Here is a 56,503-nt window from a genome sequence, read left to right on the forward strand (position 1 = left end):
GCGCGACGGGGGCGACGCTGCAGTAGCAGCGGGGGAGGGGAACCTCCCCCGCACCCCCGCCCTTTTTCCGTCTCTCAACAGGGTGTGGCGGGCCCGGCGGTCAGCGGCCCATGGCGACGGCACGGCGCAGGGCGAGGCCGATGGGGACCATCCCGGGGATGACCTCACGCGTGAACAGCGCGAGCGTCGCGACGAAGCCATCCAGCGCGGCCGGCGGGGCCGGGGCGGGGCCGAGGGCGGCGATCAGGCCCGGCGCCTCCGCCGCCGCGACGGCCACCGCACCATCGCGTCCGGCCGCGACGCCATCGGGCGACAGCACCGGGTCCAGCAGGGCCAGCATCTCAGGCCAATGGGTCAGGTGCAGGTACAGGCTCGGCACCACCGAGGCATCCGACAGGCGGTGCTTCGCCGCCAGCCCCCGCACCAGGGTGGCGGCCTCGGGCGGCAGGTCGGCCAGCTTCGGCAGGGGCGGGGGCACCGGCAGCATCGCACCGACCGGCGCTGCCGCACCCGGTGCGGCCGGCGCCGCACCGGCCGCGCGCAAGCGGATCGCGGTCAGCACGGCAAGGTTCGTCAGATTGCCACGGTTGTAGGTCTCGATCAGGTCGGCGACGCCAGGGGGGGCGGCGATCGGCGCAAGCGCCGGCACCGCGACGCGTGCGGCGATGCGGTCCCGCGCCCCGGCCGCCGCGCCGGAGGCGAGGGCCGGCGCCGCCTGCGCCCACAGCCAATCCAGCACCTCCGGCAAGGCCGCCGCATGCCGCCAGATCAGGTTGACCTGCGCCACGCCGACGCCACTGCGCAACGCCGCATAGATCGCGGCGACATCGGGTGAGGCCTGTGCCTCGCGGATCTCGGGCAGGCTCACCGCGGCGCGGACCAGGCGGCTTCCAACTCCGCCCGCGTCATCAGGTCCGCGTATTTCTGGCCCATGTCGAACAGGTTCGCCTCATGCGGACCGATCGCGCGGTCGCCGACGCAATCGGTGACGCAGATCGTGCGGAAATTGTGCTGCATCGAATCTACCACCGTCGCCCGCACGCATCCCGAGGTGGTGCAGCCCGCCACCAGCACCGTGTCCACCCGGCGGAACGCCAGCCAGCCGGCCAGGTTGGTGTCGAAGAAGCCTGATGCTCCCTGCTTGCGGATCACCAGCTCGCCGGGCAGGGGCGTCAGTTCGGCAACGATCTGCGAAAGCGGCGACGTCTCGGTCAATTTTCTCAGCGACGGCGCCTTCAGCGTGAACACGCCGGCATCCGACCCGTCATCGGCATAGACGACGCGCGTATGCGCGACCGGCCAGCCGTGCTTCCGGGCAAAGGCGAGCAGCGCTACCGTCTGTTCGATGGCCGGGCCGATATTGCCGCCGCCGAAATGCGCGGGGTCCGAGAAACCCACGACGAAATCGATGATGACCAGTGCCGGCGCCTGTCCCAGGCCGGATCGGTTGCCCATGCCCTGGCGATGATAGATGTCGGCCTCGGGGTGTCCGCTCATGGCATGTGTCCCTCAAACGTCGGGCGGCCCGCATCGGCCGGCCTTGCTTGTGTTGAACTCTCAAGCGTCGGGCAGCACACATCCGTGCGGCCCGGCTTCGCGCCGTGCGCTCCTGGCCCGAGGCGGGGCCTTGGGCCGTCGAGGTCGCTTCGGGTCACGCCACCTGCTCCAGGTCGCGCAGCGATTGGATCATCGAGCTGCGCAGCAGGAAAGCGCGATGCTTCAGCGGATCCGCCGCCGTCGCGCGCAACTCGTCATGATAGGCGCGGCGCACCACGGGGTCGCGCTGGTTGAGGATCTGGCGGTTGCGCATGGTCGTTGCCTGCACCGTCTCCAGCGCCACCTTCCGGCGTTGGCGCGTGTAGCGATCCAGCAGCGCGGGGTCGGCGCCGCGCCAGACCTCCGTCAGCTTGCCGGCGAGGTTGAAGGCATCATGCACGCCGCCATTCATCCCCATCCCACCCAGCGGGTTGTTGATATGCGCGGCATCGCCGGCGATGAAGCAGCGGCCCTTCGCATAGGTGTCGGCGACGCGTTCATGCACCCGATACGCGGTGCGGTGGCGCAGTTCATACCCCGCCGGGTTCGGCACCACCGCCTGCAGCCGTTCCTCGATGCGAACAGGGTCCATCATGCGCGATTCGGGTTCGGCGGCGTCGGTGGGGAACAGCACGCGCCACAGGGATGCGGTGCGCAGCAGCACGAACCATTCCTCAGGGTCGGAGATGTAGGCGATGTTGGTCAGGTCGGCGATGTGATCGTGGAACGGGAAGGTTGTCGACAGCGTCAGGAAGATCTCGGGGATCGTCTCCCCCTCGAAGCCGATGCCGAGCGCCTTGCGCACCGCCGAGGAGGCGCCATCCGCGCCGATCAGGTAGCGGCCGCGAATCGGCTCGCGCGACCCGTCCGGGCGTTCGACGGTCAGCGTCGCGCCATCGGCATCCTGCGCCACATCGACCGCCTTCGCATCATACAGGAAGGCTTCCGTCGGCAGGCGGTCCCGCAGCATGCGTGTCAGGCGCCACTGCTCGCATTGCAGCCGATACGGGTGGTTCGTGTCGTCCTTCAGCAGGCCCAGGTCGAAGGTCGCGATTACGCCGGCATGCCGGTCGCGGAACTGCCAGGTCGGGCAGATCAGTCCCTGTTCGATCATCGCCCCGGTCACGCCGAAGCGGTCGAGCATGTCGAGCGTCGGCGGATGGAAGGTCGAGGCGCGGAGGTCGTCGGGCAGGTCGCGCGCCTGTTCGATGATGGTGATGGGAATGCCGGCATCGGCGAGCACGGCGGCGGCAACGAGCCCGGCAGGGCCCGCACCGGCAATCAGGACGCGGTCATCGGTCATGGGTGCATTGCAGCGCGCGGGGCGGCCCACGGCAAGGCTGCTTGATGCGCCCGGTGGGACGCTGGCGTCATGCGTGCTGTGAAACGCCGGCTTGATGCGGCACGCCGCGTCGGCATCTAAGGCGTATGAAACTTCCCTTCCTCGACCGCCCTCCGCGCGTGGCGCTGGTTCGCCTGGCCGGGCTGATCGCCGCGCCGTCCGGCCCTTTCGGCGCCGGGCTGAACGATGCGGGCATCGGCCCGGTGCTCGACCGTGCCTTTGCCATCAAGCGGCTGTCGGCGGTGATTCTCGTGGTGAATTCGCCGGGCGGCTCGCCGGTGCAGTCATCCCTGATCGCCCGCCGCATCCGCCGCCTGGCGGAGGAGAAGAAGGTCCCGGTCATTGCCGTGGTCGAGGACGCGGCGGCTTCCGGGGGCTACTGGATTGCCTGCGCGGCGGATGAGATCGTCGCCGACCCGGCCTCGATCCTGGGGTCGATCGGCGTGATCAGCGCCGGCTTCGGCTTCGACCAGGCGATCGCGCGGCTTGGCGTGCAGCGCCGCCTGCGCACGGCGGGGGCGGAAAAATCCTTCCTCGATCCGTTCCGGCCGGAACGCGAACCGGATGTCGCGCGGCTGGAGGATTTGCTCGGGAAACTCCATGACGAATTCAAATCCTGGGTCCGCGCGCGTCGCGGGCCGAAGCTGAAGGCGGCGGAAGAAACGCTGTTCACCGGCCGCTTCTGGACCGGGCGGCAGGCGGTGGAGCTTGGCCTTGCGGATGCGCTCGGCGATGCTGAGGGCGAGGCGAAGCGGCGCTTCGGGGAGAAGGTGAAGATGATCCGCCTTGGCCAGCGCAGGCGGCCTTTCCCGTGGCGCCTGATCCCCGGCGCGCGGGAGGGGGTGGAGGCGATCGCCGCGGTAGCCGAGGAACGCGCCGCCTGGGCCAGACTGGGGCTGTAGCAGGGCGATGGAGAGACCTACGGATGTGGCTTGGACCGCTCCTCAGCATACTTTTCAGCAAACGCAAGGCCGCCCAATCCTCGGCGGAGGCCGCGCGGCGCTTCCTCGACCTGCGTCCCCCCGTGCCGCGCAGCGAAGCGGAGCGTCTCACGGCGATGAGCGGCGGCCGGATGCGCTGGCGATCGGACGGGGTCCAGGAAGACGGCTTCAGCGTGTGGCTGAATTTCGGACCCGATGGGGTGGCACGGGACATCATCTTCGGCAGGGGCTTTCCGCCGCACCTCGACATCGACGGGTTGCGGATTGGGCTACCGCTGCCGGACTTGCTGCGCCGCCATCCGACGCTCGTGCCCGGGGCTCCGTCAGCCGCACCCTCGGCGCGCCCGGGCGTGCCGCGCTGGGTCCCTTACACCGGTGCCATGACGGCGAGCGGCCACGCGATCACTATCGCGGTGGCCGATAATCAGGTGGTCGCCTTCACTCTTGGCCTGCCGCGTGAGGCCGCGCGGGATCGCGATTTCGGACGCGAATGGGAGGTCCGGCAGCGGGAGATGCGCGAGAGCATGGCGGCAAGGCGGGCGCAGCGCCGCCGGCATCTTGGCAATCCATCGACGACCCGGGGGGACGACGACGCTATGCTCGCGACCTGGGCGCGCGAGGAGAAGGCAGCCGGTGCGCGGATAGCCGGCTGGCTGACTGGCGGGGCCTCATCGGATGAGCGCCACGCCCTCGTCCTCGGCTGGAACTGGGACCATGGGGTTGAACCCCTCTTCTGGATCGTCCGCCGCGAGGATTGCGACGTGGCGACGGCGCTTCATGTCTTCGACTTGGCCCAACCGGACGACGCTGCCCACTACGATGACCGGCTCTCGGAGATGCCAGATGCGTTTGAGGAGGGCTTCTGGCTGACCAGCGAAATCTTCGAGCGTTGGGGCCGCGGCTTCTATCGACGTTCGGAGCTCGCTTGGACGCCGGTGATGGGTCCGGCCGACCGGGTGCTCGGTCGGGATGGGCGGGCGCGTCCAGTGCCGGCGAGGATGAACACGCCGATCGAGGGGCGGCATGTTTCCCCGGACATGTTTGAGGACGGGTTCCTGCCTGGGGTCATACGCGACAGGCGATCATGACGCTGTGGCTGACGTGGCAGCGCAGCCCTTGGGCGCGGCTCGGCCTATAGCCCGGCCACCCCCGGCCCCAGCGTCTCGAACAGCCGCGCGAGCATCCGCGTGCGCGGGACCAGGCAGGCCAGCTCGATGTATTCTTCCCGCGTATGCGGTCCGCCACCGATCACGCCGAGGCCATCGAGCGTCGGCACCCCCAGCGCCCCTGTGAAGTTGCCGTCCGACCCGCCGCCCGCGACTCGTTCCCCGGCCGAGGGCAACCCTGCTTCCGCGGCCAGCATCGCGGCATAGTTGTACAGCGCCTGGATCGCCGGCGTCTTCGCGAATGGCGGGCGGCCGAGCCCTGCCGTCACAGCCGTGCGCACATCGGGGTCGTGCTGCGGCAGGGCGTGGATCGCGGCGCGCAATTCCGCTTCCTCCGCCGCCGTCGGCACCAGCGCATAGCAGATCGCGCTGCATTCGGCGGGCACCATGTTCTCATGCGTGCCGCCGTTGATGATGCCGATGTTGACGTAGAAGTTGCGCGGATGGTCGGTCAGGGATTCCAGCGCCAGGATGTGGTGCGCCATCTCCCGCACCGCGCTGCGCCCCTCGGCGTGATACGCCCCGGCATGCGCCGGCCGACCTTCGGTGCGGAGATGCCAGCGCGCGATGCCGTGACGTCCCACCGTGAACTTCCCGCCCTCGCCGGAGGGTTCGAACACCAGCGCGGCGCGGTGCCGCAACGCCTCCGCCTCGATGGCCGCGCGCGATGACGGGCTGCCCACTTCCTCATCCGGGATCATCATCACGCTGATTGGCAGGCGCGGGCGGCGGCCGGTCGCGTGCAGGTGCTGCAACGCGGCGACCGCCATCGCATTGCCGCCCTTCATGTCGTAGATGCCGGGGCCATAGGCGCGATCGCCCTCGACGCGATAACCGAACACCCCGCGCTGATGCACCGTGTCCATGTGGCCCAGCAGCAGCAGGCCCGGGCCGTTCACCTCGCCCGCCACGCGCCCGACCAGGATGTCGCCGTAGCCGTCGCGGCCGGGCATGCGTTCGATGCTCGCGCCGATGCCGCGCAACAGGGTCCCGGCATGGTCGGCGACGCGGTTCACGCCTTCGGCGTCATTGGTGGGGCTTTCGATCACCACCCAGGCGCGGACGGCATCGAGCAATCCGTCCGTCGTCAGTTCCCGCATCTCAGATGGTCCCGTCGGCTGCCTTGGCGGGCATGCGGCTGAAGAACCAGGCGCGCGCCGCGATCGGCAGCATGCCCAGGATGCGGGCACCGGCATAGGTCGGCCAGGGATAGGCGATTCGCGTGCGCCCCCGCGCGATGCCGTCCAGCGTGCGTCGCGCGGCCTCCTCGGCATCCATCAGGAACGGCATCTTGAATGCATTGCGCGCCGTCATCGGCGTGCGGACATAGCCCGGGCAGATCGCGTGCATCCGGATGCCGCGCCGGCGCTCGGACGCGTCCAGCGCCTCGGCCCAGCGTTGCACCGCGGCCTTGGTCGCGCAGTAGGTCGGCGCGCCGGGTGCCGCGACGAACGCGGCCAGCGAGGCCACCACCGCCACCCGCCCGCGCAGCCCGTCCTTCCCCGGCGCCTGCGCCGCCATGACGTCGATGGCGGGCAGGGCGGTGTTCAGCACGCCGGTGACGTTGATGTCGAAGATGCGCCGGGTCTGGTCGCTGGGTTCGGCCGTCCCGCCTGTCCCGGCGGACACACCCGCATTGGCGATGACCAGGTCGAGCCGCCCCGCGCCCGCTATCCAGCCGGCCATGGCATCGGCGTCGCGCACATCGAGCACGACAGGGCGCACCTCCGCCCCGCGCGCCCGGCATGCGGCGGCGGCTTCGTCGAGCCTGGCGGCATCGCGGCCGGACAGGTGCAGAACCGCGCCGGGCCGCGCGCAGCCCCCCGCCAGCGCCCGCCCCAGGCCCGAGGACGCCCCGGTGATCAGCACATGGTCCCAGCCGGCTTGCATCGCGCTCCTCCCCGGGGGAGAAGCGGCGCCATGGCCGCACATCCCCTCTCCTCCATGACCGGCTTCGCCCGTGAGGGCGGCACGCTGGCCGACGGTTCCTCCTTCCTGTGGGAATTGCGCTCCGTCAACGGCCGGGGGCTCGATGTCCGCCTCCGCCTGCCCAACGGCTTCGATGCGATCGAGACCCCGCTGAAGGAAGCCACGGCGAAGCTGCTCAAGCGCGGCAACGTCTCCGCCACCCTGACGGTGAAGCGGGAGGAACGCGGCGCGTCGCGGCTGACGCCCGATCCGGCCGCACTCGAACATGCGCTCAAGATCGCGCTCGACCTGGTGCTGCGCATCCCGGGCTGCCCGCCGCCGCGGGCCGAATCGCTGCTGACCCTGCCCGGCGTGCTGCGCGCCGAGGTCGTGGAACCGGACGAAGCGGAGGAGGACGCCAAGCGCACCGCCATCGCCGCGGCCTACGCGACGGCGCTGGACGGGCTGATCGCCTCCCGCCGGGCGGAGGGGGAGAAGCTCTCCGCCATCCTCGGCGTGCTGCTCGATGAGGTCGCGGCGCTGCACGGCCTTGCCACCACCGAAGCCGCCGACCAGCCGGCGTTGCACCTGGCACGCCTGCGCGAAAGCCTCGCCGCGCTGCTGGAAGGCGAACGCCGCGTGCCCGAGGAACGACTGGCCCAGGAAGTGGCACTTCTGGCGACCAAATCCGATGTTCGGGAAGAACTCGACCGTCTGTCCGCCCATATCGCCGAGGCGCGGCGGCTGTTGACCTCGGGCGATGCGATCGGCCGCAAGCTCGACTTCCTGACGCAGGAATTCGTGCGCGAGGCCAATACGCTGTGCAGCAAGTCATCCTCCATCCCGCTGACGCGCATCGGCCTCGACCTCAAGGCGGCGATCGAGCGGCTGAAGGAACAGTCGGCGAATGTGGAATGAGCCCGCCCGCAGCCGGCCCCGCGCGATGCGGGACCGGTGCCGGCTGCCGGATCAGGCTTCCGGCAGGCGGTGCGGCAGCGTCCGGTCGGCATCAACCATGATGCCGGCGGCGAGTTGCACGGCGGCAAGGGCGGCGAGGACGATGAGGAAGATCGTAAGCGGCATTGGGAACACTCCTGTGTGGCGTTCCTCCCTAACCTGCTCAGGAACATGGGTTGGTGCACTGCACAATACAATCCAGCCCGATCTGGGCGGCGTCCGGTGACGGCGATGGATCCGATCGCCCGGCGCGGCCTGTGCCTGGTGCTTGCCGCTGCTCCGGGGGCCGGCAAGACCTCTGTCTCCCGCGCCCTGCTGGAAACCGAACCCGCGCTGTCGCTGTCGATCAGCGCGACCACCCGCGCCCCGCGCCCGGCCGAACAGGAAGGCGTCCACTACTTCTTCAAGTTGGATGCCGAATTCGATGCCATGGCGGCGCGCGGCGAGTTCCTCGAACACGCGCGCTTCCTCGGCCGCGCCTATGGCACGCCGCGCGGGCCGGTCGAGACCGCGCTCGCATCCGGCCATGACGTGCTGTTCGACATCGAATGGCAGGGCCATCGCCAGATGAAGGCGACGCTGCCCGAGGATGTCGTCGGTATCTTCCTGTTGCCGCCCTCGCTGCCCGACCTGGAAGCCCGCCTGCGCGGCCGCGGCCAGGACAGCGAGGTCGAGATCGCCCGCCGCATGGCCGCCGCGCGCGAGGAAATCACCCACTGGGACGAATTCGACCACGTGGTGGTCAACCGCGATTTCGCGGCGACTGTCGCGCAGGTGCGGTCCATCCTGCACGCCGCGCGCAGCGAACGCCGCCGCCAGCCCGGCATGGCCGGCTTCATCGCGCAGTTGCTGGCGGGCTGACGCTTGGGCGTCATCCTCGGCATCGTCGCACCGGTCTTCATCATCGTCGGGCTCGGCTACCTGGCGGCGGTGCGGGGCTTCATCGACCAGGCAGGGTTTCGCGGGCTGAACGACTTCACCTTCAGCCTGGCGGCACCGGCGCTGCTGTTCGTCGGCGGCACATCCGGCCATGGCGGCGGCGGGCCGGCGGCCCTCGCCTTCTTCGGCGCGGCACTGCTGATCTACGGCGCGGCACTGTGGCTCGGCACGATGCGGATGCACATGCCCTTGGGGGAGGCGGGGCTGTTCGCCCTGAACTGCACCTTCGGCAATACGGTGATGATGGGCATTCCGCTGATCACCGCGGCCTTCGGCCAGGCCGGGTTGCCGATCCTGATCACCATCATCGCGCTGCATTCCATGGTGCTGCTGACGCTGGCGACGGTGGTGGCCGAGATCGGCCTGCATCGCCACGCCCCCTGGCGGCGCATCGTGGTCGCGACCATCACCGGCGTCGTGCGCAACCCGGTGGTGGCGACGGTCTTCGTCGCCCTGGCCTGGAGCACGATCGGCCTGCCGGTCCCAGGCGTCATGCGCCGCACGCTGGAGATGCTGGGCGCCGCGACACCGCCTGTCGCCCTGTTCTGCCTGGGCGGCTCGCTCGCCGCCTTCCGCGCGGGGCAATCCTGGGGCGAGGTCGCCTGGGCGACCGTGCTGAAGCTGGCCGCGCTGCCGCCGCTGGTCTGGGCCGGCTGCCTGCTGCTGGGCCTGTCGCAGCTTGAAACCGGCGTCGCGGTGATGACCGCCGCCCTGCCGACCGGTGCCAACGCCTTCCTGCTGGCGCGGCGCTACGCAACCGGGGCGGACCGCTCGGGCGCGACGGTGCTGGTCTCGACGGTGATCTCGGTCTTCACCCTCGCGGCGGTGCTGGGCTGGATCAGGCCGGGCTGACGGGCCGGTCCCAGACCGGCGGATCGCCGAAGGCGCTGCGGAGATGCGCCACCAGCGCACGGATCTTGGCCGAGCTCCGCCTTCCCTCGACATGCGCCAGGACGATGAATTCGGGATCGGCTTCGGCGCCAACATCGATGGCGTGCAGCGCGCCCGCCCGCAGCGCCGCGCCGGCGATGAAGGATGGCAGCAGCGCGATGCCGAGCCCGGCCATGGCCGCATCGCGCATCACATCGCCATTGTTCACGCGCAGCGCCACGCGGGCGCGCACCAGCGCCGCACCTTCGGGTCCGACCAGGCGCCAATCCGCCACGCCCCGATTCGCGTAGAAGATGCCGCCATGCCGTTCGAGCTCTGCAATCGAGCGCGGCGTGCCATGGCGCGCCAGGTAATCCGGCGACGCGACCAGGCATCGCCGGCTCGGGGCGAGGCGCAGCGCGACCAGCCGGCTATCCTCGATGGGCCCGTGGCGGATCACGGCGTCATAGCCTTCGGCCGCGGCATCGACGCGGCGATCATCGAGATCGAGCGCCAGCGCGATGTCGGGATGGGTCGCGAGGAACGGGTACAGCGCCGGGCCGAGATGCATCCGCCCGAAGGTGACCGGCGCCGAAAGCCGCAGCGGGCCGGCCAGGCTGCCGCGCCGCTCGGCCATCTCGGCGGTGGCGTCCTCCACCTCCCGCGTGATGCGGGCAGCGCGTTCCAGGAAGGCCGCGCCATCCTCCGTCAGGGACAGCCGCCGCGTCGTGCGGTGCAGCAGCACCGTGCCCAGGCTGCGTTCAAGCTCGACCAGCCGCTCGCTGACCACCGACTTGGCCAGGCGCAGCCGCCGCGCGGCCTCGCTGATGGACCCGGCCTCGGCGACCAGGACGAAGGCGGCGATGCCGTCCAGCTTGACCATCGTTCGGGAAAGCCGAATTCCAGTTTCGATATTCGGAGCCTGCTCCGAACGATCCGAAAACGCCATAGTCGCGCCAACAGACGCGGCCGGCGCGCAATGATGCGGACCCGGCCCGCGCAGGAGAGACGACGATGCTTCGTTCCGTGATCGGCGCGGCTGCCGCGCTGGCCTTCGCGATGCCCGTAGCGGCCGAGGTTCCCCCCTTTCCCGACGGCTTCCGCACCCAGCAGGTCCAGACCGATGGTGCGACCATCCATGTCCGCATCGGCGGGCAGGGGCCGGCGGTGCTGATGATCCATGGCTATGGCGAGACCGGCGACATGTGGGCGCCGCTCGCTGCCGCGCTGGCGCGTGACCATACGGTGGTCGCGCCGGACCTGCGCGGCATGGGGCTCTCCTCCAAGCCCGAGGGCGGCTACGACAAGCGCACCCAGGCCGGCGACATGGCGCGCGTGCTCGATGCGCTCGGCATCCAGCGGGCGGATCTGGTGACGCACGACATCGGCAACATGGTCGGCTACGCCTTCGCCGCGCAGTACCCCGCCCGCGTGACGCGCTTCGTGCTGATGGATGCGCCGGTCCCCGGCATCGGACCGTGGGAGGAGATCCTGAAGAACCCGCTGCTGTGGCATTTCCGCTTCGGCGGGCCGGATATGGAGCGCCTGGTTGCGGGCCGCGAACGCATCTACCTCGATCGCTTCTGGAACGAGTTCTCCGCCGATCCGCGCCGCTTCGACGAGGCATCCCGCGAGCACTACGCGCGGCTGTATGCGCAGCCCGGGGCGATGCGGGCGGGCTTCGCGCAATTCGCCGCCTTCGATCAGGACGCGATCGACAACAGGGCCTTCCTCGCGCGCGGACCGTTGACGATGCCGGTGCTGGCGATCGGCGGCAGTGCATCCTTCGGGCCGACCATGGCGGCGGTGATGCGCTTCGCGGCGACGAATGTGGACGAAGCCGTCGTTGCCGATTCGGGCCATTGGCTGATGGAGGAACAGCCGGCGGCGACCGTCGCGGTCATCCGCGCATTCCTCGGGCGCAACTGAACGATCCATTTCCTGGATGGTGGAACCTGGAGGGCGCCAGCGCGATGCGTCCGAAGCAGAGAGGGTGGGGCACCTCGGAAAGGGGCTTTGCCCCTCTCCGGACCTCACCCCACCAAAGGCCGGCGGGCCTTTGGAAACCATCACCTGGCTTTGGGCGGCGCGGGCGTTTCGGCATGCTCACCCGGACGCCGTCCGGAAGGGTTCGATGGTTGGGCGCCGCAGGGAACGACGGCCCCAATTCGAGGTGTCCAGAGGCCCTTAGGCCTTTGGCGGGGTGAGGTTTGGAGAGGGGCAGAGCCCCTCTCCATCCAAGCGCCGCAACCAATTCTGCGCGCCTACGGCGCGACGCCAAACCAATCCCCGCGCGCAACATCGGTGGCGGTCACGCCGCCAGGCAAGAATCGTCGCTCAAACGACGTCCCGGCAGCGCCGCCCGCGCCTCACGGCCAGACCTTCGACCGTCCGCCTTCCTGGTCCTTGTCCGCTTCCAGATCGCCGGTGCCGAGATTGACCACGCGCTGGATCACGCCCGGCTCGTTGCGCACCACCGGTTTGCCTGCCACGACATCCTCGGGGTCCTGCGCGACCCATTCGCCGTCGATCATCAGGTAGCGCTGGATGCGCCCATCCTGCTTGTAGGTCACGGTGAAGGCGCCCGGGTGGAACACCGCGCGCGTCACCGACCCGGCCGGCCACAGGATCTCATAGGAGGCGACGTCCGCATCCGCATCGAAGGCGGCTTCGCGGGCCTTGGCGGCGGGCATATCCTTGAATGGATCATCGGACATATGATGACGGGTCCTTCATTCCTGTTCCGTGTGGTATCGCATCCTCATGTCGGCTGCGGAAGATGCTTCCCGGTGTCCCAGATGCGCCGTGCCCGTGCTCGCGGGTGCGCGCTTCTGCCATAGCTGCGGCCAGCCGCTCTCCCCCGCACCCGCCAGCCGGACCGAGGAACGCAAGGCGCTCACGGTCCTGTTCGCCGATATCCGCGGCTCGACGCGGCTGATCTACAACGAGGACCCGGAACGCGCGCGGGAACTGTTCAAGCCGGCGATGGATGCAATGGGCAATGCGGTCCGTCGCTTCGGCGGCACCGTCAACCGCGTGGTCGGCGACGGCATCATGGCGATGTTCGGCGCGCCGGTGGCGATGGAACAGCACGCGCTCGGCGCCTGCTGCGCCGCGCTGCACATGCGCGATGCGCTGCGCCGCATCGGTGTCGAGCAGCGCGCGCGCCACGGCATCGACTTCGCCGCGCGGATCGGCGTGCATTCCGGCGAGGTCGTCGTCCACGATGTCGTCAACGACCTCTCCGCCGGCCTCGATGCTGCCGGGGCGGTCGTGCATATCGCCGCGCGGATCGAACAGGCGACCGAACCCGGGGAGGCCTGGATTTCCGCTGCCACGCTGCGGCTGGTCGAAGGCTACGTCACCGCCGATACGCCGCGCATGCTCGACCTGCGCGGCGCGACCGAACCGGTGGAGGTCTACCGCCTCGTCGCGGCCGATCCGAATCGGACCCGCCTGCAGGTCGGCGCGCGGCGCGGCCAGGCGCCCTTCGTCAGCCGCACCGGCGAATTGGCGGTGCTGGACGCCACGCTGAACCGCAGCACCGTGGGCCATGGCGGCGGCGTCGTACTGGTGGGCGATGCCGGCTGCGGCAAGTCGCGCCTGGTGCATGAATTCCTCGCCCGCCAGCCGCGCGACAATCCGCGCGTCCTGCACGCCTTCTGCCAGCGATACGATGCGACCACGCCGCTCGCGCCGCTTGCCACCCTTGCGCGCACGCATTTCGGCATCACGCCCGAAGACGACACGGCGCGCGTGCATGAACGCGTCGAATACGGGCTGCGCGATGCCGGCCCCGGCATGGCCGATGCGGTGCCGGCGCTCGTCGCCACGCTCAGCCGCGGCGCCGAGGAACCGGCTTGGCGTGCGCTCGCCCCGGACCAGCGCCAGCGCCGGCTGCATACCGCCTTCACCGGCTTCTTCCGCCACCTCGCCGAGGAACAGCCCCTCGTGCTGACGGTCGAGGACCTGCACTGGGCGGATGGCGAGACGCTCGCCGTGCTCGACCGCGTCGCCGAGGAATTGCCCGCGACGCGGCAGATGCTGCTGCTCGACCACCGGCCGGAATTCACCCATTCCTGGCCATCCAGCATCAGCCCGGTGCGGGTCGAACCGCTCGGGCGCGACCACACGCTGGACCTGATCCGTCGCATGCTCGGCGAGGCCATCGGCAATCACCGTCTGGCCGCCGTGCTGGCCGAGCGCACCGGCGGCAACCCCTTCTTCCTCGAGGAATGCGTCTCCTCCCTGCTCGAACAGGGGGCGCTGGTCGGCCAACGCGGTGCCTACCGGCTGGTCGCCGAGATCGACACGCTCGACCTGCCGGATACCGTGCGCAGCCTGATCGCGTCCCGCATCGACCGCCTGCTGCCCGACGACAAGCATGTGCTGCAGGCCGCAGCGATCATGGCGCGCGGCGTCGAACCCCGCATCCTCGCCGCCATGCTCGAACGCGGGGAGGGGGAGGTGCTGCCCACCCTGGCACGCCTTGAGGCGGCAAACCTGCTGCAGGTTGCCCGGAGCGAGGCGGCGGACAGCTTCGACTTCTGTCACGCGCTGATCCAGGAAACCACGTATGCCGGCATGCTGAAATCGCATCGCCGCACCCGCCATGCGCGGCTGATGGAAGTGCTGGAGGGCGAACTCGGCGACCGCCTGACCAACCGGGTCGAGGCGCTGGCGCTGCACGCGGCGCGCGGCGAGACCTGGGACAAGGCGGCGCGCTACGGAAGGCAGGCGGGTGCGAAGGCGGCGGCGCGCTCGGCCAACCTCGAAGCGGTGCAGTTCCTCGAACAGGCGATGGACGCGCTGTCCCGCCTGCCGGAGACCGAGGAGGTTCTGCGCGAGTCGATCGACCTGCGCTTCGACCTGCGCACGCCGCTGTTCCGCCTCGGCCGGGTCGGCCCGCTGTTCGAGCGGCTGCGGCAGGCCGAGGCGCTGGCCCAGCGCCTGGGCGACCACCAGCAGCTCGGTCAGCTCGCCATCTTCATGAGCCACCAATGCTGGCTCGCCGGCGACAATGCCGGGGCGATCGGGGCGGCGGAACGTGCCGCGGCGATCGGCCGCAGCGCCGGGGATGCCGCGCTGGTCGTGCGCGCGGGCTTCCAGGCGGGGCTTGGGCAGATGGGCCTGAACCAGTTCGCCGCCGCGGCGACGGGGATGGCGACGGTCGCCGAACTCGCGGAGCAGCCGGGCTATCTCGACCGCTTCGGGCTCGACCGGCCATTGGCCGTCGTCGCCCTTGGCTACCGCGCCCGCGCGCTCGCCGAACTCGGCGAATTCCAGCGCGCCTCGGAAGCCGTCGAAGCCTGCCAGGCGCTGGCGGCGACCGTGCAGCGGCCCTTCACCTCGATCTTCGCGTCCATCGCCGATGGCCATCTGCGGCTGATGACGGGCGAGCCCACCAAGGCGATGGCCTCGCTCGAAGCCGCGCTGGATTACGCGCGCAAGGCCGAGACGCAGCTGATGATCCCGGTCGCCGAGGGCTTCTTCGGCGCCGCCTGCACCGCCGCCGGACGCTGGCCGGACGGCGTGCGTCACCTGGCCGCCGCGGTGCGGGAGGCCGACGAGATGGGCTTCCAGTTCCAGCAACCGTTGCGCCTTGCGCTGCTGGCCGAGGCGCATCTGGCGGCCGGCGAGGTCGAGGCGGCGGCGACCCAGGCGAAGGCGGCGCGCAGCTTGGCCGAACGCCAGGGCGCGCGGGCCGCACTTGCCCATGCGCTGATGATTGACGCGCGGCTCGCCCGCGATGCAGGGGAGCACGAAGCGTCCGAGGCGCAGTTCCGCCGTGCGCTTGCGATCGCCGAGGAGCTGTTCCTGCGTCCGCTGGCGACGCGCATCCGCGGCATGATGGCTCCGGCCCCCCTCTGAAGTGCTTCACACTACGGTCAGGGTGGATGGCGGCATGTGATCCGCGTCACAGCACCATGTCGATGATCCGCGCCTGCGGCAGCTTTCCGATTGAGGAGAGCACGACCAGCCGTCCGTCCGACCCGCCGGCCACCGTCGCGCGCAGGCCCCAGGATGTCGCCGAGGCGGCCATGCGCGGCGGCTGCCACGGAATGCGGACCTCGCCGACCGCGCCGGGCGCGATCGGCGGCAGGCTCGCCGCCTCCCCGACCTGGTGCCAGGGGCCGATCTGCAGCGGGAGATTGACGGTTCCCTGGGCGTGGATCGTCACCGTCAGTGCCTCGCTCGGCGCATCGCCGCGATTGGTCACGCGCAGGCGCAGCTCCTTCCCGTCCAGCATCAGGTCGGGCGAGGTCCAGTTCCAGGGCCGGTCCGTGTCGCGCGGGTCGGTCTCGTAGCTGGTGCCGGCGGCGGCGTTCCAAGGCGTCACATGCAGCACCGCCCGCCCCGCCGCCGCGCCGATGGCGAGGCGGTAGCGCCCCGATTCCTCCCGCGCGGCGACGATCACCACCACCTGCGTGAGGCCGGTGGTCGGCACGAAGCGGGTCCAGCGCGTGCTGTCGATACGGATCAGGTCCTTCAGGCGTTCCTGCCCGGCGGCGTCGCGGCCGACCATCAGGATCTGGACCAGCGGGTCCCCCATGCCCTGTTCCACCGCGAAATCGACCTTGAGCAGGGACGGGGGCGCGTCGCCCAGGTCCACCACCGTGTAGCGCGCTGCGAAGCCGGCGCGGACGGCGCCCTGGGGGATCTCGAAGACATAGGGCTTGGCGGCAAGCTTGCCGGCCTGCAGCGTCTCGCCGGGCCAGACGAAGGGGCGCTTGCGGCTGAAGCGCCCGCCGCCCTCGTCATTCTCGACATAGTCGAAGCGCCGGTCGGATTTCGGCTTGCCGGTGGCGTGCATCCAGTTGGCGACGAGGAAATTCCCCCAATCCGTCTCGGTCGACAGCACCTCCCCATTGGCGACGCTGAGCTGTGCGAACCGGTCCAGATGCCCTTCGCCGACCACCATGCCGCGCGCCTCCCGCAATTCCAGCAGGCTGTAGCCATCGGTGTTGACCATGCGCTTGAGGATGGTGCGCATCACCTCATGCCCGAACTCGGAATCGCGGGCGATCTCGCCATGCTGTTCGCACAGCCAGCGCCAGAACAGCGCGGCGGCGTAGCTGTGCGGCGCGATCTCCCCGCCCGGCGCCCCGTGGTAGATCAGCGGGCGGCCCGGATCATCGAGGAACTCGATGCCGTCCTTGAGGTAGCGATCGCCGGAATCGAGCACCCAATCCTCGGCCAGCCGCGCCCCACCTTCGCGCAGCGCGGCATAGAGCTGCGAGGTCTTCGCCGTGGTCGGATTGTATTCGTATTGCACGCGGTGGAAGATTTCATGCGCCACGGTCAGCAGCGCATCCGCACCGTCGAGGCGGGTCGAGACCCAGACATGGTCGAGCCAGACCTCGGTCCCGCCACGGTAATTCGCACCATCCTCGCCGCCGAAGGTGCAGAGATGGATGGTCAGGTCCTTCGGGACCTCGAAGCCCAGCTTGCCGAAGACCTTCAGCGAATGCGCCGCCATCCGCGCAATGCGCTGCACATGGGCCGGATGCGCCGGGTCGGCGACCTGCCCGAGGTCGATCTCGGCCACCTTGCACGGCTCCGGCCCCGCGGGCGCGGCCCTGCGCTCCGGCGGCAGGGCATGGAGCGGATGGCTCTTGGCATCGAGGGTATAGACGATCGTGATCGTCCCCCCATCAATCGACTTCTCCTCGAATCGCAGCCAGGATTCGAGCGGTGCCGGCAGCGGCCCGAAGGCCGGGCCGAGCGCCGGGTCGCCGCCGCGCTGCGGCTGCACCGGTTCGGCCCGCAACGGATGGATATCCGACGCCGAGCCGCAGCGGCAGTTGCCGCGCCTGAAGATACCACCGAACAGCATGGATGACGTTCCTGACTCGAATCGGCCGGCAGCCTCCCTGCTGGGCAGGCCGCGCGTCAAGCGTCGCGGGCGAGCACCTCACGCGCGAGGCGGTCGAACTCGGCGACGGTCAGCGTCTCCGCCCGGCGCGACCCGTCGATCCCGGCCGCCGCCAGCAGCCCCTCGGCGTCGCCGAGGGATTTCAGCGCCCCCCGCAACATCTTCCGCCGCTGCCCGAAGGCCGCCGCCGTGCAGCGTTCCATCGCCTTGAACAGCGCCGGGCCGGGGTCCTCGGCATGCGGGGTGAAGCCGACCACGGCCGACCACACCTTGGGCGGCGGGGTGAAGGCGCCGGGCGGCAGGCGCAGCAACAGGTCGCAGCGGCAGCGCCACTGGGCCAGCACCGCCAGCCTTCCATAGGGTCCGGTGCCCGGTGCGGCGCAGATGCGTTCCGCCACCTCCTGCTGGAACATCAGGGTCATGCCCTCGATGGCCGCGGCTTGGCGCAGCCAGCCCACCAGCAGCGGGGAGGCGACGTTGTAGGGCAGGTTGGCGATGATCCGCCGTGGTGCCGGCACCAGCGCGGTCGCGTCGGCCTTCAGCGCATCGCCCTCGATGACCGCGAGGCGCCCGGTATGCGCCGCGGCGAGTTCGGCGAGCAGCGCCACGGCGCGGCGGTCGAGTTCGATCGCCACAACCTGCGCCGCCGGCGTGGCGAGCAGCGCCCGCGTCAGCCCGCCCGGACCGGGACCGACTTCGAGCACATGCCGGCCCGTCAGGTCGCCGGCGAGGGCCGCGATGCGCGCGCAGACCGAGGGATCGAGCAGGAAATGCTGGCCGAGCGATTTGCGCGCATCGAGGCCATGGCGGGCGATGGCCTCGCGCAGGGTGGGCTGGTCGGCGGGGGTCATGGGCGCAGGGATGTCCCGGAAGGGGCCTTGCGCCCTTCGGACCTCGCCCACCAAGGGTCCATCGGCATGAAGGCGTGATCGCCCCAGGTGGACTCACCGGAGGCGTGAATCACACGATCAAACAAATGCATGGAGCAGGAGGCGTGAGCGAAAGCGAACGGATCCTGCTCCAGATGGGCTGGCTTGGAGGGGCGACGCCCTTCCAACCGTGCTTCCCCCTGCGTCACCCGCGCCGCGCCGGCGGCCGCGTCTCCGCCGGTGCGGGTGCCGCTGCCGGTGTCCCGCTTCGGATGTCGATCTGCGCGCGCCGTTGCAGGTCGCGCAGCACCTGGCGCGAGATCAGTTCCACGCGTTCGCGCACCACCCTGTCGCGTGCCTGGTCGGCGGTGACCTCGGCGAGGTTGCGCGTTTCCCGCCCGCAGACGACCAGCACCATCGCGCCATCCGGGGCGATGATCGGCTGGGATGGCCGGCCGAGCGGCAGGCTGCCGAGCAGGTCGCGCAGTTCGGGCGGGGTGATGGCATCAAGGCGCACCTGCCCCGGGTCGTTCACCCGCGCCCCTGCGCGGCCGGCGGCGTCCAGCGCATCGCAGGACCGCGCATTTTCCGACAGCTGCTGGGCGGCTTCCACCTGGCGCATCTGCTGCGCGGTGGGCGCGACCGGGTTCACCTGGCCTTCGAAGGGGAAGACGGCCTGGCGCACGGTCAGCATGGTCGCCAGGTCGCGTCCGGCGGAACGCTTCTGGCGCAGCGTGACGATGACGAAGCCGCCCGGGACGCGGATCGGGTTGGAAACGGCGCCCTCGGGCATCTGGCGGACGACCGCCGCGACCTCGGGGTCCAGCCGCTCGGCCTGGGTCCAGCCGAGATCGCCGCCCAGCATCGCCGACTGCGACTGGCTGAACTGCGTCGCCACCATGGTGAAGGGGGCGCCGGCGCGCAGCCGGGCGATGATGTCGGCGGTGAAGCGCTGCACCTCGGCTTCCTGGCCGGGGGTGGAGATCGGCAGGAAGATCTCGGACACCATGTATTCCGGCTGGCCGGCGCGCGCCTGGTAGTTGGCGAGGTATTCGTCGATCTCCGCCTGGCTGACATTCGCCTGGTCGCCGAGCAGGCCGCGCAGCAGGCGGTTCCAGCCGATCTGGGCGCGGATCTGGTCATACAGCACGCGCGGGTCGATCCCGCCGCGGCGCAGATTCTCCCGCAGGCCGCCCGGCTGCAGGCCGTTGCGCGTCTCGATGTCGCCCACCGCGTTGGCGATGTCCTGGTCGGTCACCGGGATGCGGCGGCGCGCCACTTCCTGGGTGCGCAGGCGTTCGTTGATCAGCAGGCGCAGGATCTGGTCATTGGCGCGGCCGGCGACATCGCCGGTCATGCCCGCTGACAGGGCGAGCAGGCGGCGGCGGCTTTCGACCTCGTTCAGCGTGATGACGTCGCCATTGACCACCGCGGCGACGCGATTGACCTGGGCGATGGCGGGGCCGGCCAGCGCCAGCAGCGCGGTGAGCGCGGCCGCGGCGAGGGATGGCAGGCGCCGGCGGAGGGTTTGCGTCGCAATGATCATGGCAGCGCCTTCATAGTGGCTCGGGCGGGCAGGGGCCAGTGCGGCCGGCAATCCCGATACAAAGCCGGATTCCGGCGGGGCCACGATCCGGGCGCGCGCGGCGCGACCGAAGACGCCCGCGCGCCAATCCGGGGTGCGAAAGCCCAGCCGGCGAATGCCGGCGCCCTGCCTCGCAGGACATGAGCAGGGTCACGCCCGAGGTGGACGGCATCGGATCGTGGCGCTGCCACGATCCGGGAGCGCACGGCGCGACCGCGCCCAGACCATCCGAAGCGGCGAGCGCGCCAGTGCTGGGCGCGAAAGCGAAGCCGGCGGATGCCGGCGCCCGGCGCCTGAGGGCATCAGATGGCCCTGAACCCGACATCGCCAATCGTCTTCAGCCCGACGCGGAACAGCAGCACGGTATTGGCGGGATACAGGCTGTTGGTCGAGGGGTCCTCGGCGAAGCGCTTGAGGAAGCGGGCCTCGAACAGGAAGCACTCATCCTCGTAGGCGACCGAGGCGGTGATCACCACGGGGCGGTTAATCTCGATATCGTACCGGGCGAAGGCGCCGATCCGCCAATGGCCGAGGCGCTGGTTGATGCCGATCGCCACTTCGTTGCGTTCCTGGACCGGGGTCAGGTAGGGCATCGCCGGCGTGAACAGATACCCGCCGGTCAAGGCGGTGCCCGAACCAATGTTCACGGTGGTGGACAGGTCGAGGAACTGCAGCGCGCCATCATCCTGGGCGAAACGCCCACGGCCGAGGAATTCCAGCCAGGAGACCGGACGCAGCCTGGCGCGCCCGACATAGTCCGAGGCCCGGTTCTCAAGCCCGCTGCCGGTATAGAACGGCCCGCCGTCGTTTTGCACGCGATAGGACGCGCCGGCGAGGCCCTCGGCCATGCCCCCGTTGGGGAAGTACCAGGCGCCGCGCAGCGCGTAGTCCACGCGGGTGCCGCCTTCCTGCCGGTCGCGCCCGGCGAAGCGGTTCAGGTTGAACAGGTTGGCGTCGGTGAATTCGAGGTCGATGCTGTCCTCGTTCGGCACCGAGGACTGGCTGCCGGTCAGCGGGCCACCCACGAACTGCACGCGCGGTTCGATGACCTGGTGGCCGTATTCGCCGGCGGACCGCACGAAGGGCATGCGCCAGTCGAGCGCGGCGCGGATATTCGCCGTGCCGATCGACCCATTATCCGCGCTGGTCGAATAGTTCGGCGCACCGGCCAGGTCGGTATAGGCATAGGCCGACAGGTCGGATTGCGCGCGGATCGTCCAGAGCCCGCCCGCGCCGTCATTCATCGGCAGGTTGTAGCTCAGGCGCGTCGAGCCGCGCTGCGTGCTGGTGCCCTGGTCGCGGAAGACGGCGAAGTTCCAGGTGTCCGCGGTGAAGGTTCCGCCGAGACTGTCGGGCTGCGACACCCAATCCGCATAGATGTTCGGCAGGACGTAGGGGATCTGCGCGTTGTTGTCGGTGGGGCGCAGGCCCTGATAGGCGCGGGCGTCGACGCGGACATAGGATTCGCTGCCCCAGAAGCCTTCGGTATAGGCGTCCTGGTTGAGCAGCCGCCGCGCGCCGTAGCGGTAGATGCGCAGGTAATCCTCGCTGGTGGCCCAATTGTAGTTGAAGCCGACACGCCAATTCTCATCGATGGCGAAGCGCCCGCGCGAGAAGATGTGCCCGGCCGCGCCGACCGGCGTGTTCTCGCTGCCGTCCAGATAGCCGAGCGAGCCTTCCGCCGCGATCTCGCCGAAATTGAAGCGGCGCCGATACTCCAGCCCGAGATTGGGCACGTTGTTGGTGCCGATGAGCGGCCGCAGCAACAGGTCCTGCGTTTCGTCGATGGCCCAGTAATACGGCGTCTCGATGAAGGCGCCGAGATACTTGGTGACGCCGAAGGTCGGGCTGAGGAAGCCCGATTGCCGCGGCGCGCCCGCCGAAGGGTGCTGCAGATACGGGGTCCAGAAGGTCGGGATGCCCGCGAACTCTACCACCGCATCGCGGTAGCGCACCTGCCGCGCGGTCTGGTCGAGCGTGGCCGTGCGGGCGCGCAGCTGCCAGATCGGCGGGGCCAGCGGATCGGTCTGGCAGGGGTCGCAGGCGGAATAGACGACGCGCGACAGGTCGAAGAAATTGCCGTCGGTGCGCCGCGCGCCGGCGGCGGCCACGCGCCCGTTCTGCGCCAGCAGGCCGCGCAGCCCATCCAGCACGCCGTCCTTGAACTCGTTCCGCAACTCGGCGCTTTCGGCGAAGATGACCTGGCCGTCGGATTCGATCAGCTGGACATTGCCGCGCGCGGTGGCGACGCCGGTGTTGCGGTCATAGGTGAATTCATCGGCCCGCAGCATGCGGTTGCCCTGCCACGCCTCGACATGGCCGCGCGCGGTAACGAGGGCGCGGTTCTGGTCGTATTCCACCTCGTCGGCGGTGAAGGTGACAGGCTGGTCCTGCGCGACCGCCCCGCCTGGCAGCGCCATCCGACCCGGCGCGGCCGGTGCGGGGGCCGCGGCGACGGGCCCGCGCTCCTGGCCCGGCAACACCGGGGCGGCATTCTGCGGGGCGTCGATTGGCGGCAGGGCGCTGGTCTGCGCCAGTGCCGGGACAGCCCCCAGCGCCAGCAGCGCGCCAAGACCGAGACGTTTCGGCAAGCCGGCCATGGGCTTCATCCGTCCTCCAGGTGCAGCAGCAGCGCGGTGGCGAGCAGGAAGCCCGCACCCGCCGGTGCCCAGGCGGCGAACAGCACCGGCAGCGTGCCGGCCTCGCCGAATTCGCCGGTCACCTTGTCGATCACGAACAGCGCGAATCCGGCGGCGACACCGCCGCCGATCATCTGCCCCACCCCCCCGCGTCGGGAGGAGCGCATCGAAAATCCCGCCGACAGCAACGCCATCGCCGCGGCGAGCAGCGGCAGCGCCAGCAGGGACTGGAACTGCAGCCGGTGGCGCACTGCCGAGAAGCCTGCATTCTCCAGGATCTGGATGAAGTCCGGCAGCGCCCAGAACGACAGCGTGTCGGGGCTCGCGAAGGAATCCTGGATGCGGTTGGGCGTGAGTTCGGTGGCCAGGTCCAGCCGGCGGGTGGGCGAGGGCATGCGGTCCGCTCCGAAGGTGACCGCATCGCTGATCACCCAGCGCCCGGGTTCGAGCACCGCCGAGGGGGCTTCCACGCGCGCCAGCGGCCGGTCTTCCGCCGACAGGCGCCACAGCGTCACCTCATCCAGGCGAAACGCCTCCCCCGGGCGCAGGTTGGTGACCGGCACGGGGCGCCCCGACAGGATCGCCACGCCTTGCGGTTCAAGCCCCGGGTCGGATTGCCGCAGCCACAGCCGCCCGCCGGCCAGCGCCGTGATGCCCGAGGTGTTGCGCAGGAACTGCGCGTCCAGCCGTTCCGCCCGTGCCAGCATGGCCGAGGACAGCGGCGAGACCACCGTGGTGGCGACCGTGCCGAGCAGGACCGCGACGACCACCGGCCCCCCTAGGAAGCCCCAGGCCGAGATGCCGGCGGCGCGTGCGACAATCAGCTCCGACGACCGCGTCAGCCGCCAGAAGGCGGTGATGCCGCCGAGCAGGATGGCGAAGGGCAGGATCTGCATCGCGACGAAGGGCAGCCGCAGCGCGGCGATCTGCGACACCAGGCCGAAGGTCGCGTCGGGGCGCGTCGCGGCGCGGCGCAGCAACTCGATCAGGTCGAACAACGCCACCAGGCACGCCAGCGCGGCCAGCATCGCCACCGTCATGGCGGCGAAGCGGCGCGACACATACAGCGTCAGGGTCCGGGTGAAGGTCATGGCGAAGCAGGTATGGGGGGCGCGGCAGGTTTCGGCCAGCCGGGCGCGCCCACCACCCACCACAGCGCGACCACGCCCGGCAGCAGCGCCTGCACCCAGATCAGCGGCACCCAGGCATTGTCGCGCGCCGCGAGGTTGCCCCCGGTCAGCCCGAAGGCGAGTAGCGCGACCACCATGCCGATGCCGACCGCGATGCGCGCCCCACCGCCATGGCGGCGGAATTCCCCGGTCAGTGCCACGGCAAGGCCGACCAGCGCGAAGCTGAGCGTGGTGAAGGGGCCGGACAGCCGCTGATGCGCCTCGGCGTAATAGCGGCGGTACTCGCGGTCGCGCAGGCCCTCGGCGGGGTCGGGGTTGAGCAACTCGGCCACCGAACGCTCGCGCGAATCGCGGGTGCGGGCTTCCTCCCCACGCGTCGCGCGGGCCAGGTCGATGCTGTTCTCGGAGAACGACAGCAGGTTGAGCCGCATCGGCGGCGTGCCGGGCGCGGCATTGGCCGGCGCGCGTTCCACCTGCTGGCGCACGCCGTTCAGCAGCGTGACGCGGGGGCCGGTCGGCGTGACGGTGATGCGGCCCTGCTCGGCAAGGATCGTCACCGGCGCGCCGGTCTCGCGCTGGTCATGCACCAGGATGCCGCGCAGCGTGCCATCCGGGTCGCGATACCGCGCATAGACCGTCAGGTCGTTGCCGACTTGGGAAAATACGCCTTCCTGCAGCAGCACGCCGACCAGCTGGTTGCGGATCTCGAACTGCCATTGCCGGAAGGCGGTGTGCGACAGCGGCACCAGCCACAGGTTCAGCACCATGCACACGCCGGTTGCGAGCATCGCCAGCAGCACGGCCGGGCGCGCCAGCGTCCATTGCGACAGCCCGGCCGATCGCATCACCACCAATTCGCGATCCGAAGCCAGCCGGACATAGGTGAACAGCACCACGACGAAGGTCGTGATCGGCAGGATGACCGCGAAGAAGGACGGCAGCATCAGCGAGGTGAGCTCGACGAAGACCAGCATCGACAGGCCGCGGTCGAGCACGAGCTCGATGAAACGCAGCGACTGCGTCAGCCAGACAAGCGCCGCCAGCCCCACCGTGACGGCAATGAGGGCGATGGTGAGCTGGCGCAGGAGGTAGCGGTCGATGCGGGTCATGAAACGCCGGCAAGCTAGAGGTTTGTCGCCCGTGCCGGAAGTCTTGTGGGAGGGCGCGCGTTACAATGTAACGGAGAGGGAGGGGGAGAAGGTGCGGGTTTTGCCGGCGAAGGTTGGAGGGGCGCTGCCCCTCCAAGCCACCCCGCCAGGGGGCTGCGGCCCCCTGGACCGCGGGGATTTGGCGCCGGGCATCGGGTTTGCTCGGTTCGCGGCGGCCACCAGGCAACAAGACATTGATGAAGGCCCGATCAAGCCTGCAGCCTGAAGGTTCCACGACCCGGGATCGACAAATCCCGCGGGCCGGGGGGCCGCCGCCCCCTGGGGGGGAGGGGTTCGGAGAGGGGCAAGGCCCCTCTCCGACGCACGCCCTACGGCAGAACCTTGCCCGGATTCATCAACCCGGCGGGGTCCAGCGCCGCCTTGATCCGCTTCATCGCGTCGAGTTCCGCGCCGCCGCGCCAATCTTCCATCATGTCCGTCTTGAGCCGCCCGATTCCGTGCTCGGCGGAAAATGACCCGTCGAGGTCGCGCACCACCGCGTTCACCGTGTCCATGATGTCGTGGCTGCGGGCGAGGAAGGCGGCGCCGTCCATGTCCTCGGGCTGTTCGAGGTTCATGTGGATGTTGCCGTCGCCCATATGCCCGAAGGGGACTGGCCGCGTGCCGGGGATCAGCGCGATGCAGGCGGCCGAGGCGCGGCGGATCAGCTCCGGCACCTTGGACACCGGCACCGAGACGTCGTTCTTGACCGACGCGCCTTCCTTGCGCTGGGCCTCGGGGTGTTCCTCGCGGATGCGCCACAGCGAGGCGCGCCTCGCCTCGCTGCCGCTGACGACGGCATCGATCACCTCACCTTCCTCCATCGCCGCACCTAGGACCTGTTCGGCCAGCCCCTGCAGATCGGCATCGGCGCGGGTCGAGGCGAGGTCCACCAGGATGTAGTGATCGGCCCGTTCCGCCACCGGCAAGGTGACGCCGGGAATATGCTTCACCGCGAAATCGACGCCGACGCCCGACATGTATTCGAAGGCACGGATCGCCGTTTCATCCACTGTGCGGAAGCGCTGGAAGACGGCGAGTGCCGCATCCTCGTCGCGCACCGAACAGAACAGCACCTCATTGGCGCGCGGCCGCGCGAACAGCCGCAGCGTCGCGGCGGTGACGATGCCGAGCGTGCCTTCGGCGCCGACGAACAGATGGCGCAGCGCATAGCCGGTATTGTCCTTGCGCAGCCGGCGCAGCCCATTCCAGACCTGCCCGTCCGGCAGCACCACCTCCAGGCCGAGCATCAGCTCCCGCGCATTGCCGTAGCGCACGGTGGTATTGCCGCCGGCATTGGTGGACAGCACGCCGCCGATCGTCGCGGTGCCCTCCGCACCCAGCGAGAGCGGGAACAGGCAGTCCGCATCGGCGGCCGCATCCTGCGCGGCCTTGAGCACGACGCCGGCCTCGGCCGTCATCGTCATGTCCACGGGATCGAGCGCGCGGATGCGGTTCATCCGCGCCAGCGACAGCACGACGGAATGACCGTCCTCGGTCGGGGTGGCGCCGCCGACCATGGACGTATTGCCGCCCTGGGGCACGATGGGAATGCCGGCGGCGACGCACAGCTTCACGCAGGCCGCGACCTGGTCGGTATTGGCCGGCCGCAGCACCGCGAGCGCCTTGCCCTGGTAGAGGCTGCGCCAGTCGGACAGGGAAGGGGCGATGTCGGCGGCATCGGTCAACACGCCTGCGGGGCCGAGCAGGGCAATGAGGTCGGCCAGCAGGCCGTCGGGCGGGGTGGTGTCAGGCATGGGGCGGAGAAAACGCCGCCCCGCCGGCCGGGTCAATCACCCCGGCAGCACCGCCGCCAGCACCCGCGCATGGTTCCCGCCCAGCACCTTGGCTGCTCCCGCCCCGTCGAACCCCACCGCCAGCAACGCGGCGGCCAGGTCGGGCGTCAGGCGGTAATTCTCAAAGGACGCCGGGGAGAGCAGGCCCAGCATGTCGCTGCCGATGCCGACATGGTCGATGCCGATCGCGTCCACCATCCGGGCGACGCTCTCGGCATAGCGCCGCACCGAAGGCGGCCCTTCCACGATTGGCCAGACGCCCACCACCCCGCCGGTCGCCGCCACCAGCCGGGCGTGATCGGCCGTGACCCACCGGCTGCGCGGCCCTGGCCGGCGGGCGAGCGCGGTGTGGGACAGCACCAGCGGCTGCGTCGTGACCTCGGCGGCCCGGCGCACCAGCGCCTCGGTGCCATGCGCCACATCGACCACCAGGCCGAGCCGGTTGCAGTCCCGGATCACCGCCGCGCCGAAGGCGGTCAGCCCGCCATGGACCGGGGCGGCGGTCTGGATGTCACCGAGTTCGTTGACCCGGTAGTGCACCAGTTGAAGGTGCCGCAGCCGCTCCGCGCGGAACAGCGCCTCCACCCGGTCGAGCCGGCCCTCCAGCATGTCGGCCCCTTCCGCCGCGACCACGACGGAAGGCGGCGCGCCCGCCTGCCGGCTGCGCGCCAGCCCCGTCCGGTCGGTGACGACGATGAGCCCATCCTGCGCCACCAATGCCCGCAGCCGCGCGAAGGCGGCCTGGGCGTGCGTCCAGAGCTCGCCAGGGTCCGGGTCACGAAAGGCCTGGATTCGCGTCTCGACGATTTCGGTCGTCGGCGTGTCGGCGACCATGGCCAGCGCGATCAGCGTCATGCCGCCGTCGCGCATCGGTCCCGCGACCGGCGTGAAGGGCCGCTGCACGGTGCGGCGGCCAATGAGGACGCGGCCGGCATGGCTGTGCAGGTCGGTCGGTCGGGCCGCCTCGACCAGCGCCCGGGCCGCGCCGTCGGCCTGCGCGCGGGCGAGGCGCGGCGCCGCGCAGACCAGCGGTGCGGCGAGCAGTGCGCGGCGGCCGAAGGCGAAGGGTTGCGCCGCCCGCGCGACCGCCTGCGCCGCGTGCATCTGCCAGCGCCAGCCTGCGGGGTCGTCGGACGCCAGGCGCTGCCAGGTGCCGCGCACCTGCAGCGTCCGGCCGCGCGGCGCGGGGGCGGCCAGCAGAACCTCGACGGCGGCGTCGGGGTCTGGGCGGCAGCCGGCGCAGCAGCCGGCCTCGGGCACCAGCAGCAGGGTGCCGGGGGTATCGGCGCCGGTCGGGAAGACGGCGCCTTCGATGACGACCTCGGTGCCGTCGGCCGGCGCCTCGCCACGCAGCAGCGCGGGCCAGCCTATCGTCGCGGGCGGGGATTCGGGCGGCATCGGCAGGCGGGACCTCGATCGGGGGAGGCGGCGTTGCGGCGCCGTCAGTCTCACCCCTTGCCGGTCATCCGTGCAAACACCTGCCGGTCGCGGTTTTCCTGCATCAGCATGGTCAGGCTCGGGATGCTGCCCAGGCCAAGGCCCTGCGGCAGCCCGCCCTCCGGGTCGGCGGTGACCTTGCCGTAGGATTCGGAGGCGACCTTCTCCCACTTGCCGGCCGGCTTCTTGGCCTCGATGGTCACCACCGTCGCCTTGAGCAGCATCCGCACGATGGCTTCCTTGGGGGAGGACGGCTTGGTCAGGCTGGGGTTGCCGGCGATCATCGTCCAGCCATTGGCGAGCGCCCAGGTGGTCAGCGCGTCCTTGTCCATGTCGCGGCGTCCTTCGGATTGCGCCGTTCCTATGGGCCGGGCGGGCGGCCAGGGCAACGGCCTGTGCCGCGAGCGCGAACCGCCGCCGCGACGGCGCCGGGTGCCGGGCGATGCGAAGGCTGCGGCCCGACGCATGCTTCCCCTGCCGCGACGAAGCGGTCTGGATGGCGCCCGCGAACCGTGCCGTGATGCCCGCTTCGAGAGGGGATTCAGCGATCTGATGGACGCCTTGCCGAATTGGCGCACCTTATTCGTCCTGCTTGTGCTGGTCATCCCGGTCGCCACTGCCGCGATTCGCCTCGCGCGGGCCGAGGGCGGCGTGATGACCCCCGGCTTCAAGGGCTGGCTGTTCGTGCTGGGCGCCTGGGTGTGGCTCGCTCTGCTGCGCGGTCTGGTCGAGTTCGGCCGCATGCTGGCCGACAGCGCCGGGGTCAGCGCCCATTTCCCCTGGCTGCTGCGCGCCGACCTGGTGATCTCCTCCGTCTCGATCCTGCTCGCGGCAGCTTGCGTGGTCGCGATGCTGCGCCGGTCCGCGTCGTTCCGCTGGCTGTTCCCACTTTCCGCCGGCTGGGTGGTGCTGAGTTTCCCGCTCTCGGTCCTGCTCGCGCGCTTCCTGCTCGACGTCGTGTACGGCGTGCGCGTCGAGTTCGGCACGGTCATGGCCGCGCTGTCGGGCGAGTTGCCGCAATGGGCGGGCGGGCTGGCGGCGGCGATCGGCTGGGTGCTGTACCTGCGCCGATCGCGCCGCGTGGCGATGACCTTCGTCACCTGAAGGCGTTTCAGCGCGTCGGCCGCGCGCGCGCCTCCGCATCCTCCGCGGCGCGCAGCCGGGTCCAGCCGGGCACCCGCGCGGCGAGGTTCACCTCGCGCCATTTCGGATGCCGCGGCGGGCGCAGGAACGCCTCGAAATTGTCGAAGAAGGCATCGACGAAGGTCGCCACCTTGCGATGCCGATCGGTGCCGGGCTGCCAGGCATAGGCGGCCATCACCGCGCCGACCGCGATGGTCTCGACCGGCGCGCCGTCGGGGATCAGGGCGGGATACTGCGCGGCGGCGAGTTCGGCCGGCAGGTAGGTGTCGAGCAGCGAGGGCGCCATCGGCAGCGGCACGAAATGCAGCCCGGCATCACGCGGGATGTTGGAGAACAGCCGCGCCGGCTTGCCGGCGACATAGACCATCGCCGCGATCTCCCCGCGACGCAGCTTCTCGAGCGCGGTGTCCTGCACGTCGTTGACCATCTGCACCGGGATTCCGAGGCTCTCGAACAGCACGGCCGAGGTCATCGCCGTGCCCGACCCGCGTACATCCACATTGACCGGACGGTTCGCCAGGTCCTCGACGCGGCGGATGTCGCCGCTCGCGAGGAGGTGAACCTCCTCGTCGTACAGCTTCGAGATGTAGTTCACCCGCTGGTCGAGCCCGGGGAACATCCGCTGCCGCCGCGCGAAGGCGAGCGCATCGGATTGCACGATGCCAATGTCGATGCCGCGCAGGAACATGATGTCGGACAGGTTCTGCAGCGATCCCTTGCCGATGATGGGGATGACCCGCAGGCGTATGCCGTCGTCGAGCACGGCGGCGAGGTCCGTCGCGATGCGGATATAGGTCCCGTCCACGCCGCCCGCGATGACGCCGACCGTGCCGGCATTGGCGCGCGCGGTCATGGCGTTGATGCCGGCGATGCCATCCTGCGCGTGAGCGAGGCGCGGCGCGGCGAGCGACAGCGCGCCCGAGAGCAGCAGCAGGCGGCGCGTCAGGGTGAAGCGGTCCATCGTCTCGTCCCTTGTCATGGTGCCCGCGGCGCGTGCAGGGCCTGCAGCAGCCTGGTGGCTTCGGCATCGCCCAGGGCGGCGCCGCGCCGGTACCACTCGGCCGCGGCCGCGGCGTCCGGCCGGATGCCGCGCGCGCCAAGCGCGGCGAGGAAGCGAGGGTCATAGGTCCGACCGAGGGCCGCGGCCGCCGCCCCGCTGCCGCCATGGGCGGCGCGTTCAAACAGCAGCCGTGCCGCGGAGATGTCGCCGACAGACAGCATCTCCTGCCCGCGTCGCATCAGCGCCGCCGTCATGGTGGGCGACAGGGGCGGGCTGCCCGGCGGTGACTGAAGCACGGGCTGCACCGCGGCAGCCGGCGGCGGCGGGTCGATGGGGGGCATGGACGGGTGCGAGGATGCGGCGGCTCCGGCGGATTGCGCGGGCTGCTGGACCGATGGCGCGGGCGGACCGGGGATCCCTGGCATCGTGGCCGCCTGGGCCGGGGCTGGCGTAGGCTCCGCCTCGGCATCCGTGGCTGGTGGTGAAGGGTTCGCGGGCGCTGCGGCGGATGGTGCGGGGTCGGGCGCGGGAACGGCGACGGCCGGCGGTGGAGCGATAGATGCCGGCGTCGGCAGCGCGTCGTCGACCGGCGAGGAATCCGCGACGGGGACCGCGATGAGGGGCGCGGTCGGCATGGTTTCCGCGGCCGGCGCGGAATTGGCCGCCGGGTAGGCGATGACGGGCAAGGGGGCTGCGATCGCCTGTGCGGTGCGCAAAGCGTCGTCAGGATCTCCCACGGCTGCGGGCGTCACCGCAGAGGCCACCGACGGCGGCGCTTCGTTGGACGCGGCGGTGGCAGTCGGTTCGGCAGAGGGCGGTGACGTCGCCATGACTGGCGGCGGCTCGGCCGCGACGGCCGCTGCGGTTTCCGCAATCACGGCCACCGCGACCGGAGTTGGTGGCTCGGCGCTCAACTCCACGGCCGGCGCCGCTTGAGCCTCTGCAGCGACCGGCCCATCGGCAAGGGCTTCCGCCGCCTCCGGCATTGATGCCTCGGTTGAGGCGCCGGGCGACGCCGGATCGCGAGTCACCTCCTCCGCGGTCACCAGCGGCCCGGCCATCGGCGGATCCATCGTGGCCGGCGGCGATGCCAGGGCTGGCGGCGCGCTGACCGCCGCGGTCGGTTCTGCCGCCATCGGTGCCGCCGGGGATGGCGGGACGACGGCCGGCGCGTCCGCATCCTCGCCAGGCGGTGGTTCGGCCAGGGGCAGAGGGGATTCCGGCTGTCGGATCGCGATGGCGATGGCGGGTGGTTCAAGCGGGACCCGTTCCGAAAGGCCGCCAGGCGCGTCGGGGGCGGCTTCGGCCGTGACCATCCGGGGTTCAGGCAACGGCGCCGGGAGCAGGCCGGAGAGCGTGTCGGGTTCCGGCATCGGCACGAATGGCGGCTCGACGGCATCCGGCTCGCCGCGACGTGGCGCATCGGTCGTCGCGGCCATGTCAGAACCCGGTGCGTCCGCCGGGTCCGGGGCGCCTTCAGCCCCCCGTGGCGGGGTTGGATCGTCCGCTGCCCTGATCAGGACGGGCACCGGCGCCGCCGGCTGCATGCTCACCGGTGCGGCGAGGGCGGCGTCCGCATCATCGTTCGCGCCGGCAGGGGGATCGGCGATGGCCGGGTTGTCCGGCATGGCGGCGCCGGCCAAGGTTGTCTCCGATGCCGCCGCGGCAAATCCGAGCCCGCGCTCGATGCCGCTGGCCGGCATGCGCCTCGGGGGTTCCGGCGGTCCGAGATACTGCAATACCGCCGCGCCCCCGGCGGTGCCGATCAGCACCACGCCCCAGAACACGGCCAGGGCGCGCGGACCGGGCAGTCGCCGCGGCGCGCGCGGCCCGGCGCCCCGCCCGCCGCCGGGCATGACCATGCCGGAGGTGGATCCAGGGCGCGCCATCAGCGGGCCGGCCTTTCGCGGCGGCGAAAGGCATCCCGCCCCGGACGCGGCGCGGACCCGCCGGACAGCCGACACGGTGGACAACAGGCAGGCACCTGCGCGGACCTCTCACGCTCACGCGCAGGACACTGATTCGGAGGGACGCCGTTTCGAGATGGCGCCGTCACGGGCGTCCCAGCAGGGTCCGCGCTTCGTCGAGCCGTGCGCAGGATACCGCTATGGGGACGGCATTGCGACTCGAATGCAGGTCAGAGGACGGCCAGCCCGACCAGCGCCCCCGCACCCAGCACCCATAGCGGCGAGAAATCGGTCCGCCACACGAACACCGCCGAAATCGCCGTCAGCACCGCCGGCACCCAGCCGGTCGCCGTGCCCTGCGCCAGGATCAGGCCCGAGGACCCGATCAGCCCGACCGCGATCGGCACCAGCCCGCGTTCGGTCACCCGCAGCCAGAACCGCCCGGCCAGCCGCGCCCGCAGCCGCGAAAAGCCGAAGGCGAGGATCGAGGTCGGCAGCGTCATCGCCACCGTCGCCGTCAGCATCCCCAGGACGCCGCCCACATGCCAGCCGAACAGCCCGACCACGAGCACATTCGGCCCCGGCGCCGCCTGCGCCAGGGCGAAGCGGCGGGCGAAGTCGGCGTCCGACATCCAGCCATGCACATCGACCACCAGGCGGTGCATCTCGGGCAACACGGCAATGCCGCCGCCCACCGAGACCAGCGAGATCGCGCCGAAGCCCAGCACCAGCTGCCAGAAGACCGCGGCGGTCATTTGGCCGACAGCACCCGCCAGGCGGCCAGGATGCCGAAGGGCGCGAGGCCCAGCACCACATAGGGCAGCGGCACCCGGAACACCCCCGCGGCCAGCAGCGCGCACAGCCCGACCGCCAGCAACGTCGGCGGCGGCCTGATCTTCTGCGTCATCTTGGCCGCCGTCCCCAGCACCATGCCGGCCGCCGCCGCCGCGACCCCGGCCAGCACCGCCTTCACCGCGGGCACCTCGCCATAGGCGTCGTAGAACATCGCCAGGCCCGCCAGCAGCACCAGCGGCCCGCCGAACATCGCGCCGGGGGCGACGATCGCCCCGGCGGTGCCGTGGAAGCGGTCCCCCACCATGATCGCGGCATTGAGCGCATTGGGGCCGGGCAGCACCTGTCCCAGCCCGAGCGTCTCGGCATATTCCTGGTCGGTCAGCCAGCGCTTTTCCTCGACCAGCACGCGGCGCGCCCAGGCATTGATGCCACCGAAGCCGATCAGGCCGATCCGCCCATAGGTCAGGAACAGGTCCATCAGCGTCGGCACGGGGCGTGGCGGGGCGTCATCGATCATGCCGCGCCAGGGGACAGCGGCAGCGGCGCCGGATCAATCCCCCCTGGCCGCAACGCTGCAATCGCTTCACCTCGGGCCACGATGGGATTAGACGGGCGCCGCCAACCACCGGCCGCGCCGGGACCCAAACACAAAGGCAAACGACCATGACAACCCGCCGGATGCTGATCGGTGCCCTCGGCGCCAGCCCCGCCTTAATGGCGCTGCCGGCCGCGGCGCAGGATGCCGCCTTCCCGAACCGCCCCATCCGCATCCTGCTGGCCTTCGCCCCGGGCGGCGGCACTGACCTGATCGCGCGCACCGTGGCGGCGTCGATGCAGGGCGTGCTCGGCCAGCCTGTGGTGGTCGAGAACCGGCCCGGCGCCGGCGGCAACATCGCCACCGAGGCCGCCGCGACCTCCCGCCCGGATGGCTACACGGTGCTGATGGGCAATCACGGCCCGATGAGCGTCAACGTGTCCCTGTTCCGCAACATGCGCATCGACCCCGAGCAGGTGCTCGAACCGATCGGCCTGGTGGCCGATGCGCCGCTGGTCGTCGTGGTGGGCCCCAAGTCCCGCGCGCAGAACCTACAGGACCTGCTGGCCGAGATCCGCGCCGCCAATGGCCAGTCGACCTATGGTTCGGCCTCGAACGGTTCGGCGAGCCACCTCGCCGCCGCGCTAATGCTGCAGATGGCCGGGCTGCGGGCCGAGCACGTTCCCTTCCGCGGCGCCGCCCCGGCGCTGACCGACGTGGTTGCCGGGCATCTGGACTTCATGATCACCACGCTGCCTTCGGTGGTCGGGCTGATCAATGGCGGCCAGGTGCGGCCGCTGGCGGTGACCGGCGATACCCGCATGGCCGTGCTGCCCAACGTGCCGACCGTTGCCGAAACCATCCCCGGCTACAAGGCCACGGCCTGGTACGGGCTGCTGGTGCCGCGCGGCACGCCGGCCGATGTGCGGGCGAAGCTGTACGCGGCGCTGCGCGAGGCGCTGGCGAATCCGGACGTGATCCGCCGCCTGCGCGAGGAAGGGGCGGAGCCGTCGACCCTGGACGGGGAAGGCTTTGCCCGGCTGATCCGCTGGGAGCGTGAGCGCTGGGCGACGGTGATCCGGCAGGCGAATATCACGGTGGACTGACCTCAATCGTCGGCGCGCGCATCCGCGCGCTTGGCTTGCGCGCCGTCGACTGGCGCGCTGGGCACGCCGGGTGGTCTGGGCGCGGTCGCGCCTTGCGCTCCCGGATCGCGGCGGAGCCGCGATCCGACGGGGCCTGAGCTGGCGGCCAAAGGGGGGCGCCATGGTGACCTGCCCGGGCGCCGGGGGGGCATGGTCGCATTGGCTGGCGGCGCGATCACGCGGCCGGGCTCGGGCGGCGGTTGCGCGGTGGCGGGCTGGTGTCCTGGCGGTCGCGGCCGGCTCGCCCGCCGGGTGTGTCCGGGCGGCTACAGCGGGCAGGGGCGGCGTGCCCCTTGACCGGCCCCGGCGGGAACGCCTAGGCCACGCGACGCTTCCATGATAAGCGCCGGGCTCCGCGGGGGCCCGGGGCGCGAGTCCGGCCGGCACCGGTCGGAACGAAATCGGCATTTTCGCACGGGTCACGCCCGGCAGAACGGAGAGAGTAAACGCGATGAGCGACACCGCCGAGAAGGTGAAGAAGATCGTCGTCGAGCACCTCGGCGTCGAGGAGGCGAAGGTCACCCCCGAGGCGTCCTTCATCGACGACCTGGGCGCGGACAGCCTGGACACGGTCGAACTGGTCATGGCCTTCGAGGAAGCCTTCGGGGTCGAGATCCCGGACGACGCCGCCGAGAAGATCACGACCGTGAAGGACGCGATCGACTACATCGAGAAGCAGAAGGGCGCGTAACGCCCAAAGACTGGCCCGGGGGGTAGAGCGCGTGTTCCAGAACGGTTTCTCGCCGCGACGCGTTGTCGTGACCGGCATGGGCATCGCCTGCCCGCTTGGCCTCGGTGTCGAGAATGTGTGGAGGCGGATGCTGGCCGGGGAATCCGGCATCGGCAGCATCCAGTCCTTCGATGTCGCGACGCTGCCCGCCAAGATCGCCGGGCAGATCCCCGTCGGCGTCAAGGCGGACGGCAGGCTCGACATCAACGAGTGGATCCCGATCAAGGATCAGAAGAAGATGGACCGCTTCATCCAGTTCGCGCTCGTCGCGGCTGCCGAAGCGGTCGAGGATTCCGGCTGGGTTCCGTCCGATGAGGAAGCCCGCTGCCGCACCGGCGTGATGATCGGTTCGGGCATCGGCGGGCTGGAGACGATCCACGAGGCGGCGCAATTGGCGGTCTCGGGCAAGTCGAAGCGCATCTCGCCCTTCTTCATCCCCTCGGCGCTGATCAACCTCGCCTCCGGTCAGGTCTCGATCAAGTACGGCTTCAAGGGCCCGAACCATTCGGTCGTCACGGCCTGCGCGACCGGCGTGCATGCGCTGGGCGACGCGGCGCGGCTGATCGCCCTCGGCGATGCCGAGGTGATGGTCGCCGGCGGCGCCGAAGCCGCGGTGTGTGAATTGGGCGTGGCCGGCTTCTGTGCCGCGCGCGCGCTTTCCACCGGATTCAACGACACCCCGGCCGCGGCATCCCGCCCCTGGGACGAAGGCCGCGACGGCTTCGTCATGGGTGAGGGCGCGGGCGTGGTCGTGCTCGAGGAATTCGAACACGCCAAGGCGCGCGGTGCGAAGATCTATGCCGAGGTGATCGGCTACGGCATGTCGGGCGATGCCTATCACATCACCGCGCCGGCCGAGGGCCATGAAGGCGCGTTCCGCGCCATGAAGGCTGCACTGGCTTCGGCCAACATCACGCCCTCCGACATCCAGTACGTCAACGCCCACGGCACCTCGACGCCGCTCGGCGACGACCTGGAACTGGAAGCGGTGGAGCGGCTGTTCGGCGACGATGCGCGCGGCGTGGCGATGTCCTCGACCAAGTCGGCGATCGGGCATCTGCTCGGTGCGGCGGGCGCGGTGGAGGGGATCTTCTCGATCTTGGCGATCCGCGACAACGTCGCGCCGCCGACGCTGAACCTGGAAAAGCCGTCGCGCGAGAGCGTGATCGACCGCGTCGCGCTGCAGGCGCAGCCGCGCAGGATCGACGTGGCGCTGTCGAATTCCTTCGGCTTCGGCGGGACCAACGCGTCGATCGTGTTTCGCGCGGCGCCGTGAATTCGGGAGGGGCCTGGCCCCTCTCGGACGGGGCCATGGCCACGTGTCCGGGGATCGTGGCGGCAAGCGGGGGCGGGTCGGATTGCTCGATCAGCCCTTGCGAACCGGAGAGGGCTTTGCCCCCTCCGGACCTCCCCCACCAAAGGCTTAAGGCCTTTGGAAACCTCAACCTGGTGTGGGGCAGGGTCGTTCGGCTCGATGACCGCGGGCTGCACCCGGTGCCGGCTGCCTCATCCCGGCGCCAATTTTCCGCGGTCCAGGGACCCGTAGGTCCCTGGCGGGGTGGCTTGGAGGGGCGGGGCCCCTCCAATCTGCGCTCCGAAGGCGAGCCCTCCCGCCTGCCCGACGCCCTGCCGGCCGCTGGCTGGATGGCCTGGAGGAATCGCAGCCTTCCAAAGGCGGACTGACGCCATGCGTACTCGCCTTCTGTTCCTGGCCTTCGCCCTCATCCTGCTCCTCGCTGGCGGCCTCGGCGCCACGGCCGCCTGGCGCGCCTACACGCGCCCCGGTCCGCTCGCCGAATCCGCGCAGATCGTCATCCCGCGCGGCGGCACCGAGCGCATTGCCGCGGCGTTGCTGGACCGCGGCGTGATCCGCGATGGCCGCACCTTCGCCTTGGCCACCTGGCTGACGCGCGACGCCGGCCCGCTGCGCGCCGCCGAATTCGCCTTTCCCGCCGGCGCGCCGTTGTCCGAGGTGCTGCGCATCCTGCGCGAGGAGCGCCCGGTGCAGCGCCGCCTGACCATCCCCGAGGGGCTTACCGCGTATCAGATCCGTGCCCTGCTGGACCGCACGGATGGCCTGACCGGCGAGACCCCCGCCTTCGACGAAGGGGCGTTGCTGCCTGAGACCTACGCCTTCGAATGGGGCGAGACGCGCGCGGCGATCGTGCGTCGCGCCGATGCGGCGATGGACCGCGCGCTGGCCGAGGCTTGGGCCGCCCGCGCCGCCGACCTGCCGCTGGCGAACCCGCGGGAGGCCCTGATCCTGGCCTCCATCGTCGAGCGCGAGACGGGCCGGGCCGATGAGCGCGCACGGGTCGCCGGGGTGTTCGTCAACCGGCTGCGCCGCGGCATGCCGCTGCAATCGGACCCGACCGTGGCCTACGCCGTCGCGGGCGGGGCGCCGATGGACCGGCCGATCAGCCGCGCCGACCTCGACCGTGACCACCCGTTCAACACCTATCGCGTGCGCAGCCTGCCGCCGGGGCCGATCGCCAGCCCCGGCAAGGCGGCGCTGGCCGCGACGCTGCGGCCCGAGGCGAATGACTACCTGTATTTCGTCGCCGATGGCTCCGGCGCGCACGCCTTCGCCCGCACGCTGGACGATCACAACCGCAACGTCGCGCGCTGGCGGGAGATCGAGCGCGGCGGTGCTCCGGCGCCTAGTCCCGCGCCGGCAGCACGCTCTCCGTCCGTCCCATCAGTCGGTAGGCGATGAGGCCCATCCATTCGCGGATGGCCCATTCCAGCTGGCCGAGCCGTTCGGGGAAGGGGGCGTCGTACCAGGCCGCCCAGGAATGCCCGGTGCGGTAATTGACCGGCCAGGGCACGATGCCGCGCCAGCCCGCCGCGCGGAACACTGCGACCGAGCGAGGCATGTGCGAGGCCGAGGTGACCAGCAGCCAGACCTCGCCGGGCTTGGGTTGCACGAGCTGGTAGGTGAGCACCGCATTCTCATGGGTGTTGCGGGCCTGGTCCTCATAGGTCACGCGGTCCGGCGGCACGCCCATCGCGGTCCAGAGCTGGCGCGCGACATCGGCCTCGGTCAGCCCGCCATGCACGAAGGACCCCTGGCCGCCGGTAAAGACAAGCCGCGCATCCGGGTAGCGGCGGGCGAGGATCACGCCTTCCGTCATCCGTTCCGCCGCGCCGTTCAGGGACGGGATGCCGCGCGCCTCGGTGATGTTCTGCTCGACCGCGCCGCCCAGCACGATGATGCCGTCGACATGGGCGGGTGGGGTTGCGGGCCTTGCGAAGCGGTCCTCGAGCGGCAGCAGCAGCCACTGGTTCAGCGGCGTGACCACCAGCACGGCGAAGAAGGCGAGGCTGGGGAGGATCAGCCAGCGCCCCGACCGGCGACCGCGCCAGACCATGGCCAGGCCGATGAAGCCGAGGATGATCGCGAAATGGCCGGGGCGGGCGGGGAACCAGAGGATCTTCGACGCGGCGAACAGGATGTCGGTCATGGCGCCTGGGTGCCGCAACTCTGTGGCACCAGCGCGGCGGCCCGCGGCAGCGCATCCAGCATCGCGAGGAAAGGTTCGAGTGTCAGCGTCCAGCCGGATCCGTTCGCCTGCTCCAGCCACAGATGATGCTCATGCCCGACCAGCCGGGAGATCTTTGCCATGCAACTGCGCATCGTCATGCCGCCGCGCAGAGTCGGCATGATCTCCAGCACGCGGCGGCCGGGTTGCGCCGCGGCCAGCAGGGCAAGGCCGGCGCCATGCGCGGCGACGATGGTGCCGGCGCGGCTGACCCTGGCGATCTGCTCGGCGAGCGGTAGTTGCGACATGATGGCGATCTCGAAGCCGCGGCTTTGCAGTGCGGCCTCGAGGTCGAGTTCATTGACCATGCGGCGCTTGTCGCTGTCGCGGCGGGATATGTAGAGCGGCCGGCTGCCGGCCGGCAGCGCGGCCTGCGCGGCGGCACGGTCGCGCAGGCGGTCCAGCGCGCCGCCGACGGCCTCGGGCCTGGCCAGCAGCGACAGGTCCTGCGGGGCGACATGCAGGCGGCGGACGAAGACCGCATCGCCGGCGCCGATGATGCCGACGGGCCCGCGCGCCGCCAGGCGCAGGCTTTCGGCGACGAAATGCGCCGCGTCGTCGCGGACCAGCACGGGCATGGCGTCGCCGGCCGCGTCCAGCCGCCAGGCCAGGGTGGGGAACCACTCGGCGAACCAGTGGAAGATGTTGTTGTGCATCTCGACCGCCAGGGCGGCTTCCTCGACGACCGGCGCGCTGGCCTCGGCCAGGCGCGAGGCCGGCGCGACAAGCCGGCCGAAGGTGCGGAACATGCGCCCGTCGCGGCCCCAGATCTGCCCCAGGCGATTCACGAAGACATCAGGATAGACCGCTACCGTCGGGTGACGGACATGCGCCAGACCCCGATCGAAAGCCGTCAGGACATTGACGACCTCGGTGCGGATCACGGGCGGCACGCCGGCCGCCGCATGGATGGCGACCGGTGCGCCGCGCGCTAGGGGTGCTGCGAGGGCGTTGCCGGCAAAGGATCGGTCCGAGGGGATCGCCGGCGGGGCTTCCGTCGGCAGTAGCCGGCGCGACAGGGCGGCGGCCTGGGTGCGGGTGATCGACCCCGGCGCGGCGCGGGCCTGGATCCGTTGCAGCACGTTCAACGTCTGGTCGGTCACCGCGGGGTCGCCGAACATCCGTGGGTCGCTGGTCAGCGCGGCGAGCGCATGGTCGACAAAACCGGCGATCGCCAATCGCCAGGCGATATGGATGCGCCGGTTGGCCGGAAGGTCGGTAACGATTGCGAGCGACGCCGCGGCCTGCAGGAAGCCCGCATGGTCGAGGTCGAGCGCCGCGCCCAGGATCTCGATGACCACGGCCGGTCCGCAGGCGGTGCGCAGCAGCGGCTGGACCGCCGCCGCCGCCGCCGCTCCATCGCCTTTCGCGACCGCTGCCCGCACACGCTCGATGAGAGACAGCAGGCGGGCGGCCGGGTCCTCCGGGGGCCGAGGGCTAGCACCCATGGGATTGCCGATGCAAAATGCCGCCCTCCCACCCCATGACCGAAAGCCCGCGGTCAGACGTTGCAGGCCAATCCAAGGGTCCGCTGTCCCGGGTATATCCCGTAACTATGTTGGTTCAAGGTGATTGCACGCTGATGTCCGATACTGCCGATATCGCAGCCGCGGGGCCGGCGCCTGTATCCAAGGCCGGCGAGAAGCTCGCCTTCATCCATATTCCCAAGACCGCCGGCACCTCCTTCACCCGCGCCCTGGTGGCGGGCTGGCCGCGCACGCGGATCATCGGCACCACCGAGGAATTCAAGACCATCAGCCCCAAGGAGGTCGAGACGCTCGACCTGATCGCCGGGCATTTCTTCGCCTACCAGATGGATACGCCGAAATGGGCCGCCTATCGCGGCCTGACGGTGCTGCGCAACCCGCGCGCCAAGCTGATGAGTTCCTATCGCTACGCACGCACGATGGTGCTGCAGCACGGCATCGCCGGCACGCCGCAGATGCGCTTCGCGGCGCGCGCATCCTTCGCCGAATACGCCTTCTCGATCCATGGCGTGCGCGACCGCCATTCGCAGATCTACAACCTCGGCAGCGTGGCGGGGGAGAACCCGCATGACGTGCCGCTGGCCGAGTTGCTGGCACGCGCCAAGGCGCGGCTGGATCGCATCGAGGTCGGCACCGCCGACCGCCTGCAGGACTACGTGGACTACCTGTTCCGCCAGTACGGCAAGGGCGAGGCGCCGACGCTCGAGCGGCTCAACACCGCCGAGGACCTCGAGGAGGTGGATTTCGAGCTGGCCGCCTGGGAGGACACCGCGCTGCGCGAGCTGATGCGCCCTGATGAGGAGCTGTTCGCCTATGCGCGGGCGCTGTTCGCGGAGCGCGCGGGGGTCAGCGACCCTGGCACCGCCACACTGGGCGTGCCGCCGCACGACGCCGAAGCCGAAGCCGAAGCCGCGACCGAGGCCGGCGCAGCCGAGGTGGCGGACAGCGCGCCGCGCATGCTGGTCGGCACCTTCCACAAGACTGGCACCATCCTGATGCTGACGGTGCTGCGACGGATCGCGGCCCATCTCGGCTACCAGCTCTGGGTGCCGAACCGGAACCCGCCGCCCGAGACGTGGGACATCATGTTCCATGCCCACTCGACCTTCTCGTCCGAATTGCTGGAGAAGCCGCATCGAGGCGCCGTGGTGATCCGCGACCCGCGCGACATCATCATCAGCGGCGCGTTCTATCATGCGCGCACCGATTCAGACCGCGACCCCTGGCTGTATGAGCCCAATGCGCGGTTCGGCGGGCGCAGCTACCATGAGGCGATCGCGGCGCTGCCGACCGATGCCGAGAAGTTCATTTTCGAGATGGACAATTTCGGCACGCGCACCATCGCCAACATGCGCCGCTATCTCGACCTCTCGCCCGATTTCATCCGCGTCCGCTTCGAGGACCTGACCACGGATGTGGAACTGGCCGAGTTCCGCCGCATGTTCACCTGGCTCGGCATCCGCGAGGCGGATATCGACAAGGCGCTGCGGATCGCCCAGCGCTCCAGCCTGTTCTCGGGCGAGGTCTCGACCAAGCATGTGCGCAGCGGCAAGCCGGCGCAGTGGCGTCAACACTTCACCCCGGAATTGCACGCCGAATTCCACAAGCGCTTCGGCGATGTCGCCGAGCAACTCGGCTATCCCGCTGCCTGACAAGGGCTGCACCGGCCGGGTGCCGCCGGCGCCTGCCGATCGCCCGGAACAGATCCCGATCCGGCGGACTCATGCCTACGGCCGAATTCTTCGACCGTCGGCATCGGCTTGGGCCCGCCCTCGGACGCGTCGTGCCGAAGGCACGCCCATGGCGTGACGCGCAAACCTCCGGTTTGCTTGGCTTTCGCCGGACTACCGGCGGGCGCCTTCGCGGCCTCGGCACAGGTCAATGACTCGTGCCGTTGGTATCACCTGACCGGGTGACGATGCTCGAAAAACAGAAGGCGAGGGCCGCTGCCGCGCGCCAAGGCGAATGGACGCGGCTTCAGACGGGCGCCTGCCGCGCCACCAGAATGTTCTGCAGCCCGTCCGTCTGCGCGGCGAGTTCGGCCCAGCCGGTCGGCTCGGTGCCGCCGTCCTCGTTGATCGTCCAGGCGGACAGCCCGAGGCCTTCGAGGAAGGCGACCACCTCCGCCGCGCCGACCCCGGCATTGCGCATCATCTCCGGCCCGAACTCCATCATGATGCGTACATTCTCCGACCGTGCCAGCAGCCCGCGCATGCCGCGCAGCGCACGGCCCTCATGGCCTTCGACGTCCATCTTGATGACGTCCACGCGATAGGACGGGTCGGCGAACATCTCATCCAGCACGACCAGCCGGCAATCCACACCGGGGCGCGTACCCTGGCTGCTGCCCGCCAGCGCGACTGCGCCGCCGCCCGAGAAATTGTCGTTGAACACCAGCCGGGCCATGCCCGCGGCCTCCGAGACGCCAACCGCATGCACCTGCGCCCAGGCGGCGAAGCCGTTCAGCCGCAGCGACAGGTCCACCAGCTTGGCGAGGCGCGGATTCGGCTCGAAGGCATCGACGCGGCCGGTGGGCCCGACGATCTGCGCGGCCAGCAGCGCATAGACGCCATGGTTGGCGCCGAGGTCGAGCACCCGGTCGCCTGGCTTCACCAGCCGGGTGAACAGCGACGTATAGGCTGTCTCCCACCGCCCGAGCGTCAGCAGGTGGATGCCGATGTCGATGCTGCGCGTGTCGACGAGGATGCGGATGCCGTTCTCGAGGAAAGTGATCGCCGTGTGGTCGCCGAGATAGGCCGACTGGCTGTCCACCAGCCGGTTCGACCGCACGGCGAAATAGCCGATCGCCTCCTCCAGCCGCCGCTCGATGCGCTCGAGCCGCTCGCGCTGGTCCTGCGCATGCTGCTCGGCGCGCTGCTCGGCCTGCGCGGCCCATTCGGCCTGCGTGACCAGCAGTTGCTCAAGGCGGTTGAACCGATCCAGCAGGCGCTGCCGGCCGGTGATGGTATCGAGGAGGTGGCCGGATGGGTCACTCATGAGTCAGGTATCACAATCCCCGGTCGCTGCCCCCGAAACATACGATGTGCAGGTGCAGCAGGCCATGCCCCCGGTCACAGACGCGCCGCGCGTCACGCCTCCTCGGCGTAGGGATTCTTCGTGCCGCGCAGCTGCAGGCGGATCGGCACGCCGGGCATGGTGAAGGCCTCGCGGAAGGAATTCACCAGGTAGCGGCGATACTCCTCCGGGATCTCCTCGGCGCGCGTGCCGAACACGGTGATGGTGGGCGGGCGCGCCTTGGTCATGGTGGCGTAGCGCAGCTTGATGCGCCGGCCCTGCACCGCCGGCGGCGGATGCCGCGACAGCGCCACCTCGAACCAGCGGTTCAGCTCGCCGGTCGGGATGCGGCGGTTCCACAGCGCATAGGCCGCGCGCACCGCCGGCATCAGCTTGTCGAGCCCGCGCCCGGTCTGCGCCGACAGCGGCACCACGGCGATACCCTTGAGCTGCGCCAGCGAGGCGGTCAGCACGTCGTCCAGCTTCTGCCGCGTCGCCGCGCGGTCCTCGACCGCATCCCACTTGTTGAAGGCGATGACGATGGCGCGGCCTTCGCGTTCGGCCAGCCGCGCAATGCGCAGGTCCTGCTCGTCCATGCCCAGCAAGGCATCGACCACCAGCAGCACCAGCTCGGCTTCCTTCAGCGCGCCGAGCGTGGAGGCGACCGACATCTGCTCCAGCTTTTCCTCGATGCGCGCCTTCTTGCGCATCCCGGCGGTATCGACCAGGCGCACCATCCCCCCGGTCGGATCGCGCCACTGCACCGCGACGGCGTCGCGCGTCAGCCCCGGCTCAGGGCCGGTGATCATGCGTTCCTGCCCGATCAGGGCATTCAGCAGGGTGGACTTGCCGGCATTGGGGCGGCCGACGATGGCGAGGCGCAGCGGACGCTCGGGGTCGTCGCCGGCATCCTCCTCCTCCTCATCCTCGGGGGCTTCGCCCAGCGCCTCGGCCACCGCCTCATGCAGCGCGCCGAGGCCCTCATTGTGCTCGGCGCTGACCGCGATGGGCGTGCCGAGGCCGAGTTCGAAGGCCTCCATCGCCGCGGCCATGCCGCCGCGCCCCTCTGCCTTGTTGGCGATCAGCAGGACAGGGAGCGAGGCACGGCGCAGCCAGGCGGCGAAGGCACGGTCCGCCGGCATCAGCCCGGCGCGCGCGTCGATCACGAACAGCACCAGGTCCGCGGCGCGCAGCGCGGCTTCCGAGCTGTTGCGCATCCGCCCGGCAACGGTGTCGGGCGGGGCTTCTTCCAGCCCCGCGGTATCGACCAGGGTGACGTCGCGCCCGGCGATGCGGGCTTCGGTCTCCTTGCGGTCGCGGGTCACGCCTGGCGTGTCGTCGACAATCGCGATCTTGCGCTGTGCCAGTCGGTTGAACAGCGTGGACTTGCCGACATTGGGCCGGCCGAGGATGACGACGGTGGGGTGCATGGCGCCAGCTATGCTCAGCTGCCGCCGGACAAGGCAATCAGTGTCGCATCGTCGGTCGCCGCCAGCAGCACCGATCCGGTCACGATCGGCTGCAGCGCCAGCCCGGCCGGCAGTGGCAGCCGCGCCGAGACCGCGCCGCTCGACGGGTCGAGCGAGACCAGCTCGGACGCCGAGGTGCCGACCAGCAGCCGCCCGCCCGCCAGCAGCGGGCTGGACAGCGCGATGCGTTCCGGCGGCCGGTTGCCGCGTGGGGCCGGCCGCAGGGAGGTCGCCCAGCGGATCTGCCCGGTCTCGCGTTCCAGCGCCGCCACCTGGCCGGCATCATTGGTCAGGAACACCCAGTCCCCGGCCATCCAGGGGCCCTCGGTGCCGCCGGCCTCCTGTTCCCACAGGCGCCGGCCGGACCGCAGGTCCACGCAGATGGTCAGCCCGCCCATGCCGATGGCGACAACCCGCCCGCCGGCGATTGCCGGGCGCGCGCGCACCCCGGCAATATCGGACAGCGCGCCGGTGCCGGCCGCGGCCAAGCTCTCGCTCCACATCACCCGTCCGTCGGTCACGCGCAACGCGATCAACTCGCCGGAGGGGAATCCGGCCACGACCAGGTCGCCCTCCACCGCAGGGGTGCCGAGGCCGAGGGGAATGGTCGGGATGGCCGCCGCGCGGTGCATCCACAGTCGCCGCCCGTCATCGGCCGCCAGCGCCACCAAATGGCTGGAGACGGTGGGTACGAAGACCGTGCCCCCGGCGATGGCCGGCGCACCGCGCGCGGGTGCGGGCAGGTCGACGCGCCAGCGCACCGAACCGTCGGCGGCATTCAATGCCATCAGTTCCGACAGGCCGGTGGAAACGAACAGCGTCTCCCCGCTCACGGCGATGCCGCTGCCCATGGTGCCGTCGTCGTCGTTGGTCCGGTCGGTGTCGCGCCGCCAGCGGCGGCTCCCGGTGGCGACGTCGAAGGCCGAGACGGCGCCGAGCGCGTCCGAGATATAGGCCGTGCCACCGGCCGCCACGGGCCCGGCCAGCAGACGGCGGCGATAGGCGCTGCCGCTGCCGAAGCCCGTGCTCCAGGCGCGGCCCAGCCCCGGCCCGAAGGCGATGTGGCCGCCGGAATGCGCGTTGTCCCCGCCGGCGACCGGCCAGTCCGCCCGCGGCGCGGGCGGCGGCAGCGCCACCGCGGCGCCTTGCGCCGCCGCATCGGCCTGCAGGCTGCGTTCGGGGATGTCCATGACGGAACGGCGTTCGCCGGGGAAGCGTTCGCGGCGTTCGCCGAAGATGCTGTCGAAGGTCTCGCAGCCGCCAAGCAGCGCGGCTGCGCCGAGCAGGGCACCGCGTCGTGTCGTGGCTCCGCCGTTCACGAGGCGAGTTCCTGCGCGACACGACCGGCGCGGTCGCGGATGGCCTGCGGCGCGGTCACGTCGCCGGCCAGGGCCTCCAGTGCCCGGCGCGCCTCGTCCCGCTGTCCGGCCTTGATCTGCACCAGGGCGGCGAGTTCGCGCGCCGAGGCGCTGAACGGCGCGTCCGGGCGCACCAGCGGCGCGAGGCGGGCGGTCAGCACGGCGGGCTCGGCGGTGTCCATCGAACGCAGAACCCACATCAATGAGGCGAGGTTGCGGTAGATCGGGTCCGCCGCGCCGTCATTGGCAACGCGGTCATACAGCGCCAGCGCGCCGTCGCGGTCGCCGGTCTCCGCCTTCAGCGCCGCGGCGCGCAGCAGGCCGAGGATGCGGTAGCCCTCCGGCGCCTCGGCGGTCAGGCCCTCGAAGCGCGTGGTCATGGCGGGCAGGTCCGCACCTTCGGCCTCGGCGGCGCGGTGGGCGGCCATGAAGGCGTTGGCGGCGGCGGTCTGCTGGCGGTTCTCGTACCAGCGCCAGCCCTGCCAGCCGCCGACCCCGGCGAGGACCAGCAGCAGCGCGGCGAAGATCGGCGTGCTGAAGCGCATCCACAATTTGCGGGCGCGTTCGGCGCGGAGATCCTCCTCCACCTCGTCGAAGATGTCGGGCAAAATGCGGCACCCCTGGCTGCCGGCCGGCGCGGCCGTCCTGGAAAAGGGGGCGGAACATAGCCCCCCGTTGGCGGGGCGTTAAGCCCGTCCGGGTTTTCCTGCCCGTCATGCGCCGGACCCTGCTGCCTGTCGTGCTTTTTCTGGTGGCTGGATGCCAGGCCATCGGCGCGCCCGGCGCGCCACTGATCGCCATTCCCGCGGTGGTGGAGGCGGCATCCCTGCGCGCCTTCGGCCGCACCACGGGCGATTCGATCGTCTCGCTCTTTACCGGGGAGGATTGCTCGATCGCCCGGATCGGCCGTGGCGAGGCCTATTGCGGCCGCGACGACGCCCCCGCGCCGCCGCCCATGTGCACGCGCAGCCTGGGCGCGGTGGATTGCTGGACGGTGCCGCCGGCGGCCTGGCCGCCCTATCGCGGCGTCGCCAACGGGCCGTCCGCCTTGACCGAGGCGCAGGAGAACAACCGGATCGGCTGGGCGCGGCGCATCGTCCGGGCGCTGGAACCGACGCCCGCACCACCGGTCGAACCCCCCCAGGCTGTGTTGGTCGCGGGGTCCGGCGTTCCCGCGCCGCCCCAGTCCGGTGCGGCGGCGGCCGAGGCCGCGGCGCGCTCCCTCATTCCCGACCCGGGACCCTCAATGGGTATTGGCCTGGGCGGGAATTAGGGCGCCGTGCCGCGTCTCGGCCGCCTCGCACAGCGCGGCGATGGCGGGCGCGACATCCGCGGGCGAGGGCAGCTGGGCCGGGTCCTGCCCCGGAAAGGCGTTGCCCCGAAGCCGCGTGGCAACCGGCCCTGGATCCACCAGGTTGGCGCGCAGCGCGCCCCCGGCGGTCTCCGCAGCCCAGCAGCGGACCAGGTGCTCCATGCCCGCCTTGGCGGCCCCGTACAGGCCCCAGAAGGGTCCCGGGGCGGCCGCCATCGCATCGGTCAGCACCACCGCCCGGCCGGCCGGGGCGGCGCGCAGCGGCGGGTCGCAGGTGCGGATCAGCCGCCAGGTGGCGGCCATGTTCACAGCGATCGATTGTTCCATGTCGCGCGGTTCGATATGCGCGACCGGCGTCAGCTTCGGCAGCACGCCCGCGGCATGCACCAGGATGTCCAGCCGGCCGAAGCGCGCGACGATCGACGGGCCGAGCATGTCGATGTCCGCGGCGCGCTTCTGCAGGTCGAGCGGGAACAGCGTGGCCGGCAGGCCGCCGGCGGCGCGGATGGCGTCGTCGGTCTCCTCCAGGCCACCCTGGGTGCGGGCGACGAGGACGCATTGGATGCCACGACGGCCGAGTTCGACGGCGACGGCGGCGCCGATGCCGCGGGAAGCGCCGGTGATCAGGGCGACGCGGGCGGGGGTGTCAGTCATGGAGTCCTCATTGTGGTGAGGGCGATTGGAGGGGCTCTGCCCCTCCAATCCACCCCGCCAAAGGCTTAAGGCCTTTGGAAACCGTCACTTGGCGCCAGGCGGCAGGGTCGGGCGATGCCCGGCAAAGCGCCCATCGGGCAATCCTGGTGGCTGAAAATCCTGGCTGAACCGCCACGCCCGGCGCCTGAAACCCGCGGTCCAGGGGCCCGTTGGCCCCTGGCGGGGTGGCTTGGAGGGGCAGCGCCCCTCCAACCTGTGGGCGTGAGGGGAGCGACCCCGCGCCGGCCTCACTGCCCGGCGGGCTGCAACAGCGACAGCTGCTTGTCAGAGTTCGTCTGCCAATCCGTCAGCGGGATCGCATAATCCCCGGTGAAGCACGCATCGCAGAAATCCGGCTTCGAGGCGTCCCGCCCCGGCTTACCGAGCGCGCGATACAGACCATCCAACGAAATGAAGGCCAGGCTGTCCACCCCGATGATGCGCGCCATCTCCGCCACATCATGCTTGGCGGCCATCAGTTCCGCGCGCTCCGGCGTGTCGATGCCGTAGTAGCAGGAATGCGTCGTGGGCGGGGAGGAGACGCGCATGTGCACTTCCTTCGCCCCCGCCGCGCGCACCATTTCCACGATCTTGCGCGACGTCGTGCCGCGCACGATCGAATCATCGACCAGGATGACGCGCTTGCCTTCCAGCATTGGCCGGTTCGCCGAATGCTTCAGCTTCACGCCCAGGTTGCGGATCTGGTCGGTCGGCTCGATGAAGGTGCGCCCGACATAGTGGTTGCGGATGATGCCGAGTTCGAAGGGGATGCCGGCCTCGGAGGCATAGCCCATCGCGGCGGGCACGCCGGAATCGGGCACCGGCACGACCACATCGGCGGCCACGCCGGATTCGCGCGACAATTCCGCGCCGATCCGCTTGCGCGTTTCATAGACGGGCGTGCCCTCCATCACGGAATCGGGCCGCGCGAAGTAGATGTATTCGAAGATGCAGAAGCGGCTTTCGTGTCGGCCGAAAGGCTTCACGCTGCGCACGCCTTCCTCGTTGATGACGACGATCTCGCCGGCATCGATGTCGCGCACGAATTCCGCCGAGACGATATCCAGCGCGCAGGTCTCCGACGCCAGCACATAGCCGCCATTGGCCAGCCGCCCGAGCACCAGCGGCCGCACGCCCAGCGGGTCGCGCGCGCCGATCAGCGCGCCGTTGTGCAGCGCCACCAGCGAATACGCGCCCTGCACCTGCTTCAGCGCGTCGATCAGCCGGTCGAGCACGGTGGAATAGAGGCTGATGGCGATGAGGTGGATGAACACCTCGGAATCCGTGGTGGACTGGAACAGGCAGCCGCGGCGGACCAGCGCGCGCTTCAGCGCGGCGGCGTTGGTCAGGTTGCCGTTGTGGCCCACCGCGAAGCCGCCGAATTCGAAATCGGCATACAGGGGCTGGACGTTGCGCAGCGCCGTCTCGCCGGTGGTGGCGTAACGGTTGTGGCCGACCGCGGCACCGCCGCGCAGGGAGGCGATGACCTTCGCCTCGCCGAAATTGTCGCCCACCAGGCCGAGGCCCTTATGCGCGTGGAACAGGCCCTTTTCGTCGAGCGTGACGATGCCAGCGGCCTCCTGCCCGCGATGCTGGAGCGCGTGCAGTCCGAGCGCGGTGAGCGCGGCGGCGTCACCCCCGTTCCACACCCCGAACACGCCGCATTCCTCATGCGGCTTGTCGTCGTCCTGGTCGATGGTGGGGCGCATCGGTGGTCCTCGGTTATCGGCTGCGCGCGGGGGGACGCAGCAGGTCATCAACGGTCGGGCCACCCGGCCCGGGGGGTTCCACCAGCCGAGGCCGGTAGGCCTCGGGCATCCTTTCGATCACCCGGCGCGCACCGTCGGCGATGATCGGCAGCCCGCGCGCCTGCTTGACGGCGTTGGGCCAGGTGCCGGTCTCCGGGGCGAACATCCCCGCGAGGATATAGGCAAGCACGAGCACAAAGGCACCCCGCACCGCACCAAAGACCAGGCCGAGGACGCGATCGATGCCCCCCAGCATGGAATCCTGCACGCGGTCGGCGATCATGTTGGTGATGATCTTCAGGATGACCAGCACGACCAGGAACACCGTGCCGGTGCCGACGGCATCAGCCAGCATCGGAGGTTCGATCCAGCCTGACACATGGGGACGCAACGGCTCGCGCGCCAGGAAGGCCGCGCCCGCCGCGCCGACCCAGGCGGCGAGGCTCAGCACTTCGCGCACCAGCCCGCGGAAATAGGCGCAGACCGCCGAGATCACGACGACCGCGATGAATGCTGCATCAACCCAGTTCATGGCGCCCCCCTATAGCGACGGGTCCCGCCCGCGTCACCCGCCAGCCTTGCGTGGCTTGACGGTCTGCTCCGCGAAAACCGCAACCAGGTCGGCCATGTGCCCCGTCTCGGTCAGCGCGATGCCGTCCGGGGCGGCCGGCGCCTTGCCGCCGCGGGCAACCCGGCGGGGCAGGGTGGCGCGGCCGAAGCCGAGTTTGGCGGCCTCCCGCAGGCGCGCCTCGGCCTGGGAGACCTGGCGGATCTCGCCTGACAGGCCGACTTCGCCGAAATACACCCGGTCGGGATCGGTCGGCCGGTCGGTGGCCGCCGAGACCAGCGCGGCGGCCACTGCCAGGTCGGCCGCCGGTTCGGCGATGCGCAAGCCCCCGGCGATGTTCAGGTAGACGTCGTTCTGCCCGAGGCTCATGCCGCAACGGGACTCGAGGACTGCCATCAGCATCGACAGGCGCCCCGAATCCCAGCCCACCACCTGTCGGCGCGGGGACCCGCCCGAGGATGGCGACAGCAGCGCCTGGATTTCCACGAGCACCGGGCGCGTGCCCTCGATGCCGGCGAACACCGCGGAACCGGCGACATTGCCGCGCCGTTCGGCGAGGAACAGGGCGGAGGGGTTGGCGACTTCCACCAGCCCGGTGCCGGTCATCTCGAAGACGCCGATCTCGTCGGTGGCGCCGAAGCGGTTCTTGACCGCGCGCAGGATGCGGAACTGGTGGCCACGATCGCCTTCGAAATACAGCGTCGCATCGACCATGTGTTCCAGCACGCGCGGCCCGGCCAGCGTGCCTTCCTTGGTGACATGCCCCACCAGCACGATGGCGAAGCCGCGCGCCTTGGCGAGGCGGATCAGTTCGGCGGCGCAGGCGCGCACCTGCGCCACCGTGCCGGGGGCGGAATCGAGCGCGTCCAGCCACACCGTCTGGATCGAATCGATCACCACCAGCGCGGCCTCGCTCTCCTGTTCCAGCGAGGCGATGATGTCGCGCAGCGAGGTCGCGGCGGCGAGCGCCATGGGGCTTTCGGTCAGGCCAAGCCGCGCGGCGCGCAGGCGTACCTGCTCCACGGCCTCCTCGCCGGAGATGTAGAGGACGCGGCCACCCGCCGAGGCAACCCGCGCGGCAGCCTGCAGCAGGATGGTGGACTTGCCGATGCCCGGATCGCCGCCGACCAGCACGGCCGAGGCCGCGACCAGCCCGCCGCCGAGCACGCGGTCGAGTTCCGCGATACCGGTCGGAATGCGCGGCGGTGGCGCGGAATGGCCCTTCAGCCCGACGAATTCCACGCGCCGCCCGCCGCCCGCCTTGGCGGCCGGGCCGGGGCCGCGGGGGGTGGGGGTTTCCTCGGCAAGGGTGTTCCATTCGCCGCAGGCATCGCAGCGCCCCTGCCACTTCGGATAGGCCGCGCCACAGGCCTGGCAGACGAATTGGGTCTTGTCCTTGGCCATGGGCGACTCGGATCCGGCGGGTGTTGGGGCCGCCAGGGCTAGACGATTTCGCCGCCTGCGGCACGCGCCGCCATGCACCGGATCAGCGGATCACCAGGTCTGCGCGTGCCAGCAGGCCGGGCGGGATCGTGACGCCGATCTGGTCTGCGACCTTCGCGTTGAAGACCAGTTCGCGCCGCGTGATGACCTCGACGGGCATGGTGGCGGAAGGGGCGCCCTTCAGGATCCGGTCGACCATCGCGGGGATGCGCCGCCAAGTGTCGGTGACGGTGGTGCCAAAGGCGACGAGCCCGCCGACCCCGCCCATGCCGCCGGGGAACATCGCCGGCAGTCGCCGGGCCAGCGCCAGCGTCGCAATTCGCGCGCCCAGCGGGAAAACGAAGGGCAGTTCCAGCACCAGCACCGCCTGCGAGCGGCCGGCGTCGATCTCGGCGAAGACGGCCTCGAAATCCGCGGTGGGTGCTGCCGGGGTCGGGGCCGCCAGTTTCACGATTTGCGGCTGCAGGCCAAGCCCCTGCGCCGCTGCGATATTGGCGCGATCGATCGGCGCCAGGCCGGCGGCGTCCGCCCCCGGGATGGTACGGTCACTGAGGATGGCCACGCGCTCGAGGTTCGGCAGCAGCGCCTTCAGAACGTCGAATTGTGCCGGCGCCTGTCCGGTATCGAGGCTGGTAATCCCGGTGACATTGCGTCCTGAGGCCTCGTAGCTGGCGAGGAGGCCGATTGCGACCGGATCGGTGACGATGGCGAAGACAATCGGGATTGTCGCCGTCGCCCGCGCCGCTGCCGCGGAAGCCGGGCCGCCCAGCGTCACGATGACATCGACACCCTGCGAAGCGAGTTCGGCGGCCAGCGCCGGAAGGCGGGCAAGCTGCCCCTCGGCGAAGCGCGGTTCGATCGCGAAGTCACGCCCCCAGGTGTGGCCGAGCGACATGAGATCGGCGACGAGATGTGTATGGATGACGTCCCAGGTGGTGCCAGGCGGGCCGTTGAACAGGACGCCGATGCGGGATGTGCGGGATTGCGCCCGAACGGTGGGCGGTGCCGAGAAAAGGGCGCCCGCCAACAGCAGCAGCCTGCGTTGCATGGTCCTCTCCGCACCCCTTGGGGGCGCGGCACCATACGGCGAATTGTTGCGTATAAGGAAGTAAATCGTATGCCAGCCGCGGCTGGCGTCCACGCGCGTCAGGCCAGCGTGTCGAATACGTCCCCTCCGGCGGGCCGGCCCTCAACATGGCGCCGATGCCACAGCGCGTGGAACAGCAGGTGCCAGGCGGCGAAGCCCTCTCGCTTGCCTGCCGCCGCGCGGAACAACGGCAGGATGCGGTCGGGCTTGGCCACGGCCGCCACACCCGGCTGCGCGGCGACCAGCGGCGCCAGCCGGTCCGCCGCGTCCGCGATCCAGGCGCCGACCGGCACGGTGAAGCCCTGCTTCCTGCGGAAGGGCTCGCTGGCCGGGAAGTGCTGCGCCAGCCATTGCCGCAGGATCCATTTGCCCTGTCCGTCGCGCACCTTCATCGCATCCGGCAGGCGGAAGGCGGCCGCCGCGACGCCGGTGTCGAGGAACGGCGTTCGGCCTTCCACCGCATGCGCCATCAGGCAGCGGTCCAGCTTTGTCAGCAGATCGTTCGGCAGCCAGTCCGCGACATCGAGTGCCTGGGCCGCCTGCAATCGCGACCGTCCTGGGCTGGAGGCCGCCGCACTCGCGGCCTCGATGCCGTCGCGCCAATAGCGCGGCGGGGTGCGCAGCACGTCGAGCCGGTCGAAGGCGCCATGCGCGCGCATGGCCTTGCCGCCCAGCCACCAGGGTCGCATCGCCGAGCGATAGCGCCCGTAGCCGCCGAAGATCTCGTCGCCGCCTTCGCCGGACAGCACGACCTTCACCTCCTGCACCGCGCGCCGCGCGAGGAACCAGGTCGGGATGATGGCGTAGTCGGCCGCCGGGTCGTCCATGCAGGCGACGATTTCGGGCAGATGGCGGAACACCTCCTGCCGCGTCACATCGATGGTGACGTGGCGCGCCCCGGCCGCGGCGGCGGCATGCGCGGCGGCGGCCCGTTCATCGGCCGCGCCCGCCACGTCGAAACCGGCGGTGAAGGCCAGCACCGGGCGGTCGTTCAGCCGCGCCATCATCGCCAGTACGGCAGCCGAATCCGTCCCGCCCGACAGGAACATCCCATAGGGCACGTCGCTGCGCTGGTGCAGGTCGACCGATTGTTCCAGCGCGGCATCCAGCCGCGCGAGCGCGGCCTCCTCGGTGATGATCTCCGGTCCGCCGGCGGGCAGGGCGGCGCGGCGGCGGCGCTCGACGATGGTGCCATCGGCGATCACCACCGTCTCGCCGGGCAGCAGGCGGGTGATGCCCTCGAAGATGGTCTCCGCACCCGTGGTGAATTGCAGTTGCAGCAATTCGTGCAGCGCGGCCTCGCGCAGCCGCGGGGTGACCAGCCCGGCGGCGATCAGCGCTTGCGCCTCGGACGCGAAGGCGATGCCCAGCGGTGTTTCCGCCAGGTACAGCGGCTTGATGCCGAAGGGGTCGCGCGCCAGTACGACCTGGCGCGCCGCGCGGTCATGGATGGCGATGGCGTACATGCCGCGCAGCGCGTCCGCGAAGGCCGCGCCGTCGCGGCGGAACAGGTGCAGCGGCGGTTCGCAATCCGATCCGGTGGCGCAGGCCAGCACGTTGTCAGTGCGCAGTTCGCGGTAGTTGTAGACCTCGCCATTGGCGACGAGGCTGGCGGGCCCGGCATGCAGCGGCTGGTCGCCGGTCACCAGGTCGATGATGGCAAGGCGCGTATGCGACAGCGCGACATTGCCCTGGACGTGATGGCCGTGGCCGTCCGGGCCGCGATGCGCCAATGCGCGGGTCAGGGCCTCAAGCACGGTCGGGTCGGGGCGCGCCCCGGGTTTCAGCGCGAGGCCGGCGATGCCACACATGCCGTCAGGCTGCCTTGCGCCGCGGGGCGACGTCCACGAGGAAGCCGCGCCAGCGCGCTACCACGGCGGTCTCGGTGAACTCGCGCTCATAGGCGGCGCGGCCCTGCTGGGCGAGGCGCGCGGCGCGCTGCGGGCCTTCGGTGAGGCTGCGAATGCCGGCGGCGAGTGCCGCGGCATCCTCGATCGGTACCAGCAGGCCGGTCTCTCCCTCGGTGATGAGTTCGTCCGGGCCCTGGGCCGCGGCGGCGACGACCGGCCGGCCCGCCGACCAGGCTTCGAGCACGATATTGCCGAGCGGTTCATGGCGCGACGAACAGACGAAGATGTCGCTGGCCGCCAGCAGCGCGCCGATGTCGGACCGCCAGCCGAGGAAGGTCACGCGATCGGCCACGCCCAGTTCGCGCGCCAGGGCCTCCAGCGCACCGCGTTCGGGACCTTCGCCGGCGATGGACAGATGCGCATCCGGTGGCAGCGCGGCGAGCGCGTGCAGCGCGACGTCGAAGCCCTTGTTGCGATGCAGCCGCCCCATGGCGAGCAGCCGCGTCGCGCCCGGCAGTTCGGCGGGTTCGGCGCCGGCCAGATCGGCGGCGAAGTTCGGCAGGTAGTGCACGCGGTCGGCGGGCCAGCCCTGGGCAATGATCCAGCCGACGATGCCGCGCGTATTGCCCACCAGATGGTCGCAGCGGCGATAGTATTTCAGGTCGTAGTAGCCGCCGAGCCGCCCCACCAGCGTCCAGTCGCCCTTCGGCGCGAAGCGCGCCGCGCGATTCATCCAGGCCACCGTGACGGCGGGGGCGAAGCCCCTCAGCGCGCGCTGCAGCCGCACGCCCGTCACGACGTCGAACAGCCCGCCGAAGCCGAGTTCGACCGGCGTCAGTCCGCCCGCGCGCAGGCGTGCGGCGCGTTCGGCGTCGCGCCGGATCACCGGCAGGACATCGTCGCCCACCGCATGCAGGCCGAGGCAGAGCCGTTCGAAGAAGGCTTCGGCCCCGCCATGCGGGGCACCGGCCATGACCTGGGCGATCCTCATCGATGCCGGTCCGGTTCCAGCGCTGCCTTCAGGTAGGACAGCAGTGGAAACGCCCCGGTGCACAGCGCCAGCAGCACGCCCCAGCCGCCTTCCCGATACCCCTTGCGCGAGACGTAGGATTTGAACCCGCGCGAGAAGAAGCGCCGCACATTGGCGCGCAGCGTGCCGATATTGCCGCTGGCGATGAGGTCGGCCGCCTTCGCGGAGGAATATTTATCGAGCCGACGCAGCATGTCGGAGATGTCGCGATCCACCAGATGCACCAGCGCGCCCTGGGTGATCTTCGGCCCTTCCTGCCCGGTCCAGTCGAGTCCCGGATGCACCCGCTGCGGCCGCCACCGCTTGGCCCCGCGTCGTGACAGGCGCGGGACCGAGGTGGTGCCGAAGGACCCCGCCCAGCCGAAGCGGATCAGCCGCTCGCCGACATAATTGTCCACCGGCACCTGGTGCCAGGCATGGGGGCTGGTGGCGATGGTGGCGCGGATCGCGGCCGCCAGGGGCGCGTTGACCCGTTCATCGGCATCGACCTCCAGGATCCAGTCCCCG

Annotated in this window: 49 protein-coding genes (2 of these 49 only partly in view); 15 read left to right on the top strand and 34 right to left on the bottom strand. The window is 70.8% G+C overall.

The window, feature by feature from the left end:
- On the top strand, window positions 1-26 hold the end of the coding sequence (locus AAFN86_RS00240; protein ID WP_347541142.1) for a tripartite tricarboxylate transporter substrate binding protein. Its footprint begins 949 nt before the window's first position; the window shows 26 of its 975 coding nt (coding positions 950-975); the start codon falls outside the window, past its left edge; the stop codon is at window positions 24-26.
- Between the two features lie 74 nt (window positions 27-100).
- On the opposite strand, the gene AAFN86_RS00245 is transcribed toward AAFN86_RS00240, so the two are convergent.
- The 3 genes from AAFN86_RS00245 to AAFN86_RS00255 all read right to left on the bottom strand — a co-directional run bounded on the left by AAFN86_RS00245 (window position 101) and on the right by AAFN86_RS00255 (window position 2,839).
- Window positions 101-868: a hypothetical protein gene (locus AAFN86_RS00245; protein ID WP_347541144.1), complete on the bottom strand. Its 768-nt coding sequence runs from the start codon at window positions 866-868 to the stop codon at window positions 101-103.
- Window positions 865-1,497 carry an isochorismatase family protein gene (locus AAFN86_RS00250; protein ID WP_408906573.1) on the bottom strand — a complete coding sequence of 211 codons (633 nt, stop codon included), beginning with the start codon at window positions 1,495-1,497 and terminating at the stop codon, window positions 865-867. The genes AAFN86_RS00245 and AAFN86_RS00250 overlap by 4 nt, the downstream gene beginning before the upstream one ends.
- 154 nt (window positions 1,498-1,651) lie before the next feature.
- Window positions 1,652-2,839: an FAD-dependent monooxygenase gene (locus AAFN86_RS00255; protein ID WP_347541145.1), complete on the bottom strand. Its 1,188-nt coding sequence runs from the start codon at window positions 2,837-2,839 to the stop codon at window positions 1,652-1,654.
- Between the two features lie 125 nt (window positions 2,840-2,964).
- Here AAFN86_RS00255 and AAFN86_RS00260 point away from each other — a divergent pair, with 125 nt between their 5' ends.
- Together AAFN86_RS00260 and AAFN86_RS00265 are read left to right on the top strand one after the other, a co-directional pair.
- Window positions 2,965-3,780, top strand: coding sequence for a S49 family peptidase (locus AAFN86_RS00260; RefSeq protein ID WP_347541147.1), 816 nt, complete (start codon window positions 2,965-2,967; stop codon window positions 3,778-3,780).
- Between the two features lie 23 nt (window positions 3,781-3,803).
- Window positions 3,804-4,907: a DUF4274 domain-containing protein gene (locus AAFN86_RS00265; protein WP_347541149.1), complete on the top strand. Its 1,104-nt coding sequence runs from the start codon at window positions 3,804-3,806 to the stop codon at window positions 4,905-4,907.
- A gap of 44 nt (window positions 4,908-4,951) precedes the next feature.
- On the opposite strand, the gene AAFN86_RS00270 is transcribed toward AAFN86_RS00265, so the two are convergent.
- Together AAFN86_RS00270 and AAFN86_RS00275 are read right to left on the bottom strand one after the other, a co-directional pair.
- A complete protein-coding gene (locus AAFN86_RS00270) occupies window positions 4,952-6,085 on the bottom strand; it encodes a M20 family metallopeptidase (RefSeq protein WP_347541151.1) in 1,134 nt (377 codons plus the stop codon).
- A gap of 1 nt (window position 6,086) precedes the next feature.
- A complete protein-coding gene (locus AAFN86_RS00275) occupies window positions 6,087-6,875 on the bottom strand; it encodes an SDR family NAD(P)-dependent oxidoreductase (RefSeq protein ID WP_347541153.1) in 789 nt (262 codons plus the stop codon).
- A gap of 30 nt (window positions 6,876-6,905) precedes the next feature.
- Between AAFN86_RS00275 and AAFN86_RS00280 the strand changes: the two genes are divergently transcribed.
- From AAFN86_RS00280 to AAFN86_RS00290, 3 genes are all read left to right on the top strand, one after another.
- A complete protein-coding gene (locus tag AAFN86_RS00280; protein ID WP_347541155.1) occupies window positions 6,906-7,811 on the top strand; it encodes a YicC/YloC family endoribonuclease in 906 nt (301 codons plus the stop codon).
- A gap of 270 nt (window positions 7,812-8,081) precedes the next feature.
- Window positions 8,082-8,711 (top strand): guanylate kinase, encoded by a 630-nt coding sequence (gene gmk, locus AAFN86_RS00285; protein WP_347541157.1) that lies wholly within the window; start codon window positions 8,082-8,084, stop codon window positions 8,709-8,711.
- 3 nt (window positions 8,712-8,714) lie between these two features.
- Window positions 8,715-9,641: an AEC family transporter gene (locus AAFN86_RS00290; protein WP_347541159.1), complete on the top strand. Its 927-nt coding sequence runs from the start codon at window positions 8,715-8,717 to the stop codon at window positions 9,639-9,641.
- On the opposite strand, the gene AAFN86_RS00295 is transcribed toward AAFN86_RS00290, so the two are convergent.
- Window positions 9,628-10,542 (bottom strand): LysR family transcriptional regulator, encoded by a 915-nt coding sequence (locus tag AAFN86_RS00295; RefSeq protein ID WP_347541161.1) that lies wholly within the window; start codon window positions 10,540-10,542, stop codon window positions 9,628-9,630. The two genes, AAFN86_RS00290 and AAFN86_RS00295, sit on opposite strands and share 14 nt — an antisense overlap.
- A gap of 131 nt (window positions 10,543-10,673) precedes the next feature.
- Between AAFN86_RS00295 and AAFN86_RS00300 the strand changes: the two genes are divergently transcribed.
- Window positions 10,674-11,588, top strand: a complete 915-nt coding sequence (locus AAFN86_RS00300) for an alpha/beta hydrolase (protein ID WP_347541163.1) — start codon at window positions 10,674-10,676, stop codon at window positions 11,586-11,588.
- 440 nt (window positions 11,589-12,028) lie between these two features.
- Here the strand turns inward: AAFN86_RS00300 and AAFN86_RS00305 are convergent, their stop codons facing one another.
- Window positions 12,029-12,376 carry a hypothetical protein gene (locus AAFN86_RS00305; RefSeq protein WP_347541164.1) on the bottom strand — a complete coding sequence of 116 codons (348 nt, stop codon included), beginning with the start codon at window positions 12,374-12,376 and terminating at the stop codon, window positions 12,029-12,031.
- An 88-nt stretch (window positions 12,377-12,464) separates the two neighbouring features.
- Between AAFN86_RS00305 and AAFN86_RS00310 the strand changes: the two genes are divergently transcribed.
- Window positions 12,465-15,530, top strand: a complete 3,066-nt coding sequence (locus tag AAFN86_RS00310) for an AAA family ATPase (protein ID WP_347541166.1) — start codon at window positions 12,465-12,467, stop codon at window positions 15,528-15,530.
- 46 nt (window positions 15,531-15,576) lie between these two features.
- Here AAFN86_RS00310 and AAFN86_RS00315 read toward each other — a convergent pair whose 3' ends face one another.
- The 9 genes from AAFN86_RS00315 to AAFN86_RS00355 form a co-directional block, all read right to left on the bottom strand.
- On the bottom strand, window positions 15,577-17,496 hold the full coding sequence (locus tag AAFN86_RS00315) for a hypothetical protein (protein WP_347541168.1): 1,920 nt from the start codon (window positions 17,494-17,496) through the stop codon (window positions 15,577-15,579).
- Between the two features lie 56 nt (window positions 17,497-17,552).
- Window positions 17,553-18,386 carry a 16S rRNA (adenine(1518)-N(6)/adenine(1519)-N(6))-dimethyltransferase RsmA gene (gene rsmA, locus AAFN86_RS00320; RefSeq protein WP_347541170.1) on the bottom strand — a complete coding sequence of 278 codons (834 nt, stop codon included), beginning with the start codon at window positions 18,384-18,386 and terminating at the stop codon, window positions 17,553-17,555.
- Between the two features lie 223 nt (window positions 18,387-18,609).
- A complete protein-coding gene (locus tag AAFN86_RS00325; RefSeq protein WP_347541173.1) occupies window positions 18,610-19,950 on the bottom strand; it encodes a peptidylprolyl isomerase in 1,341 nt (446 codons plus the stop codon).
- A 341-nt stretch (window positions 19,951-20,291) separates the two neighbouring features.
- A complete protein-coding gene (locus tag AAFN86_RS00330; protein WP_347541175.1) occupies window positions 20,292-22,589 on the bottom strand; it encodes an LPS assembly protein LptD in 2,298 nt (765 codons plus the stop codon).
- A gap of 5 nt (window positions 22,590-22,594) precedes the next feature.
- A complete protein-coding gene (gene lptG / locus AAFN86_RS00335) occupies window positions 22,595-23,719 on the bottom strand; it encodes an LPS export ABC transporter permease LptG (protein WP_347541177.1) in 1,125 nt (374 codons plus the stop codon).
- The gene (lptF, locus tag AAFN86_RS00340) at window positions 23,716-24,867 is read right to left on the bottom strand and encodes an LPS export ABC transporter permease LptF (protein WP_347541179.1); all 1,152 of its coding nucleotides are present in this window, start codon (window positions 24,865-24,867) and stop codon (window positions 23,716-23,718) included. The genes lptG and lptF overlap by 4 nt, the downstream gene beginning before the upstream one ends.
- Before the next feature lie 368 nt (window positions 24,868-25,235).
- Window positions 25,236-26,663, bottom strand: coding sequence for an FAD-binding oxidoreductase (locus AAFN86_RS00345; RefSeq protein WP_347541180.1), 1,428 nt, complete (start codon window positions 26,661-26,663; stop codon window positions 25,236-25,238).
- A 36-nt stretch (window positions 26,664-26,699) separates the two neighbouring features.
- A complete protein-coding gene (locus tag AAFN86_RS00350; protein ID WP_347541182.1) occupies window positions 26,700-28,100 on the bottom strand; it encodes a membrane dipeptidase in 1,401 nt (466 codons plus the stop codon).
- A 50-nt stretch (window positions 28,101-28,150) separates the two neighbouring features.
- On the bottom strand, window positions 28,151-28,471 hold the full coding sequence (locus AAFN86_RS00355) for a hypothetical protein (RefSeq protein WP_347541184.1): 321 nt from the start codon (window positions 28,469-28,471) through the stop codon (window positions 28,151-28,153).
- 220 nt (window positions 28,472-28,691) lie between these two features.
- On the opposite strand from AAFN86_RS00355, the gene AAFN86_RS00360 reads away from it, so the two are divergent.
- Complete coding sequence (locus AAFN86_RS00360) at window positions 28,692-29,243, top strand: hypothetical protein (protein WP_347541186.1); 552 nt, start codon at window positions 28,692-28,694, stop codon at window positions 29,241-29,243.
- Window positions 29,244-29,250: 7 nt separating this feature from the next.
- Here AAFN86_RS00360 and AAFN86_RS00365 read toward each other — a convergent pair whose 3' ends face one another.
- The 4 genes from AAFN86_RS00365 to AAFN86_RS00380 all read right to left on the bottom strand — a co-directional run bounded on the left by AAFN86_RS00365 (window position 29,251) and on the right by AAFN86_RS00380 (window position 33,501).
- Entirely contained in the window at window positions 29,251-30,243 is a 993-nt protein-coding gene (locus AAFN86_RS00365; protein ID WP_347541188.1) for a TAXI family TRAP transporter solute-binding subunit, read from the bottom strand.
- A 14-nt stretch (window positions 30,244-30,257) separates the two neighbouring features.
- Entirely contained in the window at window positions 30,258-32,171 is a 1,914-nt protein-coding gene (locus AAFN86_RS00370; protein ID WP_347541190.1) for a hypothetical protein, read from the bottom strand.
- Between the two features lie 248 nt (window positions 32,172-32,419).
- On the bottom strand, window positions 32,420-32,944 hold the full coding sequence (locus AAFN86_RS00375) for a chromate transporter (protein WP_347541192.1): 525 nt from the start codon (window positions 32,942-32,944) through the stop codon (window positions 32,420-32,422).
- Complete coding sequence (locus AAFN86_RS00380) at window positions 32,941-33,501, bottom strand: chromate transporter (RefSeq protein WP_347541194.1); 561 nt, start codon at window positions 33,499-33,501, stop codon at window positions 32,941-32,943. The genes AAFN86_RS00375 and AAFN86_RS00380 overlap by 4 nt, the downstream gene beginning before the upstream one ends.
- A 146-nt stretch (window positions 33,502-33,647) precedes the next feature.
- Here AAFN86_RS00380 and AAFN86_RS00385 point away from each other — a divergent pair, with 146 nt between their 5' ends.
- The 4 genes from AAFN86_RS00385 (at window position 33,648) to mltG (ending at window position 38,110) form a co-directional block, all read left to right on the top strand.
- Window positions 33,648-34,625, top strand: a complete 978-nt coding sequence (locus tag AAFN86_RS00385) for a tripartite tricarboxylate transporter substrate binding protein (protein ID WP_347541196.1) — start codon at window positions 33,648-33,650, stop codon at window positions 34,623-34,625.
- 490 nt (window positions 34,626-35,115) lie between these two features.
- Window positions 35,116-35,355 carry an acyl carrier protein gene (locus AAFN86_RS00390; protein ID WP_347541198.1) on the top strand — a complete coding sequence of 80 codons (240 nt, stop codon included), beginning with the start codon at window positions 35,116-35,118 and terminating at the stop codon, window positions 35,353-35,355.
- A 31-nt stretch (window positions 35,356-35,386) separates the two neighbouring features.
- Entirely contained in the window at window positions 35,387-36,670 is a 1,284-nt protein-coding gene (gene fabF / locus AAFN86_RS00395) for a beta-ketoacyl-ACP synthase II (protein ID WP_347541200.1), read from the top strand.
- A 411-nt stretch (window positions 36,671-37,081) separates the two neighbouring features.
- The gene (gene mltG / locus AAFN86_RS00400) at window positions 37,082-38,110 is read left to right on the top strand and encodes an endolytic transglycosylase MltG (RefSeq protein WP_347541202.1); all 1,029 of its coding nucleotides are present in this window, start codon (window positions 37,082-37,084) and stop codon (window positions 38,108-38,110) included.
- On the opposite strand, the gene AAFN86_RS00405 is transcribed toward mltG, so the two are convergent.
- Both AAFN86_RS00405 and AAFN86_RS00410 read right to left on the bottom strand, forming a co-directional pair.
- Complete coding sequence (locus AAFN86_RS00405) at window positions 38,055-38,858, bottom strand: YdcF family protein (protein WP_347541203.1); 804 nt, start codon at window positions 38,856-38,858, stop codon at window positions 38,055-38,057. The genes mltG and AAFN86_RS00405 overlap by 56 nt on opposite strands.
- On the bottom strand, window positions 38,855-40,384 hold the full coding sequence (locus AAFN86_RS00410; RefSeq protein ID WP_347541205.1) for a glycosyltransferase family 61 protein: 1,530 nt from the start codon (window positions 40,382-40,384) through the stop codon (window positions 38,855-38,857). The genes AAFN86_RS00405 and AAFN86_RS00410 overlap by 4 nt, the downstream gene beginning before the upstream one ends.
- A 134-nt stretch (window positions 40,385-40,518) precedes the next feature.
- Between AAFN86_RS00410 and AAFN86_RS00415 the strand changes: the two genes are divergently transcribed.
- The gene (locus AAFN86_RS00415; RefSeq protein ID WP_347541207.1) at window positions 40,519-42,075 is read left to right on the top strand and encodes a sulfotransferase domain-containing protein; all 1,557 of its coding nucleotides are present in this window, start codon (window positions 40,519-40,521) and stop codon (window positions 42,073-42,075) included.
- Between the two features lie 325 nt (window positions 42,076-42,400).
- Here the strand turns inward: AAFN86_RS00415 and AAFN86_RS00420 are convergent, their stop codons facing one another.
- The 4 genes from AAFN86_RS00420 to AAFN86_RS00435 form a co-directional block, all read right to left on the bottom strand.
- On the bottom strand, window positions 42,401-43,420 hold the full coding sequence (locus tag AAFN86_RS00420; protein WP_347541209.1) for an FkbM family methyltransferase: 1,020 nt from the start codon (window positions 43,418-43,420) through the stop codon (window positions 42,401-42,403).
- Between the two features lie 92 nt (window positions 43,421-43,512).
- Complete coding sequence (gene der, locus AAFN86_RS00425) at window positions 43,513-44,868, bottom strand: ribosome biogenesis GTPase Der (protein WP_347541211.1); 1,356 nt, start codon at window positions 44,866-44,868, stop codon at window positions 43,513-43,515.
- A 14-nt stretch (window positions 44,869-44,882) separates the two neighbouring features.
- Window positions 44,883-46,226 (bottom strand): PQQ-binding-like beta-propeller repeat protein, encoded by a 1,344-nt coding sequence (locus AAFN86_RS00430; RefSeq protein WP_347541213.1) that lies wholly within the window; start codon window positions 46,224-46,226, stop codon window positions 44,883-44,885.
- Window positions 46,223-46,873: a tetratricopeptide repeat protein gene (locus tag AAFN86_RS00435; RefSeq protein WP_347541215.1), complete on the bottom strand. Its 651-nt coding sequence runs from the start codon at window positions 46,871-46,873 to the stop codon at window positions 46,223-46,225. The genes AAFN86_RS00430 and AAFN86_RS00435 overlap by 4 nt, the downstream gene beginning before the upstream one ends.
- A gap of 107 nt (window positions 46,874-46,980) precedes the next feature.
- On the opposite strand from AAFN86_RS00435, the gene AAFN86_RS00440 reads away from it, so the two are divergent.
- Window positions 46,981-47,538: a hypothetical protein gene (locus tag AAFN86_RS00440; RefSeq protein ID WP_347541217.1), complete on the top strand. Its 558-nt coding sequence runs from the start codon at window positions 46,981-46,983 to the stop codon at window positions 47,536-47,538.
- On the opposite strand, the gene AAFN86_RS00445 is transcribed toward AAFN86_RS00440, so the two are convergent.
- The 8 genes from AAFN86_RS00445 to AAFN86_RS00480 form a co-directional block, all read right to left on the bottom strand.
- The gene (locus AAFN86_RS00445; RefSeq protein ID WP_347541218.1) at window positions 47,509-48,231 is read right to left on the bottom strand and encodes an SDR family NAD(P)-dependent oxidoreductase; all 723 of its coding nucleotides are present in this window, start codon (window positions 48,229-48,231) and stop codon (window positions 47,509-47,511) included. The genes AAFN86_RS00440 and AAFN86_RS00445 overlap by 30 nt on opposite strands.
- 287 nt (window positions 48,232-48,518) lie before the next feature.
- Window positions 48,519-49,979 (bottom strand): amidophosphoribosyltransferase, encoded by a 1,461-nt coding sequence (gene purF / locus AAFN86_RS00450; RefSeq protein ID WP_347541220.1) that lies wholly within the window; start codon window positions 49,977-49,979, stop codon window positions 48,519-48,521.
- A gap of 13 nt (window positions 49,980-49,992) precedes the next feature.
- A complete protein-coding gene (locus AAFN86_RS00455; protein WP_347541222.1) occupies window positions 49,993-50,550 on the bottom strand; it encodes a CvpA family protein in 558 nt (185 codons plus the stop codon).
- A 33-nt stretch (window positions 50,551-50,583) separates the two neighbouring features.
- Window positions 50,584-51,990, bottom strand: a complete 1,407-nt coding sequence (gene radA / locus AAFN86_RS00460; RefSeq protein WP_347541224.1) for a DNA repair protein RadA — start codon at window positions 51,988-51,990, stop codon at window positions 50,584-50,586.
- Between the two features lie 82 nt (window positions 51,991-52,072).
- Complete coding sequence (locus tag AAFN86_RS00465; protein WP_347541226.1) at window positions 52,073-53,077, bottom strand: ABC transporter substrate-binding protein; 1,005 nt, start codon at window positions 53,075-53,077, stop codon at window positions 52,073-52,075.
- A 98-nt stretch (window positions 53,078-53,175) separates the two neighbouring features.
- Window positions 53,176-54,927 (bottom strand): asparagine synthase (glutamine-hydrolyzing), encoded by a 1,752-nt coding sequence (asnB, locus tag AAFN86_RS00470; RefSeq protein WP_347541228.1) that lies wholly within the window; start codon window positions 54,925-54,927, stop codon window positions 53,176-53,178.
- Window positions 54,928-54,931: 4 nt separating this feature from the next.
- Complete coding sequence (locus AAFN86_RS00475; protein WP_347541230.1) at window positions 54,932-55,957, bottom strand: glycosyltransferase; 1,026 nt, start codon at window positions 55,955-55,957, stop codon at window positions 54,932-54,934.
- Window positions 55,954-56,503 carry the 3' portion of a glycosyltransferase family 2 protein gene (locus AAFN86_RS00480; protein ID WP_347541232.1) on the bottom strand. 221 nt of this gene lie beyond the right edge of the window, so 550 of the gene's 771 nt are visible here — the last part of the coding sequence; its start codon lies beyond the right edge, outside the window; the stop codon is at window positions 55,954-55,956. The genes AAFN86_RS00475 and AAFN86_RS00480 overlap by 4 nt, the downstream gene beginning before the upstream one ends.

The organism is Roseomonas sp. CAU 1739, assembly GCF_039839775.1.
Taxonomy (GTDB): domain Bacteria; phylum Pseudomonadota; class Alphaproteobacteria; order Acetobacterales; family Acetobacteraceae; genus Neoroseomonas.

What these genes read in the sequence shown, in the direction of transcription:
- AAFN86_RS00250 (WP_408906573.1), bottom strand. Translation starts at nt 1,497, where the DNA reads ATGAGCGGACACCCCGAGGCCGACATCTATCATCGCCAGGGCATGGGC.
- AAFN86_RS00255 (WP_347541145.1), bottom strand. Translation starts at nt 2,839, where the DNA reads ATGACCGATGACCGCGTCCTGATTGCCGGTGCGGGCCCTGCCGGGCTC.
- AAFN86_RS00260 (WP_347541147.1), top strand. Translation starts at nt 2,965, where the DNA reads ATGAAACTTCCCTTCCTCGACCGCCCTCCGCGCGTGGCGCTGGTTCGC.
- AAFN86_RS00265 (WP_347541149.1), top strand. Translation starts at nt 3,804, where the DNA reads ATGTGGCTTGGACCGCTCCTCAGCATACTTTTCAGCAAACGCAAGGCC.
- AAFN86_RS00270 (WP_347541151.1), bottom strand. Translation starts at nt 6,085, where the DNA reads ATGCGGGAACTGACGACGGACGGATTGCTCGATGCCGTCCGCGCCTGG.
- AAFN86_RS00275 (WP_347541153.1), bottom strand. Translation starts at nt 6,875, where the DNA reads ATGCAAGCCGGCTGGGACCATGTGCTGATCACCGGGGCGTCCTCGGGC.
- AAFN86_RS00280 (WP_347541155.1), top strand. Translation starts at nt 6,906, where the DNA reads ATGGCCGCACATCCCCTCTCCTCCATGACCGGCTTCGCCCGTGAGGGC.
- gmk (WP_347541157.1), top strand. Translation starts at nt 8,082, where the DNA reads ATGGATCCGATCGCCCGGCGCGGCCTGTGCCTGGTGCTTGCCGCTGCT.
- AAFN86_RS00295 (WP_347541161.1), bottom strand. Translation starts at nt 10,542, where the DNA reads ATGGTCAAGCTGGACGGCATCGCCGCCTTCGTCCTGGTCGCCGAGGCC.
- AAFN86_RS00300 (WP_347541163.1), top strand. Translation starts at nt 10,674, where the DNA reads ATGCTTCGTTCCGTGATCGGCGCGGCTGCCGCGCTGGCCTTCGCGATG.
- AAFN86_RS00305 (WP_347541164.1), bottom strand. Translation starts at nt 12,376, where the DNA reads ATGTCCGATGATCCATTCAAGGATATGCCCGCCGCCAAGGCCCGCGAA.
- AAFN86_RS00315 (WP_347541168.1), bottom strand. Translation starts at nt 17,496, where the DNA reads ATGCTGTTCGGTGGTATCTTCAGGCGCGGCAACTGCCGCTGCGGCTCG.
- rsmA (WP_347541170.1), bottom strand. Translation starts at nt 18,386, where the DNA reads ATGACCCCCGCCGACCAGCCCACCCTGCGCGAGGCCATCGCCCGCCAT.
- AAFN86_RS00325 (WP_347541173.1), bottom strand. Translation starts at nt 19,950, where the DNA reads ATGATCATTGCGACGCAAACCCTCCGCCGGCGCCTGCCATCCCTCGCC.
- AAFN86_RS00330 (WP_347541175.1), bottom strand. Translation starts at nt 22,589, where the DNA reads ATGGCCGGCTTGCCGAAACGTCTCGGTCTTGGCGCGCTGCTGGCGCTG.
- lptG (WP_347541177.1), bottom strand. Translation starts at nt 23,719, where the DNA reads ATGACCTTCACCCGGACCCTGACGCTGTATGTGTCGCGCCGCTTCGCC.
- lptF (WP_347541179.1), bottom strand. Translation starts at nt 24,867, where the DNA reads ATGACCCGCATCGACCGCTACCTCCTGCGCCAGCTCACCATCGCCCTC.
- AAFN86_RS00345 (WP_347541180.1), bottom strand. Translation starts at nt 26,663, where the DNA reads ATGCCTGACACCACCCCGCCCGACGGCCTGCTGGCCGACCTCATTGCC.
- AAFN86_RS00350 (WP_347541182.1), bottom strand. Translation starts at nt 28,100, where the DNA reads ATGCCGCCCGAATCCCCGCCCGCGACGATAGGCTGGCCCGCGCTGCTG.
- AAFN86_RS00355 (WP_347541184.1), bottom strand. Translation starts at nt 28,471, where the DNA reads ATGGACAAGGACGCGCTGACCACCTGGGCGCTCGCCAATGGCTGGACG.
- AAFN86_RS00360 (WP_347541186.1), top strand. Translation starts at nt 28,692, where the DNA reads ATGGACGCCTTGCCGAATTGGCGCACCTTATTCGTCCTGCTTGTGCTG.
- AAFN86_RS00365 (WP_347541188.1), bottom strand. Translation starts at nt 30,243, where the DNA reads ATGGACCGCTTCACCCTGACGCGCCGCCTGCTGCTGCTCTCGGGCGCG.
- AAFN86_RS00370 (WP_347541190.1), bottom strand. Translation starts at nt 32,171, where the DNA reads ATGGCGCGCCCTGGATCCACCTCCGGCATGGTCATGCCCGGCGGCGGG.
- AAFN86_RS00375 (WP_347541192.1), bottom strand. Translation starts at nt 32,944, where the DNA reads ATGACCGCCGCGGTCTTCTGGCAGCTGGTGCTGGGCTTCGGCGCGATC.
- AAFN86_RS00380 (WP_347541194.1), bottom strand. Translation starts at nt 33,501, where the DNA reads ATGATCGATGACGCCCCGCCACGCCCCGTGCCGACGCTGATGGACCTG.
- AAFN86_RS00385 (WP_347541196.1), top strand. Translation starts at nt 33,648, where the DNA reads ATGACAACCCGCCGGATGCTGATCGGTGCCCTCGGCGCCAGCCCCGCC.
- AAFN86_RS00390 (WP_347541198.1), top strand. Translation starts at nt 35,116, where the DNA reads ATGAGCGACACCGCCGAGAAGGTGAAGAAGATCGTCGTCGAGCACCTC.
- mltG (WP_347541202.1), top strand. Translation starts at nt 37,082, where the DNA reads ATGCGTACTCGCCTTCTGTTCCTGGCCTTCGCCCTCATCCTGCTCCTC.
- AAFN86_RS00405 (WP_347541203.1), bottom strand. Translation starts at nt 38,858, where the DNA reads ATGACCGACATCCTGTTCGCCGCGTCGAAGATCCTCTGGTTCCCCGCC.
- AAFN86_RS00410 (WP_347541205.1), bottom strand. Translation starts at nt 40,384, where the DNA reads ATGGGTGCTAGCCCTCGGCCCCCGGAGGACCCGGCCGCCCGCCTGCTG.
- AAFN86_RS00415 (WP_347541207.1), top strand. Translation starts at nt 40,519, where the DNA reads ATGTCCGATACTGCCGATATCGCAGCCGCGGGGCCGGCGCCTGTATCC.
- AAFN86_RS00420 (WP_347541209.1), bottom strand. Translation starts at nt 43,420, where the DNA reads ATGAGTGACCCATCCGGCCACCTCCTCGATACCATCACCGGCCGGCAG.
- der (WP_347541211.1), bottom strand. Translation starts at nt 44,868, where the DNA reads ATGCACCCCACCGTCGTCATCCTCGGCCGGCCCAATGTCGGCAAGTCC.
- AAFN86_RS00440 (WP_347541217.1), top strand. Translation starts at nt 46,981, where the DNA reads ATGCGCCGGACCCTGCTGCCTGTCGTGCTTTTTCTGGTGGCTGGATGC.
- AAFN86_RS00445 (WP_347541218.1), bottom strand. Translation starts at nt 48,231, where the DNA reads ATGACTGACACCCCCGCCCGCGTCGCCCTGATCACCGGCGCTTCCCGC.
- purF (WP_347541220.1), bottom strand. Translation starts at nt 49,979, where the DNA reads ATGCGCCCCACCATCGACCAGGACGACGACAAGCCGCATGAGGAATGC.
- AAFN86_RS00455 (WP_347541222.1), bottom strand. Translation starts at nt 50,550, where the DNA reads ATGAACTGGGTTGATGCAGCATTCATCGCGGTCGTCGTGATCTCGGCG.
- radA (WP_347541224.1), bottom strand. Translation starts at nt 51,990, where the DNA reads ATGGCCAAGGACAAGACCCAATTCGTCTGCCAGGCCTGTGGCGCGGCC.
- AAFN86_RS00465 (WP_347541226.1), bottom strand. Translation starts at nt 53,077, where the DNA reads ATGCAACGCAGGCTGCTGCTGTTGGCGGGCGCCCTTTTCTCGGCACCG.
- asnB (WP_347541228.1), bottom strand. Translation starts at nt 54,927, where the DNA reads ATGTGTGGCATCGCCGGCCTCGCGCTGAAACCCGGGGCGCGCCCCGAC.
- AAFN86_RS00475 (WP_347541230.1), bottom strand. Translation starts at nt 55,957, where the DNA reads ATGAGGATCGCCCAGGTCATGGCCGGTGCCCCGCATGGCGGGGCCGAA.